The 57,671-nt window shown below is 41.6% G+C and carries 48 protein-coding genes, 1 pseudogene and 1 riboswitch (2 of these 50 cut by a window edge); of the genes and pseudogenes, 29 read left to right on the forward strand and 20 right to left on the reverse strand.

Going from position 1 to position 57,671, the window contains the following annotated elements:
* On the forward strand, nt 1-1,377 hold the 3' portion of the coding sequence (locus LCM09_RS16075) for a hypothetical protein (RefSeq protein ID WP_224884022.1). 264 nt of this gene lie to the left of the window's left edge; only the last 1,377 of its 1,641 coding nucleotides appear in the window; its start codon lies beyond the left edge, outside the window; it ends in the stop codon at nt 1,375-1,377.
* Between the two features lie 211 nt (nt 1,378-1,588).
* Here the strand turns inward: LCM09_RS16075 and LCM09_RS20935 are convergent, their stop codons facing one another.
* Nucleotides 1,589-2,482: an ArsR/SmtB family transcription factor gene (locus tag LCM09_RS20935; RefSeq protein ID WP_224884024.1), complete on the reverse strand. Its 894-nt coding sequence runs from the start codon at nt 2,480-2,482 to the stop codon at nt 1,589-1,591.
* A gap of 138 nt (nt 2,483-2,620) precedes the next feature.
* On the opposite strand from LCM09_RS20935, the gene LCM09_RS16085 reads away from it, so the two are divergent.
* Entirely contained in the window at nt 2,621-3,541 is a 921-nt protein-coding gene (locus tag LCM09_RS16085; protein WP_224884025.1) for an alpha/beta hydrolase family protein, read from the forward strand.
* A 42-nt stretch (nt 3,542-3,583) separates the two neighbouring features.
* Here LCM09_RS16085 and LCM09_RS16090 read toward each other — a convergent pair whose 3' ends face one another.
* Together LCM09_RS16090 and LCM09_RS20840 are read right to left on the reverse strand one after the other, a co-directional pair.
* Nucleotides 3,584-4,909, reverse strand: a complete 1,326-nt coding sequence (locus LCM09_RS16090) for an MFS transporter (protein ID WP_224884026.1) — start codon at nt 4,907-4,909, stop codon at nt 3,584-3,586.
* An 82-nt stretch (nt 4,910-4,991) separates the two neighbouring features.
* The gene (locus tag LCM09_RS20840; RefSeq protein ID WP_263623039.1) at nt 4,992-5,126 is read right to left on the reverse strand and encodes a hypothetical protein; all 135 of its coding nucleotides are present in this window, start codon (nt 5,124-5,126) and stop codon (nt 4,992-4,994) included.
* A 113-nt stretch (nt 5,127-5,239) separates the two neighbouring features.
* On the opposite strand from LCM09_RS20840, the gene LCM09_RS16095 reads away from it, so the two are divergent.
* Nucleotides 5,240-6,439: a class I SAM-dependent rRNA methyltransferase gene (locus LCM09_RS16095; RefSeq protein WP_224884398.1), complete on the forward strand. Its 1,200-nt coding sequence runs from the start codon at nt 5,240-5,242 to the stop codon at nt 6,437-6,439.
* Between the two features lie 51 nt (nt 6,440-6,490).
* On the opposite strand, the gene LCM09_RS16100 is transcribed toward LCM09_RS16095, so the two are convergent.
* Nucleotides 6,491-7,348 (reverse strand): MurR/RpiR family transcriptional regulator, encoded by an 858-nt coding sequence (locus LCM09_RS16100; protein ID WP_224884027.1) that lies wholly within the window; start codon nt 7,346-7,348, stop codon nt 6,491-6,493.
* Nucleotides 7,349-7,623: 275 nt separating this feature from the next.
* Here LCM09_RS16100 and LCM09_RS16105 point away from each other — a divergent pair, with 275 nt between their 5' ends.
* Both LCM09_RS16105 and gntK read left to right on the forward strand, forming a co-directional pair.
* A complete protein-coding gene (locus LCM09_RS16105; protein WP_224884029.1) occupies nt 7,624-8,976 on the forward strand; it encodes a GntP family permease in 1,353 nt (450 codons plus the stop codon).
* Between the two features lie 46 nt (nt 8,977-9,022).
* Nucleotides 9,023-10,585: a gluconokinase gene (gene gntK / locus LCM09_RS16110; RefSeq protein WP_224884031.1), complete on the forward strand. Its 1,563-nt coding sequence runs from the start codon at nt 9,023-9,025 to the stop codon at nt 10,583-10,585.
* Between the two features lie 46 nt (nt 10,586-10,631).
* Here gntK and LCM09_RS16115 read toward each other — a convergent pair whose 3' ends face one another.
* Complete coding sequence (locus LCM09_RS16115; protein WP_224884033.1) at nt 10,632-11,120, reverse strand: CarD family transcriptional regulator; 489 nt, start codon at nt 11,118-11,120, stop codon at nt 10,632-10,634.
* Between the two features lie 172 nt (nt 11,121-11,292).
* Here LCM09_RS16115 and LCM09_RS16120 point away from each other — a divergent pair, with 172 nt between their 5' ends.
* On the forward strand, nt 11,293-12,264 hold the full coding sequence (locus LCM09_RS16120) for a Gfo/Idh/MocA family protein (RefSeq protein ID WP_224884400.1): 972 nt from the start codon (nt 11,293-11,295) through the stop codon (nt 12,262-12,264).
* An 87-nt stretch (nt 12,265-12,351) separates the two neighbouring features.
* On the opposite strand, the gene ade is transcribed toward LCM09_RS16120, so the two are convergent.
* Complete coding sequence (ade, locus tag LCM09_RS16125) at nt 12,352-14,076, reverse strand: adenine deaminase (RefSeq protein ID WP_224884402.1); 1,725 nt, start codon at nt 14,074-14,076, stop codon at nt 12,352-12,354.
* Nucleotides 14,077-14,119: 43 nt separating this feature from the next.
* Nucleotides 14,120-14,216, reverse strand: a riboswitch (purine riboswitch).
* Nucleotides 14,217-14,418: 202 nt separating this feature from the next.
* On the opposite strand from ade, the gene LCM09_RS16130 reads away from it, so the two are divergent.
* The 5 genes from LCM09_RS16130 (at nt 14,419) to LCM09_RS16150 (ending at nt 23,001) form a co-directional block, all read left to right on the forward strand.
* Nucleotides 14,419-16,074: a glycoside hydrolase family 13 protein gene (locus tag LCM09_RS16130; protein WP_224884035.1), complete on the forward strand. Its 1,656-nt coding sequence runs from the start codon at nt 14,419-14,421 to the stop codon at nt 16,072-16,074.
* Nucleotides 16,075-16,248: 174 nt separating this feature from the next.
* On the forward strand, nt 16,249-18,411 hold the full coding sequence (locus tag LCM09_RS16135) for a DNA topoisomerase III (RefSeq protein WP_224884037.1): 2,163 nt from the start codon (nt 16,249-16,251) through the stop codon (nt 18,409-18,411).
* A 46-nt stretch (nt 18,412-18,457) separates the two neighbouring features.
* Complete coding sequence (locus LCM09_RS16140; RefSeq protein ID WP_224884039.1) at nt 18,458-19,555, forward strand: DEAD/DEAH box helicase; 1,098 nt, start codon at nt 18,458-18,460, stop codon at nt 19,553-19,555.
* A 127-nt stretch (nt 19,556-19,682) separates the two neighbouring features.
* A complete protein-coding gene (locus LCM09_RS16145) occupies nt 19,683-21,551 on the forward strand; it encodes a cation:proton antiporter (protein ID WP_224884041.1) in 1,869 nt (622 codons plus the stop codon).
* Nucleotides 21,552-21,663: 112 nt separating this feature from the next.
* Entirely contained in the window at nt 21,664-23,001 is a 1,338-nt protein-coding gene (locus LCM09_RS16150; protein WP_224884043.1) for an NAD(FAD)-utilizing dehydrogenase, read from the forward strand.
* Nucleotides 23,002-23,502: 501 nt separating this feature from the next.
* Here the strand turns inward: LCM09_RS16150 and LCM09_RS16155 are convergent.
* Entirely contained in the window at nt 23,503-24,900 is a 1,398-nt protein-coding gene (locus LCM09_RS16155) for an MFS transporter (RefSeq protein WP_224884045.1), read from the reverse strand.
* 136 nt (nt 24,901-25,036) lie between these two features.
* On the opposite strand from LCM09_RS16155, the gene LCM09_RS16160 reads away from it, so the two are divergent.
* From LCM09_RS16160 to qoxD, 7 genes are all read left to right on the forward strand, one after another.
* Complete coding sequence (locus LCM09_RS16160) at nt 25,037-26,062, forward strand: LacI family DNA-binding transcriptional regulator (protein ID WP_318246528.1); 1,026 nt, start codon at nt 25,037-25,039, stop codon at nt 26,060-26,062.
* Between the two features lie 171 nt (nt 26,063-26,233).
* Nucleotides 26,234-27,628, forward strand: coding sequence for a sucrose-specific PTS transporter subunit IIBC (locus LCM09_RS16165; RefSeq protein ID WP_224884048.1), 1,395 nt, complete (start codon nt 26,234-26,236; stop codon nt 27,626-27,628).
* Between the two features lie 70 nt (nt 27,629-27,698).
* Nucleotides 27,699-29,153: a sucrose-6-phosphate hydrolase gene (locus LCM09_RS16170; RefSeq protein ID WP_224884050.1), complete on the forward strand. Its 1,455-nt coding sequence runs from the start codon at nt 27,699-27,701 to the stop codon at nt 29,151-29,153.
* Between the two features lie 347 nt (nt 29,154-29,500).
* On the forward strand, nt 29,501-30,481 hold the full coding sequence (gene qoxA, locus LCM09_RS16175; RefSeq protein ID WP_224884406.1) for a cytochrome aa3 quinol oxidase subunit II: 981 nt from the start codon (nt 29,501-29,503) through the stop codon (nt 30,479-30,481).
* A 17-nt stretch (nt 30,482-30,498) separates the two neighbouring features.
* Complete coding sequence (qoxB, locus tag LCM09_RS16180) at nt 30,499-32,430, forward strand: cytochrome aa3 quinol oxidase subunit I (protein ID WP_224884052.1); 1,932 nt, start codon at nt 30,499-30,501, stop codon at nt 32,428-32,430.
* A 14-nt stretch (nt 32,431-32,444) separates the two neighbouring features.
* The gene (gene qoxC, locus LCM09_RS16185) at nt 32,445-33,053 is read left to right on the forward strand and encodes a cytochrome aa3 quinol oxidase subunit III (protein ID WP_224884054.1); all 609 of its coding nucleotides are present in this window, start codon (nt 32,445-32,447) and stop codon (nt 33,051-33,053) included.
* A 1-nt stretch (nt 33,054) separates the two neighbouring features.
* Nucleotides 33,055-33,366: a cytochrome aa3 quinol oxidase subunit IV gene (gene qoxD, locus LCM09_RS16190; protein ID WP_224884056.1), complete on the forward strand. Its 312-nt coding sequence runs from the start codon at nt 33,055-33,057 to the stop codon at nt 33,364-33,366.
* A 49-nt stretch (nt 33,367-33,415) separates the two neighbouring features.
* On the opposite strand, the gene LCM09_RS16195 is transcribed toward qoxD, so the two are convergent.
* Nucleotides 33,416-33,697, reverse strand: a complete 282-nt coding sequence (locus LCM09_RS16195) for a spore morphogenesis/germination protein YwcE (RefSeq protein ID WP_224884058.1) — start codon at nt 33,695-33,697, stop codon at nt 33,416-33,418.
* Between the two features lie 174 nt (nt 33,698-33,871).
* Here LCM09_RS16195 and LCM09_RS16200 point away from each other — a divergent pair, with 174 nt between their 5' ends.
* Nucleotides 33,872-35,050 carry a GNAT family N-acetyltransferase gene (locus tag LCM09_RS16200; protein WP_224884060.1) on the forward strand — a complete coding sequence of 393 codons (1,179 nt, stop codon included), beginning with the start codon at nt 33,872-33,874 and terminating at the stop codon, nt 35,048-35,050.
* 33 nt (nt 35,051-35,083) lie between these two features.
* On the opposite strand, the gene LCM09_RS16205 is transcribed toward LCM09_RS16200, so the two are convergent.
* From LCM09_RS16205 to LCM09_RS16220, 4 genes are all read right to left on the reverse strand, one after another.
* Entirely contained in the window at nt 35,084-35,968 is an 885-nt protein-coding gene (locus LCM09_RS16205) for a helix-turn-helix domain-containing protein (protein WP_224884062.1), read from the reverse strand.
* A gap of 22 nt (nt 35,969-35,990) precedes the next feature.
* A complete protein-coding gene (locus tag LCM09_RS16210) occupies nt 35,991-37,097 on the reverse strand; it encodes a DUF2515 family protein (protein ID WP_224884064.1) in 1,107 nt (368 codons plus the stop codon).
* 163 nt (nt 37,098-37,260) lie between these two features.
* Nucleotides 37,261-38,202, reverse strand: coding sequence for an ATP-grasp domain-containing protein (locus tag LCM09_RS16215; RefSeq protein WP_224884066.1), 942 nt, complete (start codon nt 38,200-38,202; stop codon nt 37,261-37,263).
* Nucleotides 38,203-38,376: 174 nt separating this feature from the next.
* Nucleotides 38,377-39,609, reverse strand: coding sequence for an aminopeptidase (locus tag LCM09_RS16220; RefSeq protein WP_224884067.1), 1,233 nt, complete (start codon nt 39,607-39,609; stop codon nt 38,377-38,379).
* Nucleotides 39,610-39,774: 165 nt separating this feature from the next.
* On the opposite strand from LCM09_RS16220, the gene msrB reads away from it, so the two are divergent.
* Complete coding sequence (msrB, locus tag LCM09_RS16225) at nt 39,775-40,734, forward strand: peptide-methionine (R)-S-oxide reductase MsrB (protein ID WP_224884069.1); 960 nt, start codon at nt 39,775-39,777, stop codon at nt 40,732-40,734.
* Nucleotides 40,731-41,726, forward strand: a complete 996-nt coding sequence (locus tag LCM09_RS16230) for an NAD(P)/FAD-dependent oxidoreductase (protein ID WP_224884072.1) — start codon at nt 40,731-40,733, stop codon at nt 41,724-41,726. The genes msrB and LCM09_RS16230 overlap by 4 nt, the downstream gene beginning before the upstream one ends.
* A gap of 24 nt (nt 41,727-41,750) precedes the next feature.
* On the opposite strand, the gene LCM09_RS16235 is transcribed toward LCM09_RS16230, so the two are convergent.
* Nucleotides 41,751-42,560, reverse strand: coding sequence for an MBL fold metallo-hydrolase (locus LCM09_RS16235; RefSeq protein WP_224884074.1), 810 nt, complete (start codon nt 42,558-42,560; stop codon nt 41,751-41,753).
* A gap of 151 nt (nt 42,561-42,711) precedes the next feature.
* On the opposite strand from LCM09_RS16235, the gene LCM09_RS16240 reads away from it, so the two are divergent.
* Nucleotides 42,712-43,155, forward strand: a complete 444-nt coding sequence (locus LCM09_RS16240) for a MarR family winged helix-turn-helix transcriptional regulator (protein WP_224884076.1) — start codon at nt 42,712-42,714, stop codon at nt 43,153-43,155.
* A gap of 155 nt (nt 43,156-43,310) precedes the next feature.
* Nucleotides 43,311-43,937 (forward strand): NAD(P)H:quinone oxidoreductase, encoded by a 627-nt coding sequence (gene wrbA / locus LCM09_RS16245; protein ID WP_224884078.1) that lies wholly within the window; start codon nt 43,311-43,313, stop codon nt 43,935-43,937.
* Between the two features lie 396 nt (nt 43,938-44,333).
* On the opposite strand, the gene LCM09_RS16250 is transcribed toward wrbA, so the two are convergent.
* Nucleotides 44,334-45,299 (reverse strand): YndJ family protein, encoded by a 966-nt coding sequence (locus tag LCM09_RS16250; RefSeq protein WP_224884080.1) that lies wholly within the window; start codon nt 45,297-45,299, stop codon nt 44,334-44,336.
* 61 nt (nt 45,300-45,360) lie between these two features.
* Between LCM09_RS16250 and LCM09_RS16255 the strand changes: the two are divergent.
* Nucleotides 45,361-46,257, forward strand: a pseudogene (locus LCM09_RS16255) (NAD(P)-dependent oxidoreductase); the annotation flags it as partial.
* A gap of 113 nt (nt 46,258-46,370) precedes the next feature.
* Here LCM09_RS16255 and LCM09_RS16260 read toward each other — a convergent pair.
* On the reverse strand, nt 46,371-46,676 hold the full coding sequence (locus tag LCM09_RS16260; RefSeq protein ID WP_224884084.1) for a protein YxiS: 306 nt from the start codon (nt 46,674-46,676) through the stop codon (nt 46,371-46,373).
* 129 nt (nt 46,677-46,805) lie between these two features.
* On the opposite strand from LCM09_RS16260, the gene LCM09_RS16265 reads away from it, so the two are divergent.
* A complete protein-coding gene (locus LCM09_RS16265; protein ID WP_224884086.1) occupies nt 46,806-48,092 on the forward strand; it encodes an MFS transporter in 1,287 nt (428 codons plus the stop codon).
* A gap of 39 nt (nt 48,093-48,131) precedes the next feature.
* Here LCM09_RS16265 and LCM09_RS16270 read toward each other — a convergent pair whose 3' ends face one another.
* Together LCM09_RS16270 and LCM09_RS16275 are read right to left on the reverse strand one after the other, a co-directional pair.
* Nucleotides 48,132-49,046 (reverse strand): zinc dependent phospholipase C family protein, encoded by a 915-nt coding sequence (locus LCM09_RS16270; RefSeq protein ID WP_224884087.1) that lies wholly within the window; start codon nt 49,044-49,046, stop codon nt 48,132-48,134.
* Nucleotides 49,047-49,214: 168 nt separating this feature from the next.
* Nucleotides 49,215-50,180, reverse strand: a complete 966-nt coding sequence (locus LCM09_RS16275; protein ID WP_224884089.1) for an ABC transporter substrate-binding protein — start codon at nt 50,178-50,180, stop codon at nt 49,215-49,217.
* A 165-nt stretch (nt 50,181-50,345) separates the two neighbouring features.
* On the opposite strand from LCM09_RS16275, the gene LCM09_RS16280 reads away from it, so the two are divergent.
* The 4 genes from LCM09_RS16280 to LCM09_RS16295 are packed head-to-tail and all read left to right on the forward strand — an operon-like array spanning nt 50,346 to nt 53,965.
* Nucleotides 50,346-51,353 (forward strand): FecCD family ABC transporter permease, encoded by a 1,008-nt coding sequence (locus LCM09_RS16280; protein ID WP_224884091.1) that lies wholly within the window; start codon nt 50,346-50,348, stop codon nt 51,351-51,353.
* A complete protein-coding gene (locus LCM09_RS16285; RefSeq protein ID WP_224884093.1) occupies nt 51,350-52,399 on the forward strand; it encodes a FecCD family ABC transporter permease in 1,050 nt (349 codons plus the stop codon). Before LCM09_RS16280 ends, LCM09_RS16285 begins: the two co-directional genes overlap by 4 nt.
* 17 nt (nt 52,400-52,416) lie before the next feature.
* Nucleotides 52,417-53,232, forward strand: coding sequence for an ABC transporter ATP-binding protein (locus LCM09_RS16290; RefSeq protein WP_224884095.1), 816 nt, complete (start codon nt 52,417-52,419; stop codon nt 53,230-53,232).
* The gene (locus tag LCM09_RS16295; protein ID WP_224884096.1) at nt 53,207-53,965 is read left to right on the forward strand and encodes an IucA/IucC family C-terminal-domain containing protein; all 759 of its coding nucleotides are present in this window, start codon (nt 53,207-53,209) and stop codon (nt 53,963-53,965) included. Before LCM09_RS16290 ends, LCM09_RS16295 begins: the two co-directional genes overlap by 26 nt.
* 23 nt (nt 53,966-53,988) lie before the next feature.
* Here the strand turns inward: LCM09_RS16295 and LCM09_RS16300 are convergent, their stop codons facing one another.
* The 3 genes from LCM09_RS16300 to LCM09_RS16310 all read right to left on the reverse strand — a co-directional run.
* The gene (locus LCM09_RS16300; protein WP_224884098.1) at nt 53,989-54,903 is read right to left on the reverse strand and encodes a DMT family transporter; all 915 of its coding nucleotides are present in this window, start codon (nt 54,901-54,903) and stop codon (nt 53,989-53,991) included.
* Nucleotides 54,904-54,936: 33 nt separating this feature from the next.
* The gene (locus LCM09_RS16305; protein ID WP_224884100.1) at nt 54,937-56,394 is read right to left on the reverse strand and encodes an amidase; all 1,458 of its coding nucleotides are present in this window, start codon (nt 56,392-56,394) and stop codon (nt 54,937-54,939) included.
* Nucleotides 56,395-56,569: 175 nt separating this feature from the next.
* Nucleotides 56,570-57,671 carry the 3' portion of a B12-binding domain-containing radical SAM protein gene (locus LCM09_RS16310; RefSeq protein ID WP_224884102.1) on the reverse strand. It continues 629 nt past the right edge of the window, so 1,102 of the gene's 1,731 nt are visible here — the last part of the coding sequence; its start codon lies off the right edge, out of view; it ends in the stop codon at nt 56,570-56,572.

A 57,671-nucleotide genomic window follows, 5' to 3' on the forward strand; every position in this document is an offset into this window, starting at 1 on the left:
GTGAGCGTCATCACCGGGGTATTCATGTTCTTGATCATGACAACGATGATTTCTGATTTTTCATCGGTACTACTAGATGTACGTGATCAAACGATTCTCGGAACAAGGCCAGTTAATAGTAAAACGATCAGTGCATCAAAGGCGATGCATGTTACGATTTACCTGTTTTTCATAACGGTTGCGATTATTAGCACATCTCTTATCATTGGTACGATTCGACATGGTATTTTATTTGGAGTGTTGATGGTACTGACCATCCTATTCAGCGACCTATTTATCTTAGCGATCACAGCCATGCTGTATTATGTAATCTTAAAGTTCTTCGGGGGAGAGCGGCTGAGGGATATGATCAACTATGTTCAGATCGGATTATCGATTACGATCGTACTTGGCTATCAAGTCGTTGCGCGTGCGTTTGAGTTCGTTGAGCTTGAAGCGCAGTTTACGCCTGAGTGGTGGACGCTGTTATTACCTCCTGTATGGTTCAGTGCGCCGTTTGCGGTCGTGTTGAACGGTGAGACAGGAACGTACTATTTTATACTTTCAGCACTTGCAGTCATAGTTCCAGTACTTTCATTTGTGGCATATGCAAAAATCCTCCCGAGGTACGAAGAAAATCTTGTGAAATTGATGGACCAAACGACCAAACGTTCAAAACAGAAACGCTTTGATCTATTTAAGCGTATCGCCTCTTTGGCTACTCGAAGTAAGGAAGAACATGCATTTTATCGATTCGCAGAGAAGATGCTTAAGAATGAAAGAGAGTTAAAACTAAAGATCTATCCATCGCTAGGATTTGCGATGATCTTTCCTTTTGTTTTTCTTTATAATAATTATTCAGCAGCAGGATCCTTCGACGTGTTAGGAGAGGGTAGATCGTATCTATCGATCTATGCTGCGTTAATGATGATTCCAGGGGTCGTCATCATGCTTCAATATTCTAGTAAGAACAAAGGAGCGTGGATTTACCATGTGACGCCGGTAACAGATTTAACGAATAGTATTAAAGGGACGTTAAAAGCTCTCCTCATTCGTTTGTTTCTACCTTTGTTTTCCGTGCTTAGTATCATCTATACAGTGATTTTTGGTATTCGTATTGTACCTGATCTTCTAATCGTTTTTCTCGTCACTTTCATTTATAGTGTTCTATGCTTTAAGTTAATTAAAGGAACACTACCTTTCTCTGAACCTTTCGAGAGTTCAACTCAAAGCGATGGGTGGAAAACATTACCTTTCGTATTGTTGATCCCTATATTTGGTTTGATTCATCTTGGAGCAACATTTATCCCTTTTGGGGTGTGGATCTATCTATTGCTTGCAATAGTGATGACACCTCTCATTTGGAAGCTAGGACTGAAAAGAAGCCCCTCTGTATGAGGAGCTTCTAAAGCTGTCGACAATTTTTTGGGGCTGTTTTTTCCATGAAAGTGGAGGGTTTCTGCTCCAGGATGCTCGCTTTTTGTTCACCTTAAACTAGTAGGATTGAAGGTATATTCGAAATTCCTACGAAATAGGGAGCACCAAATTCAAAGTCCCTCTCCAAGCTGAGAAGCAAGAGGGGCTTTTTTATGATTGAGGTTTAGATAACTTACTTGAGTAGTGCATTTAGTTTCGATGTTAAGTCTGTCGTAAATTCACGGTTCGTGCTGTAATAAAACGTATTTGGGTCGTCAGTAATGTGAATGTTCAGGAGTCCTGCTGCTCGTAAAATCGATAAGTGATGATGAATATTCCCCTTTGCCATCCCAATCTCTGAGACGATATTCGTGAACGTATGGATTCCACTCGAGAGAAAGCGAAGGATGTTCATCCGTCTTTCGTCGCTTAATGCTTTAGTGATCCTTAAAAGCTCTTTTTGTTCATTTTTATTCGATCGAACTGGATATGTAATAAACAGCGTGTTCTGAAACTGATCGATTAAAGACATGGGGTAGAAGTGAAAACCTGGTATCAAGTAAACGGTTTGAACATTTTCGTTTGTGATGACAAACCTACTAGCTTTATGTACGACTTCAGCTTGTGTTGACGTTTCGAGCAATCTTTCTTTTTCAATTGCATCAGATTGTAAATCTTCAAAAATGCTCGTGTCGATCTTATCAAAATAGTGTACTTTCCATTCCTTTAGTAGTGAAATGAACTGGTCTCTCTGTCGCTCTAAATCTGGTGGGAGCGAGCTCTTAAGATAAGGTGAAAGAAGCTCGTAAAGTTCACCTGATGATTTGGATTGCAACCATTCAAAGAAACCATCGATGTCATCTTCGATTGGGCACTGTTTCATTAATAGTACGGATAAGTCCTCAAAGAAGAGGCTGGTTTTTGATGCGATACGGTCTTTTAGAGATGGAGGTATTAGGTCATCTACTTCCTCGGACCAAGTAGTCCCTAAAGATAGATATTTCATTTGTGTTTGTCTCTTATATAACGAAATACTTAGCAATAATTCATGTACAGGAGAATAAAACATTTTCAATTCATAAGCCACAGAAAATCCCCCATTTTTCTTTTCATCTTACCATAGTAGTTATAAATATTTAAAACATAATGGTTTGTTATAAATAAATTGACTAATATAATTAGTTCAATTAATATTGAACTAATTAAAGGAGGAGGGTTTTTGCTTATGAATGCATTTGTAGACTACCAAACTAGTGTGATAGATCTTGTTGGTAAGAAACAGTATGATGAGTCACTTGAACTAATGGAAAGGGCTAAAGCGCTATTTCCTGATAAATGTGATCGGCTAGGCCATTGGAAAGCCAATGTGTATTGTCTTCAAGGTAAAGGAAATAAGGCACTTGCTGAGTTACAAGAAGTTATCGAAGGAGGATTATGGTGGAACCCGGAGATTTTATCGTCTGACCCTGAGCTGGACGCAGTAAAAGAAACAAACGAATTCAAACAGCTCCTTGAGCAATGTGACACTTCCTATCGAGCTAATCTAGAAGCAGCTCAACCATTGCTAAAAGTTGACGGAAACGAAAGTGCTGAAGTGGCGATCTTCTCCTTGCACTGGAAGGCTTCTAACGTAGAAGATTTCTCATTAGAATGGAGAGATAAAAGACTATTAACCGATTACCTTATTGGATTTCCGCAGTCATCCCAGATGTTCAGCTATAATTGCTTCTCATGGGACGATTTTGATCAAACTATGGAGGATGTAAGAAGAACGTATTCGAGGTTTACAAAAAACAGAGAGAGTGAGTCTGAGGTTATCATTTCAGGTGCTTCACAAGGAGGAGGGCGAGCTATAGAACTAAGCTTGGGCCAAGAAGCGCTATTTGAATCGTTTATTGCTGTGGTGCCGGCATTTGAAGACTTGAATAGATTAGAAGATCTAGCGAGAACAAACAATCGCAAAGTGCGAGGGTGTATCATAACTGGAAATCATGACCCTTTTTATGAAGATGTTTTGAAAGCGGTTTCCATATTTGAAAAGCATAGCATTCCGTGCAAGCTAATCGTGATAGAAGGTATGGGGCACAAGTTTCCTGAAGACTTTCCAGCAACGTTTCAAGAAGCTGTTCAATTTGTATTACGATGAGTTCAGGTTAAGCATAAAGCCCTCTCCGACTTTCGGAGAGGGCTACCCGTAGACGTGTTTTTTTGCATAGTAATAAGCGGTTCCTAGCGATAAGATCATTATTCCGAGTAGGAATAGATAGGTTAATTGAAACGATTTTGAACTGTATGTCAATCCGTTTAATTCAAGGAGGATTCCACCCAGAACTGCTCCCGAAGCACTGCCGACAAACTGAACGAGTTGTTTCATGCCTATTCCGGTAGCGGTCTCTGATGAAGGTAAAATACGCGATACCTCATTCGTTGTGCTTGAAGAAAGGCTAGAGAATCCGAAGCTAGTAAACATATAGCCGAACATGGTCATATAAGGATTAAGAGGAGATAAGAAGTAAAAGATGATCGTGGAAATCAATAGTAACACGTGTGCAAGATAAATGACTTTCATGTTTCCATATCGATCGATTATTTTTCCTACATAAACAGCGGCAACGGCTGACAACATAGCTCCTGGAAATATGATATAGCCAATGACAGATGGGCCCTTATCAAATACGTTTTGTAGCATGAGTGGCATGAGGAGCAATATAGCAAAGTGCGTTGTAAAACCTAGGTAACTCATATAAAGAAGAAGTCGATAACCTTGCTTCTTAAAGAGTGCAGGCTGAACAAATGGTATTGCTGTTTTTGTAAGCCGTAACCAAAGGAGAAAGATAGCAACGACTCCTATGAATAGATAAAGAAAATTAAACGTTGAGATCAATAACAAGAAACTAGTAACAGATACTCCTGTAAGGATTGCACCGAGGAAATCAAACGAACCTCTCTTTACCGCCTCTTCAGGTAATCGTTTAAAAAGAATTGGGATTAGGGATAGCACGAATAACGTCACAACAAAGAGATAATTCCAAGTCAAGTATTCCGTTATTATACCACCTATAACTGGCCCAAGCCCAAATCCTAGAGAAGATGCCGAAGCGATGAACGCCATCGCCCTTCCTCGTTTCTCAAGAGGAATAAATCTACCAGCAAAGACCATCGACAGTCCTGGAATCGCTGATGCCCCTGTAGCTTGTAAAAGCCTTGCGGTAAGAAGGAGAGCGAAACTTTCAGCAAAGAAACCAAGGATTGAACCGATACCGAATATGACGATTCCCATTATAAGAAGACGTCTTATCGGAAGGTAGTCAGACAATCTTGTATAAGTTATCGTGAACACTGCAAGAATAATGGAGTAGCCAGAAACGATCCACGCCCCGTCAGATGGGCTTAAATCAAATTCATTTAATATGTTAGGAAGCGCGACGTTGAACATCGTTGTATTCATCACAACGAGCCAGACAGCTGCGCTTAATATGAGAATAGTACGGAAATAGTTCTTTTCATTCATCATCGTTAAACCTCCTGATGCTGCTCTATAAAAACAACACCAGCTTATTGTAAACCATTACCCCCGGTTAAGTCCCATTTGACGTTTATGATGGGGATGGACCCTTCTTTTTTTGTTCAAATCGTTTTGCGAGTTCTTGTTTCGCTTGGTTATACGTAAGGCCTGAATTTGCATTTAGCTTCTTTACTTCATCAATATCAGTTCCTGATTTCGATTTCATCGTATTCACCACCTTTTCATTAGCTTTTGAACGTTCTAACCGTTTTATGTAGAGAAATTACAACATGTTATAATGCAAACAGAATCAAAAACTCGAACAGATAGGATGACATGATGAGAAACGAAACGCGCGTGCAGATTCAATCAAAGCACAAAAAGAAGTTTCTGAACGGATATCCCCTTATATTTAAAGAAGCACTCGCAAACCCTGAGAAGTTAAAAGAAGAGGGTGCGATTTTAAATCTCGTAGATAACAACGGAGACTTTATAGGAAAAGGGTATTATGGAAGACAGAATAAAGGATATGGATGGGTCTTGACCCAGGATGCAAATGAATCGATCGATGACGCGTTTTTTACCAAAAGGATTCAACGAGCTCTTACCTATCGAAAAGCTTTCTTTGAAGATCCGAATACCACTGCTTTTCGTATTGTTAATGGTGAAGGTGATGGACTTGGAGGCATTACCATCGATCGTTTCAATGATTACTACTTGATCAATTGGTACAGTGAAGGTGCCTATTCATTTAAGAATGAGGTCGTCAATTCATTGAAAACACTGGTGGACTTTAAAGGAATATATGAGAAAAAACGCTTTGACTCTAAAGGTCAGTATGTCGAAGATGATGACTTCGTAGCTGGGGAACGCGGTGAATTTCCTATCATTGTAAAAGAAAACGGCGTGAATTTTGCTGTTTATCTTAATGAAGGCGCTATGGTAGGCGTATTCCTAGACCAGCGCCCCGTGAGAAAAATGATCCGTGATAAATACGCGGAAGGTAAGAGCGTATTGAATACGTTCTCCTACACGGGTGCGTTTTCTGTTTTCGCTGCATTAGGTGGGGCAGTTCACACAACAAGTGTTGATCTTGCGAATCGGAGCTTAAATAAAACAATCGAACAGTTTAGTGTGAATGGAATCGACTATGAAGCGCAGAATATTTTAGTGATGGATGTCTTCAAGTATTTTAAGTACGCTCTGAAAAAGAACCTTACGTTCGATATGGTAATCCTTGATCCACCTAGCTTTGCACGTTCCAAGAAACACACATTTAGTGCTGCTAAAGATTATAAGAATCTCTTGAAAGAGGCGATTGCCATAACAGAGGACACTGGAATCATTGTTGCCTCAACCAATTATAGTGGCTATGATATGAAGAAGTTCAAAGGGTTTGTTGATCAAGCATTCAAAGAGAGTGGAGGAAAGTATAGATTACGTGAAGAATACACGTTACCAGAAGATTTCCGTACCACAAAAGAGTTCAGAGAAGGAAATTATTTAAAAGTAGTTTTTATCGAGAAGATAAAAGGTTAAGACTAAATAGACCATTTAAAACCCCGCATCCATCGATGTGGGGCTTTTCTATTAAAGCCTTTTTGAGGAGATTGCTTCACGCATCCGCTGAAGCGAGTCCTTCGCTTCTTCTTTTCTTGCGATCATCACATTCACATAAAGAGCGTCGACGAGACTTAATTGAGCGATTCTAGATGCGAATGCTTCAGAGCGAAATTCTGTTTCTTGTGAAACAGTGTATAACGAAATATCTGCTTTTTTACTTAACGGGGAGGTAGCAAGGTTTGTAATTGCAATCGTGGTAGCACCACTTTCTTTTGCGATGTCAGCTACTCGTATGATGTCTTTGTTTGTTCCTGAGTGAGAGATGAGAATAGCTAAATCCCGATTCGTTAGCTGAGAAGCGCTCATAATTTGCAGGTGCGCATCACTATAAGCCGCCGTTCGTAGTCCTGTTCGAATAAACTTATGCTGTGCATCCATCGCGATGATCCCCGACCCGCCGTTCCCGTAAAACTCGATTCGGTCAGCGGTCAAAAGCGCTTCTACAGCTTTCTCAATACTCGTACTCTCTAGAATGTGACGCGTATCCTCAAGCGTTCTAATATTAGAGCGCAGAACTTTTTCAGCTACAACTTTTCGCGAGTCAGATTCTGAAATCGTTTCGTGGATATCTTGAATCGGGTTCACGATTTCTGCAGCAAGTGCAATCTTCATCGCTTGAAATCCTTTGAAGCCAATTCTCTTACAAAAACGAAAAACGGTTGCATCTGCTACACCTAAGTCCTCCGCAACCTGGTTTATTGTACTATGGATGATCTTGTTCGAATGATTGATTATGTAATCCGCTACTTGACGCTCTTTTTCACTAAACTGAGAATATGAAGAGCGAATTCTAGGAAGACAGTGACGGGTTTCAGTGCTAGACATTAACATTCTCCTCTCACTTTTACTCTGTTCTTCTTATTGTAACCGATTACAAAACTTATGAAAATAGATTTCTTGGAAGCGGTTGCAATAAAAAATATTTATTGTATAATTCGTTTGTAGGAAATATTTTTTCCTGAACAGTTATGATTCTTTACATATAGTCACTTGGACATCGAAAATCAGCGCAATTATGTAAGCGGTTCCTTATCTAACCACCATTTATAGTTGAATTCATCGAAGAGGTTAGTACATATGAAAATGAAGGAGGAAACAACATGTCAGGTAATATGTTAATTTTGTTAGCGGTTCTAGCTATTTTTGTACTTTTATTTCTAGTTATTAAAACGAAATTACATGCGTTTGTATCGCTCTTATTAGTGAGTTTACTAGTAGGAATTGCGGCAGGAATGCCGTTAGAAGGCGTCATCGAGTCGGTCAAGAACGGAATGGGTGGAACGCTTGGATTCGTCGCTGTCGTCGTTGGTTTGGGTGCGATGTTTGGTCAGATGCTAGAAGTATCCGGTGGTGCTGAACGACTTGCACAAACGCTCATTAAGAAGTTCGGAGAAGAACGAGCGCAGTGGGCACTGGGGTTAACAGGTTTTATCGTAGCCATTCCTGTTTTCTTTGATGTTGGTTTTATTATCCTTGTTCCACTTGTATATAGTCTTGCAAAGAAAACTGGGAAGTCCTTGCTGCATTACGCAATTCCACTTTTAGCTGGACTAGCAGTAACACACAGCTTTATCCCGCCGACCCCAGGTCCGATCGCAGTTGCTGATTTAATTGGTGCGGATCTTGGTTGGGTTATTCTCTTTGGGGTCCTAGCGGGTATTCCATCAATGGTTATCGCTGGTCCACTATTTGGACGTTATATCGGTAAGAAAATTCATGCAACAGTTCCTGATTACATGGAAATTAAAGAGAAAGAGTATGATAAAGAGCTTCCTGGTTTTTGGCTCGTTACTAGTTTGATATCGATTCCACTAGTATTGATCTTAGCAAACACGCTATCTGATCTACTTATTAAGGATGGAAGTTCACTCGTTCCTGTACGTTCTTTCCTAACGTTCATGGGGCATCCTTTCGTGGCGTTAACGATTGCAACGATTCTAGCATTTATTCTACTTGGTACATTGCGCGGCTATACGAAAGAAGATGTACAGGGTATTGCGAACAAAGCTCTTGAGCCAGCTGGTATCATTATTCTTGTAACAGGTGCTGGTGGGGTTTTCAAACAAGTCTTAATCGATTCAGGTGTAGGACAAGTTCTAGGTGAGAAGATGGCTTCATCACCTTTGCCTCCTATTCTATTAGCTTTCTTAATTGCTGCAGCTGTTCGGGTTGCACAAGGTTCTGCAACGGTTTCGATGGTAACCGCAGCAGGGCTTATGTCTCCACTCATTACGAGCATGGATATGCAGGGACCAGTACTTGGAATGATGGTAATTGCCATTGCAGCAGGTGCAACTGTGCTATCTCACGTGAACGACTCTGGCTTCTGGCTAGTAAACCGATTCTTAGGGTTGAATGAAAAAGACACGCTAAAGTCGTGGACTGTCATGGAAACCTTGATCGGTCTTGTTGGGTTCGCTGTTGTCTTTGTTTGTAGTTTCTTTATTGGATAGTGTTGGATGCGAGCATCGTAATGCTCGCATTTTGTTATTATACTGAATGCAGGAGGAGATTACTTTGAAAGAGACATATATGATTGGTGTCGATATTGGTACAACGAGTACGAAAGCGGTGTTGTTTAACGAGAGTGGGCATCCCGTTACAAAGCATAATGTTGAATATCCACTTTTAACTCCAACTCCGGGTACAGCAGAACAAGACCCTGAAGAGATTCTTCTTGCTGTGGTGAAATCCATCCGAGAAGTGTTAACTGAGCAGCATCTTTCTTCAGAAAATATATCGTTTGTTTCCTTTAGTTCTGCTATGCATAGTTTGATCGCTGTAGATTCAGAGGGGAAACCGATAACAAACTGTATCACATGGGCAGACAACAGAAGTGCAAAGTGGGCTCGGAAGATCAAGTCAGAAATGAATGGTCACGAGATTTACATGCGTACAGGTACGCCAATCCATCCGATGTCCCCTTTATCAAAATTATTATGGATGAAGAACGAGAAAGAGGATGTATTTTCGAAAGCAAGTAAATTCATCTCAATCAAAGAATACGTCTTCTATCGCTTTTTCCATAAATACGTTATCGATTATTCGATTGCTTCTGCGACGGGGTTATTTAACCTTGAGAAGCTTGATTGGGATGAGGAGGCGCTAGAAGTCGCAGGTGTTACAAAAGATGAGCTATCGATACCTGTTTCAACGACTACGATCTTGGACGGTTTGAAAGAGCCATATATCGAAGAAACTGGACTTAGCGAGTCGACTAAATTTGTAGTCGGAGCAAGCGATGGTGTTTTATCGAATTTGGGTGTGAATGCAATCGATCCAGGCGTTGTAGCCGTAACGATTGGAACGAGCGGAGCCATCCGCGCCGTAACGGATCGTCCTGTGACAGACCCCCACGGACGAATCTTTTGCTACGCTCTTACTGAAAACAAATGGGTGATTGGCGGACCAGTCAATAATGGTGGCATAACGTTCCGATGGGTTAGAGATCAGTTTGCAGCCTCTGAAATGGAAACAGCAAAGCGTCTCGGTATCGACACGTATGAAATCTTGACTAGAATTGCAGAACAAGTGCGACCAGGCTCAGATGGATTGATTTTTCATCCGTACCTTGCTGGAGAACGTGCGCCATTGTGGAATTCAGATGCGAGAGGAAGTTTCTTCGGTCTAGCGATGCATCATAAAAAAGAACATATGATTCGTGCAGTTTTGGAAGGTGTTATATTCAACCTCTATAGTGTGCTAGAGGCACTTAAGGAACTTATCGGTGAACCGAAACAAATCAAAGCAACTGGTGGTTTTTCAAGGTCAGCTCTGTGGCGTCAAATGATGGCAGATATTTTTAATGAGGAAGTAATTGTTCCTGAAAGCTATGAAAGCTCATGTCTCGGTGCCATTGTTCTAGGAATGGAAGCTCTAGGTGATATCGATTCATATAGTATCGTATCAAACCTTGTTGGCAGTACGTACTCTCACCAGCCTGAAGCAGAAAGTGTGAAACTATATTCAGAGTTACTACCGATCTATATGAGTATTTCTCAGAAGTTGACGGAGGAATATAAAGCTATTTCAGCATTTCAGACGAATGTATTAGGAAAGTAAACAAAAAGGACAGCTCCGCTCTGGAGCTGTCCTTTTGTTATATTACCTATTGATAGATCGCTTCATTCAGCATCGTCGTAGCCTGATCGATCTCTACATCTTTTGTTAGTACAATTTCACTTATGAGAAACTGCTGGGCATTTTCAAGCAGCTTTTTGTCGTCTGTTCCTAGTGGTCTTTTCTTGTTGAGGGTAACCAGTTCTCGAATGACCTCTACGTGGTTGCGGATATCCCCGGTTTTCAGCTTATTCATGTTATCGCGATATCGCTGGTTTCTGTTTGCATTCGGTTCTTCATCAAACTCAGCGTCATGATGAAAGGTGGTTAGAATATCATCCATTTTATTGGAATCCAAAACTTCACGGATATTCAAGTTCTCCATTTTGCCTTTTGGTATCATCACCTGGATATCACGAAATGCAATATGAAGAATATAATAGAGCTGTGTTTCGCCCAGAATTTCTTTCTCTTCGATAGCTTCAATTACACCTGCACCGTACATGGGATAAAAAACTTTGTCGCCTACCTCAAACAAGCGCCCACCTCCAAAATAATTAATTATAGCACAACTACTATTATATCATAAATAGAAAATGTACACTAATTTTAATTTATTTTAAATTCGTTACCTAATAATTTGATAGCCTGTTATAATCTCTTATACAATTAATAAAAGCGTTGTCATTTCGTATAAATAGGAGGCTATCATATTGAATCTTGGTATTCTTAGTTTTTGGCACGTTCACGCAAAAGATTATGCTAGAGAGGCCGAAGAACATCCTGAAACGACCATAACTGCAATTTGGGATGAGGATGAAGAACGAGGAAGAAAAGAAGCTGGTAAGTCGGGAGCAGAATACATAGGTAGTCTCGATGAACTACTTGCTAACGATTCGATCGATGGGGTGGTCGTGACTTGCCCTACGAATATGCACAAAGAGATTATGATAAAAGCCGCCGAAGCAGGAAAACACATTTTCACCGAAAAAGTTCTAGCAGCAACAGAAAAGGAAGCCTTAGCGATCATCGATTCGGTGAAACGTGAGGGTGTAAAGCTATTTGTGTCGTTACCAAGGGTGTATGATGGTTACACCTTAGCTATACAAAACATCATCGATACAGGGGAAATTGGGGAAATCACACAGTCTAGAGTTCGACTTGCCCATGACGGTGCTACCGCAGGTTGGTTACCTCATCATTTCTATAATAAAGAAGCATGCAAGGGAGGAGCTCTAATTGACTTAGGGTGCCATCCAGTCTATTTAACAAGGCTGTTTCAAGGAATGCCAAAAAGCGTCTCAGCACAATTTGGGTATGTGACGGAAAAGCCTGTTGAAGATCAGGCGGTAGTCACATTTCACTACTCAGGGGGCTCATATGGCATCGTTGAAACTGGTTTTGTGAACCCGCATTCTCCTTTTACTATTGAATTACATGGCACGAAGGGTTCTGTTCTGTATGGGATGCCTGATGATGTCATCCTATTGAATAAAGGAGAAGGATTCGAACGAGTTACGATTCCAACTGATCAACCATCTCCGTTCAGTCAGTGGGTCGATCATGTTCAACATAATAAAGATACCGATGAAAACATTGCACTCGCACTCGATTTAACCGTTCTGATGGAAGCGTCCTATCGATCAGAACAGGAAGAGTCTGAGGTAACGATTATCTCGTAGCTTTAATTAAATGATAAATGAAGAATAGTAGAACCCGCCCATTATCTGGACGGGTTCTTTTTGGGTTTATATTTCTCTTATCGTAATTTATTCCTCAATCGAGATGTGTTTAAATGTTGTAACGTCGAAAAGCCCCATATCCGTAAGCTTTAGTTCTGGTATAACAGGAAGGCTTAGAAATGAGAGGGTTAGAAAAGGATTGAAGTGATTTGGTGCGCCTACCTTTTCGAGAGCACTATCTAACTTTAGCAACCCTTGGTTAACCGTCTGATAATCCTTCTTTGAGAGCAGGCCCGCAATCGGTAGTGCGAGCTCGCCAACGATGTCTCCATCATTCACGACCACCAAGCCACCACCAATGTCCCTTAAGGTATTTACTGCTGTGATGATGTCGTCATCATTCGTACCTGCAACGATGACATTGTGGGAGTCATGACCGACAGTAGTAGCGATTGCGCCGGTTTGAACCCCTAACCCTTTTACAATACCAAGGCCTATGTTTCCTGTATCATGATGTCTCTCAATAACGGCTAATTTTATAAGATCATTTTCTTCTGAAGGTATAAAATTATGGTCAGTATTTGTTTCTACCTTCAGTTTAAGGTGCTTTGTCACAATTTGGTTTGGAATGACTTCAATAACATTAGCGTACTTGTTTTCAAGTGTAATGGTTAAGGTTTCTTTATTTAACTCTGGCACATGAACAGTGTTACGAATGTCATGTGGAGGTAGAGGTGTAGGTTCAAAAGGAGTAATACCGTTCTCAGCTACGAGTTTGCCGCCGTGATAGACGTGATGAATATCGAACTCTTCAAGATCGTTCAATAAAAGAAAGTCTGCATCAAGACCAGGGGCAATAGCTCCTTTGTTCAAGCCATAGCATTCAGCTACGTTGAGTGAAGCCATCTGAATAGCGAGGTACGGATCGATTCCATGCTTAATAGCTAGCCGAACGTTGTGATCGACGCTACCTTCTGATATCAGATCGTCCAAATGCTTGTCATCAGTACAAAACATAAAACGCCTTGCATTGTGAGTATTAATCGCAGGAAGAAGCTGCTCCAAATTTTTCGCAACTGACCCTTCACGAATGAGGACATACATGCCCCTCTGAATGCGTTCTAGTGCTTCTTCAGCATTCACACATTCGTGATCCGTGTTAATACCAGCGGACTTATAGACATTGAGGGCATCACTTGTAAGACCCGCGGCATGTCCGTCTATTTTCTTATCGTTTTGAAGAGCATCAAGAAGCTTCTGGATCATTGAGGGCTCTGCATTTCTAACGGAGGGAAAGTCCATCACTTCAGCAAGTCCTAGGACCCGAGGGTGGCTGTAAAAGGATTTCAACTCTTTTGCCGTTAGTACAGCTCCAGCGTTCTCAAATGGCGTGGAAGGGACACAAGAAGGAAGCATAAAGAAAACGTCCAGCGGAATTTGTTCTGAGTCTTCAATCATAAAGGAAATACCCTCCGCACCGAGTACATTCCCTATTTCATGAGGATCTGTTACGACAGCAGTTACTCCGTGGGGAAGCACCGCCCTTGCGAATTGTGACGGCGGGACCATTGCAGATTCAATATGGACATGCGCATCGATAAGGGAAGGGACGAGAATCTTATTTTTTGCGTCAATGGTTTTCCTCCCATTATACTCTCCGATACCTGCAAACTTCCCGTCACTAATTGCGACATCGCCTGTGATGAGGCGCAAATTATACACATCTAAAACCTTCGCATGTTTAATCACTATATCTGCAGGTTGTTTTCCTGAAGCCGTATGAATTCTTTTTACTAGTTGATCCAAGTTGATAAGCTCCTCTCGTTCTGGAATTCTCCAGCCTGACAGAGGATGATCCTTATTATGCAATCATCGTAGTCAAACCATTTGCGGTAGTTTGGTAGAAACATTTGGACCATATTTCCAATACGAAGTACGTTTACTTATATTAATAGGATATAATATACATTCTCCATACTTTCGTCAATTCATGCTTCTAAAATTACTTTGACAAGTATATTGATAATTATGCAGATTCCGAGTAAACTTAAGTAAGCGATATCATTTGAGGGCTTTTTTTATTGCACAATTGAGCAAACGTTTGCACTTAAAAAGTTGACTCATTTTCAAATAAATAGATGGGGGTGTATGAGAATGAATAGAATTTGGTGGAAAGAAGCAGTAGGTTATCAAATTTATCCCCGCAGTTTCCAAGACTCTAACGGTGATGGCATCGGCGATTTGCAAGGGATCATTCAACGACTAGACTATATAAAAGAATTAGGAATAGATGTGATCTGGATTTGTCCGATGTATAAGTCTCCGAATGACGATAACGGGTATGATATTTCTGATTATCAAGATATTATGGAAGACTTCGGTACGATGGAAGACTTCGATCTTCTTCTTCATGAAGTGCACAAACGTGGAATGAAGTTGATTATTGATCTTGTACTCAACCATACGAGTGACGAGCACCAGTGGTTTGTGGAGTCTCGTTCTTCACAAGAAGATCCAAAACGTGATTGGTATATTTGGCGAGACGGAAAAGACGGACATGAACCAAACAACTGGGAGAGCATCTTTGGAGGTTCTGCATGGGAATATGATGAGAAAACAGATCAGTATTATCTTCATGTGTTCTCAACGAAGCAACCTGACTTGAACTGGGAAAACTCCGATGTTCGTGATGCGCTATATGATACCGTCAACTGGTGGCTTGATAAAGGGATCGATGGGTTCAGAATCGACGCGATCAGCCATATTAAAAAGCGTCCGGGCCTACCTGATATGCCAAACCCGAAAAATGAAAAATATGTTTCATCCTTTGACATGCATATGAATCAAAATGGAATTCAGCCGTTTCTTGAAGAGTTTAAAAATAAAACGTATGCGAACTACAATGTCATGACCGTTGGTGAAGCAAACGGCGTATCGATAGAGGAAGCGGATCAGTGGGTTGGAAAAGAAAAAGGTAAGATGGATATGATTTTTCAATTCGAGCATCTTGGGCTTTGGGATGCCGAAGAGAACACTGATTTAGATATCGTAGCCTTAAAGAAAGTATTGACCCGTTGGCAGAAAGGCCTTGAGGGTGACGGGTGGAATGCACTTTTCGTAGAGAATCACGATAAACCTCGCGTAGTATCTACTTGGGGAAATGATGAAGAGTTTTGGAAGGAAAGCGCTACTGCAATGGGTGCGATGTACTTCCTGATGCAAGGTACACCTTTCATTTACCAGGGGCAAGAGATCGGGATGACGAACGTTCAGTTTCCTTCTATAGAAGACTATGATGATGTTGCTGATAAAAACCGCTATCGTATTCAACGTGAAGCGGGTGTTGCTCATGAGGACATTATGAAAGTCATTTGGGCATCATCACGTGATAATAGCCGTACTCCTATGCAGTGGAATACTGATTCAAACGCTGGCTTTACAACCGGCAAACCGTGGATGAAAGTGAATCCTAACTACGAAGAGATCAACGTAGCAAGCCAAGAGCAAAACAAAGATTCAGTATTATCATTCTATAAAGAGATGATTTCCCTGAAGAAAGATAATCCAGTTTTCACGTATGGAATCTATGATTTGATCCTTGAAGATCATACCCAAATTTACGCTTATACGCGTACAACTGAGGATGATAAGGTTATCGTTATAACGAACCTTTCGACTGAACCAGCTGCATTCAATTCTGACCTTACACTGAAGGGTGAGAATTTACTGCTTCATAATTACACAGTTGAAAAGAACGAAAGCACACCTTTTGTACTTAAGCCATATGAGGCTAGAGTATATCGCATATAATTGATAGAACTAAGCTGTCGAATAAGCCTTCGACAGCTTTTTTTCTACCATGCTAAAGTTGCCGGTCCGCCTATAGGAACGCCAGGACGAGGAACTTATTTCACTCCATTGTTTCACGTGCAACATTCTAGCTGGTATGATAAGAGGAAAGGCTGAATTGAGGAGATTGGTAAAGTGAGTAAAAGACTAATCCTTGCTGAAAAACCTTCAGTAGGACGAGATATTGCAAGAGTATTGAATTGTTCAAAGAAAGGTAACGGATATCTAGAGGGAGACCGTTACATCGTGACATGGGCACTAGGGCACCTTGTTACCCTGGCAGATCCAGAGGTTTATGATAAAAGGTACAAAACGTGGAATTTAGATGATCTTCCTATGTTACCTTCTCCGTTAAAGCTTGTCGTTATTAAACGAAGTGGGAAGCAATTCAGTGCCGTTAAGGCGCAGATGAACCGCAAGGATGTAAATGAAATCATCATTGCAACAGATGCAGGACGTGAAGGCGAACTCGTAGCGAGATGGACGATTGAGAAGGCTCGCGTGAATAAACCGATGAAGCGATTATGGATTTCATCCGTTACGGATAAGGCAATTCGTGAAGGGTTTAAGAATTTAAAAGATGCTAAGAACTATGAAGCCCTTTATCAATCGGCAGCAGCGAGATCAGAAGCGGATTGGTATGTTGGATTGAATGCTTCAAGAGCGCTAACAACGAAATTTAATGCGCAACTTTCGAGTGGAAGGGTACAAACGCCAACCCTTGCGATGATTGCTCATCGTGAAGACGAAATCAAATCATTTCAGCCAGAACGCTATTATGGGTTGGTCGCTGTTGTAGATGGTTTCTCACTAAAATGGCGAAGTAAGCAAAATAAAGAATCTCACCTTTTTGATCGAAATCAAATTGATAATATCAAGGCGAAACTAGCCGACAACCACGCGATTGTTGAATCCGTTGATAAAACGAAGAAAAAGACATATTCTCCTGGGCTTTATGACCTGACTGAACTTCAGAGAGAAGCACACAAACGGTATGGTTTCTCAGCAAAAGAGACGCTGTCAGCAACGCAAAGGCTATATGAGCAGCATAAGCTTGTTACATATCCAAGAACAGACTCTCGATTTTTATCATCAGATATGAAGGATACATTGAAAGAACGACTCCAAGCTGTTTCTTCATATGAAAGATCAGCAAGAAAGATTGCAACACAGCCTCTCAGGACTGGTAAGCATATCATCGACGATAGTAAGGTATCTGATCATCATGCGATTATTCCAACCGAGCAGCACCCTGCTATTCGCGAGTTGAGTGATAAGGATCGTAAGGTATATGAGTTGATCGTTAAGCGCTTTGTGGCTGCATTGTATCCCCCTTATGAATATGAACAAGTTACGGTTCATGCTCAAATCAATGGGGAGGCCTTTGAAGCAAAAGGTAAAAGAGTACTCTCAGCAGGTTGGAAAGAAGTATATGGTCATGAAGAGACAGACGAAGTCCTACCAGAGCTTGAGAAGGACCAGAAGCTGAAGGTTCTTTCCCTCACCAGGACAGAAGGTACAACAAATCCACCGGCTCGTTTTAATGAAGGGTCATTATTAACAGCAATGGAGAAGCCTGCACAGTTCCTCGAGCAGCAAGACAAACGTTTTGCAAAAACGCTAGGTCAAACAGGTGGACTAGGGACAGTCGCTACTAGGGCTGATATTATCGAAAAGTTATTTAACAGCTTCCTCATCGAAAAGAAAGGGAAGGATTTAACGATAACAGCGAAAGGAAAACAGCTTCTAGAACTTGTACCACCAGAGCTTCAATCTCCTGCACTCACTGCAGAATGGGAACAAAAGCTAGAAGCAATCGCGAAAGGAAAGTTAACGAAACAAGCGTTTATTAAAGAAATGAAGGCTTATGCTGAAGAAACTGTACAAAATATTAAGGCGAGCACAAAGAAATTTAAGCATGACAACCTTACTGGTACAAAGTGTCCAGATTGCGGCAACTTGATGTTAGAAGTGTCGAATAAGAAAGGCAAAATGCTCGTTTGTCAGGACAGAGAATGTGGCTACCGAAAAGGTAAGAGCAGAGTGACGAATGCCAGGTGCCCGAAGTGTAAGAAGAAACTAGAACTACATGGCCAGGGAGAAGCGCAGACATTTATTTGTAAATGTGGTCATCGAGAGAAACTTTCTTCATTCAATGAACGTAAGAGTAAAGAAAAAAATCATAAAGCATCCAAACGGGATGTTTCGAAATATATGAAGAATCAACAAAAAGATGAGCCTGTCAATACAGCATTAGCAGATGCGCTGGCCAAGTTGAAACTGGATCAAGATAAGTAAGAAGCAGGTACGCCTGCTTCTTTTTAAATAGAAAGCAGGGTAGTTGATGAAAAGATTTAATGAATTTGGATTGAGCGAGGAATTGATTGAACAAGTAGCGGAATATGGAATCGACACTCCTACCACGATTCAAGAAAAAATGATCCCTCCTTTATTGGATGGGAAGGACCTCCTTGTCAGAGGTAGAACGGGTACAGGAAAAACATTTGGATTTCTTCTGCCTGCAGTTGAAATGCTTAGAGCCGATGAAAATAGGGTAAAAATCCTTGTTATTACACCTACTAGAGAGTTAGCTCTACAAATAACAGATGAAGTGAGAAGGCTTTTGCCCTCAGAAGAGAAAGCAGTTGCGATTTATGGAGGACAAGATATACAGATTCAAATCAGTCGCCTTAAAGTAGCGACGGTCGCTGTTGGAACACCTGGAAGGTTGCTCGATCACGTTAGACGAGAAACGATCGACCTGCATTCCGTGTCTATGTCCATACTGGACGAAGCAGATCAAATGCTACATATCGGCTTTTTACCTGAAGTATCTGAATTAATGGAAGTTCTCCCTAAGGACAGACAAGCCGTATTGTGTTCAGCAACGATGCCAGCACCTATTAAGGAGCTTTCTAGTCGATTTCTTACTGACCCTGTAGAATGTTACGATGATGCTGCCATCACGATTCCGGACATAAAACAAACCGTCTTTATGACAAAAGCTCGGTTAAAACAGGAAACATTAGTGACCATTCTTCATCAATTTCGTCCATACAAAGCGATACTATTCTGTAGAACAAAGAGGAGGGTAGATCGCCTAGCTGAAGCACTTACGTTAAAAGGGTATCAATGTGGGATATTTCACGGAAACCTTTCTCAAGCTAAGAGAGAACAAGTCGTAGCACAATTTAGAAACGATGAGGTTCAGTTCCTTATTGCAACGGACATAGCCGCTAGAGGCCTTGATATTGATGGAGTCACACATGTAATCAATTATGATGTTCCCCATGATGTAGAGGGGTATGTTCATCGTATTGGGAGGACTGCTAGAGCAGGTGGCCAAGGAATCGCTGTTACGCTTGCCACTCCATCAGATGAACAATTGCTTCTAACGATTGAAAAGTCGCTACAAATCAGACTGAAAAGAAAGACGTTGTAGGAGCAATATTTACTAATTTTAGGAATTCATGAGCAGAAATCCATACAAGTTTACTGAAATCATTTAAAGTTATAGAATACTTAAATAGAGAAGAAACAGAAAACCTGTTTCGATAAGGAGGCTGCCTGTGGTAGATTCAATTTTGTTTAATATTATGCTTGTTGGCGTCCTCGGTGTATTTTCACAGTGGTTTGCATGGCGATTTAACATGCCAGCCATCGTAGTGATGTCAATAATCGGTCTGCTTGTGGGTCCGATCTTTGGTATATTACATCCCGATAACGTGTTTGGTGATCTATTTGATCCGTTTGTTTCTATCGCAGTCGCTATTATTTTATTTGAAGGAAGTTTGAATTTAGATTTTCGTGAAATAAAGGGGCTAGGTAGACCGGTTGGAAGAATCGTCACAGCCGGGGCATTTCTCGCATGGTTACTTGGATCACTGTCAGCCCATTATGTAGCTGGACTATCGTGGGGAGTTGCCTTCGTTATAGGAGGACTTTTCATTGTGACCGGTCCAACGGTTATCCTTCCGCTATTAAGACAGGCAAAGCTTAAGCCAAGGCCAGCTAAGATATTAAAATGGGAAGGAATCATCGTAGATCCGCTCGGTGCACTACTTGCGGTATTTGCGTTTGAAATCATCAAGTTTCTTCAATTTGAAGAAGCTACGCCAACTGTACTTCTTCTCTTCTTCCTAGCATCACTGTTCGCGACACTATTCGGGTTCTTATGCGGACGTGGAATAGGGTGGATGTTCGAGAAGGGGTACGTTCCTGAATTCTTGAAATCTCCGGTTGTATTCGGTGTCGTTATTCTGTGTTTTGCCGTAGCGGATGAAATCGCACACGAAACAGGATTACTGGCAGTAACGGCAATGGGGATTACGATTGCCAATATGCATATCTCGTCGATCGATGATATGAGGCACTTTAAAGAGAATATTTCTGTTTTATTGATCTCAACAATCTTTATCATGCTAACGGCATCGCTATCTGTTGAAACACTGTTAGAAATATTCCAGTGGCAAATCTTAGCGTTTGTATTATTGATGCTCTTTATCGTAAGACCTCTTTCCATCTGGCTGTCCACGATTGGGACCGATCTCTCCTGGCAGGAGAAAACCCTTGTCGGGTGGATTGCACCGCGAGGTATCGTAGCCTTAACAGTTGCAAGTTACTTTGCGAGCGTCCTTCTTGAAGCAGGATTTGAAGATGCGAAGATATTGATTTCACTTACATTTGCGCTCGTATTTGCGACAGTTGTTGTCCATGGGTTCTCCATTCGATGGACAGCTGAAAAACTAAATCTCGCAAGTGATGAGCAGCCAGGTGTGGTCATTGTTGGAGGAAGCTCCTTCAGTACCGCTCTTTCACGCACGCTTCAGCAGCTGAAAATACCTGTGTTAATCACCGATTCGTCATGGAAAAGGTTGATAACAGCTAGAAAAGCAGGGGTTCCTTTTTATCGAGGAGAAATTCTCTCCGAGCAAACTGAATATCGATTAGATTTGACTCCGTATGAATATATGCTTGCAGCTACTGAACTGGATTCATACAATGCATTAGTTTGCACCACGTTTGTTCCAGAAATCGGGAGAAACAATCTATATCAACTCAGCCTAAGAAGTGATAGAGGCGATGATATTGAGGAGCTCGTTCATACAATTGGAGGACGGATTGCATTCAAAGAAGGTGCTACGTGGGAACACTTGAATAGAAAAGTAGAAAGTGGCTACGTCCTTCGTAAAACAAACATTACTCAGCAATATAATTATGATCAATATTTAGAGGAGATTGATGAAGAAACAGTCCAACTGTTCATCAAGAAACCTTCAGGAAAACTCGACTTCTTCTCACATGACTCAGAGGTAAGAGGTGAGGCAGGAGATGTTGTTGTTAGTCTAATGCCTCCTAGTAAAGAGTTTAATCGGATTCAACAAAAACTTGAAAAACAACGAAATGAAGAGGATAAGGTTCAGAACCGTCAGGAATGACGGTTTTGAATCTTTTTTTTAATCAAGAATCCCTAGTCACCTAATCACTTATAGAATGAGGAAAACTACCTTATGGTATGCTGATGTAAAGAGAAGGCAGCGGAGGGGTAATATGTATGATGTCGTTATTATTGGAGCAGGAGTAAGCGCAATCTTTATGGCTCATAAACTTACGGAGCTACACCCTGATTATAAGATAGTGATGATCGACAAAGGTAAAAAGCTTCATGAGCGTTCTTGTAAAGGTGATGGATGCGGATGTGAAGTGTGTGACCAATACATAGGATTTGCTGGACTAGGAAAATCTGAAGGAAAATTCAACTATACGAATGACTTTGGAGGTAATCTTGGTCTGAAGGTTGGAAGTGAGCAAGCCATGAAGCTTATGGAGCAAGTAGATGAGCTGATCTGTACGTATGGAGGAAATGCTGTAGAGAGTTATCGTACCCATAATCCCCAATTAGCTGAAGAAGCTGAACAACATGGTCTAAAAGTGCTGACAACTACTGTTAGGCATCTAGGAACAAAACGATCAACTGAAGTTTTCCAAAACATATATGACTATTTGAAAAGTAAAATTGATTTCGTATTTGAAGCTGATGTGATAGAAGTTACTAAGCATAATGAGTTTTTTATCAAAACGAGTCGAGGAACCTTCCACTCGGATAAAGTTGTGTTCGGAACTGGCAGTAGTGGTAGTGAATGGATGTTGGAAAAGGGTGAGACGTTGGGATTGAAGCCTGGTCCTTCTCGTGTTGACTTAGGTATTCGCGTTGAGATGAGAGGAGATCAGCTTCAGCATATTCTAAAGGAAACCTTTGAAACGAAGCTTTATGTAAAAGGATCTACTTATGAAGCTACGACATATTGCATGAATCCAAACGGTCGTATCATTCGGAAGTTTCAACATGGCCTCGTGATGGCGGATGGTCAGAATCAACGTGAAAAAGGGTTGAGCAATAACCTCAATTTCACTCTGTTCGTGCCTTCGTTTTTTAAATCCAAACATGAAGCAGATGAATTTGCCAAGCGTATCATTGGTGGAATTAATCGAGGGAGAGACCGAATCGTTGTACAGCGTCTTGAAGATTTGCATAATAGCGTCGAAACGGATGATCAAAAGCTAATGCGTAACAGGATCAAACCAACACTGTCAGCAGAACCAGGGATTCTGAATGAAGAAGTTCCTAGTAAGTATGTAACGGCCATACAAGAATTCTTACGGTCATTAGAGAGTCTTCTTGGTGAGACGATCGATCCCGATACACTACTTTATGGAATGGACGGTAAATTTTATGAGCCAAAAATCAAAACAAACCGCTGGTTTCAAACAGAGGTGGACGGCCTATATTTAATCGGTGATTGTTCAGGGGAAACACATTCACTGTCGCAGGCAGCAGCAAGTGGTCTGTATACAGCGGAACATATATCAAAGACCGGCCAAAATTAGGCCGGTCTCAGTTTGTAGAAAAACCTGATTATTGTGTTCCCTATGCCGTAGGAGTTTGAATACCACAAGATTCCTGTGGACGAACGCCCGAGCCTCGTCGCGGACAAAAAGCCGTCCACTCCGAGTCTCGAACGCCCGTTTTCCACGGGGGTCAAGTGGTATTCACTCCTACTAGGTTGCAATCAATCGAAGCAAACGTTCCGACCGATTATAATGAAGTAGTTCTTCGCTTTATTTCTCTGAAGTAATTTACTTTGCTTTTGTCTTGTTTTCAGGAACACATATTAATGTTGATTGGAGCGGAAGGATGCTCGACTCCTGCGGGACATGCGGGACAGGTGAGACCCCACAGGAGCGTTTTGAAAGCGACGAGGAGACTCACCGCCCGCCCCGCGGAAAGCGAGCATCCTGAAAAGGAAATCACTACCCTATCGGTGGCGAATGGTCCTTAATACTTTTTCGACAACCTAAGACCGGCCAAATTTAGGCCGGTCTAATGGATTATGAAACTGGTCGTTCAGACAGTTTCTTTTCTTTATTTAATCGGAATTTCAAGGTGAATACACTCAAAGCCACTAAAGCGATAAGACTTAAACCGATATAGAGATTACTATAGATAAGGTTGTCTCCTAATTTAGAGAGTGGATTGAGCGATAAGGACACGTTAGACATGTCCAGCAGGCGACCAAAAATAGCTGAACTAAAGGCGCCAGCCATAAAGTTGAGTAAGTTGAAAACTCCCATTCCAACGCCGTTTTGGTGATCAGGTAAAATCGTCGAAATCAAATCGGCAGTTGAACTTTGAATAAGAGGGAACCCAAGATACGCAATAAGGAGACAAGGTACAATCACCCAAGCTGCGTAGCCTGAAAAGGTCGATATGAAAAAGGTTCCGCTGGCGATGAGAACCAGTGCAATCCTCACAACGGTCGTAGCACCCTTTTGTTCAATAAGTTTACCGCCAATTTGGCCAATTAACCCGGCAGCCATAGCACCAGGGAACAGGACGAGACCGATGGCTAAAGTCGATAGCTCGTTTAAGTCTCTCAACATGATTGGTATAACGAAAATCAGACCGAAGAGTGCAGAAGTCCCGAGAAAGCTTGTAAGTGCTGTGATTGTGTATTTTGTATTTTTTAAAATGAGTGGATCGATAAACGGTTTATCGATTGTGAATGTCCTGTAAAGAAACACTCCAAATAATACTACGAATGATACAAGTAAGTACCAGAAGAAAGTAGTAATATAGATGAGCAATGCTGCTACTGAAGCAGCCATCAATAACGCTCCAGGTATATCGACTGTGCCTTTTCGTTTTTCTTCATGAGGTAACCATTTACGAAACAATGGAATAGCAAAAATTGTTGCTACCGAGAAGAGGAAAAGGAAACGCCAATTCATCGTTCCTCCCACAACACCTCCAATAATAGGACCTACACCTGAAGCGAATGCAACAGTTGAGGAGATTAGTCCAAACACTCGACCTTTTTCATTTGGAAGAAAGCGAATGGGAACAATAAATGCTAAAGCAGGGATCGTGGCGCCACCTGCAGCTTGTAAAAGTCTAGCGAGAAGGAGCGTTTCATAATTCGGCGATATAAAACCAATAAATGCTCCGGTGGCAAAAATGGCGATGCCAATCGTGAACAATGTCTTAATAGGATAAATATCTGCAAGCTTTCCATACATAAGTGATCCTATAGCGAAAACTAAAATATATCCTGTTAGAACCCAGCTTACCTCAGATGGACTTAAGTCAAATGCAGCCGCAATATCGGGAATCGCAACGTTAAACATCGTTCCGTTCATAACGGCAAAGGCAAGAATTGTACACACCAAGATAATCAGTCGTTTTCTTTCACTTGGTGTGAATTCATTCCCTATATGTGAATCTGGCATGAATACCCTTCTTTCTATTTAGGAACTCGAAATAATAATGACCCACCTTATAATAGAATGGAACGGTACTGATGTAAATTAACTAGCCTCATGGAAACGATTTTACCAGTTATAGACAAAAAACAGATAATCTATTATGATTAGAATGGAAATTCAGGCGGAAGGGGTGAAGAATATGACGACCATCAAAGATGTAGCAAAACGGGCAGGCGTTTCTAGAACAACCGTATCTCGCGTATTAAATGACAATGGCTACGTAAGTCAGGAAGCAAGAGAGCAGGTTTTGAAGGCAGTCCAAGAAATGGGTTATATTCCGAGCGCCCATGCGAAAACGATGAGGACGAAGCGTTCTGGTGTGATCGGTGTCATTCTTCCAAGGATCAGTACTGAAACTGCAAGTAGAGTGGTCAATGGAATTGAAGAAGAATTAGCTGATAATGGGTATCAAATCTTACTTACGAATACACAGTTAAAACCAGAGAAAGAAATCGAAAATATTAAGCTCTTAAGAAGCAGACAAGTAGACGGGATAATATTACTCGCTACAAATCGCAATCAAGAACTGTTGAACACGATAAATGAAACGAATATTCCTTTTGTAGCTCTTGGACAAGAATTAGAAGGAGTGACTTCTGTCATGTATGATGACTATCATGCGTCGTATTCTATTGTAGAGTCACTTATATCTAAAGGTCACGAGCGCATTGGGTTCATTGGTGTACAAGAAAGTGATCACGCAGTAGGTGTACTTCGTAAAGAGGGGTACAAAGATGCGATGAAGACACATAACCTTACTGTCGATAATAACTGGATTCAGTATGGTGACTTCACGTTCGAATCTGGATACGAAGCTGCAGAACGGTTAACGGCATGTGCGGAAATGCCAACTGCTATTTTTGCAGTAACAGACAGAATGGCGATCGGTGCATTAGGATGTTTGAGAGAAAGAAACATTCAGGTTCCTGAAGAAATGGCCGTATACGGAATCGGTGCTTCTGATCTTTCAAAACATGTAACACCAGCACTATCCACTGTTGATTACTTTAATGAAGATGCTGGCCGCCAAACAGCTCAGCTGATCTTACAGCAGTTGAAAGGGAAAACTTTGGAAGACAAAAAAATCAAACTTAGTTATAGACTTATCGAAAGAGATAGTGTATAGTAGCAAATGAAAACGATGTCATATATTTTTTACCGATGTGGAATCGTTCACACATTAAGCACATATAGAATTTATTCATAAGAATGTAGCGAGCGTTTGAAAGCGTTCGCATTAAAATGACCGACGTGGAATCGATACCACATTAATGATAATTAGAAAGGGGCTAGAAAAATGGCTACTAATCGTGAGATTGCAGAAGAAGTCATTGCAGCCATTGGGGGAGAAGATAATATTCAATCCGTGGCTCATTGTGCGACAAGACTTCGCATTATGGTCAAAGACAAGGAGAAAATCGACCAAGAGAGAGTAGAGAATGTTGAGAAAGTAAAAGGCGCATTTTACAACTCTGGTCAATATCAAGTTATTTTTGGGACAGGTACTGTCAATCGTATTTTTGATGAGGTTTCTGCATTAGGTTTAGCAGAATCAACGAAATCAGAACAAAAAGAAGAAGCGGCGAAACAGGGAACTGCATTCCAACGTGCGATCAGGGCATTTGGAGACGTCTTTGTTCCAATTATTCCGGCTCTCGTTGCCACTGGGCTATTCATGGGTCTACGCGGACTTGTTCTTCAAGAAGAAATTCTCGCATTGTTTGGATTAACGCCTGGAGACATTTCAGATAACTTTGTTTTATTCACACAGGTTCTTACAGATACAGCATTTATCTTTCTACCAGCACTAGTAGCATGGTCAACGTTTAGGGTCTTCGGCGGGAATCCGACGATTGGACTAGTACTTGGTTTAATGCTTGTAACCCCAGCACTCCCGAATGCTTGGGAGGTAGCAGCTGGAAATGCTGAGCCTCTTAAATTTCTTGGGTTCATTCCGGTAGTAGGTTACCAGGGTTCTGTTATTCCAGCGTTTGTTGCTGGTTTAATCGGTGCGAAACTTGAAAAACGTATTCGAAAAATGGTCCCTGAATCATTGGATTTAATCTTAACACCGTTTCTAGTTTTACTGATTATGATTACACTATCACTCTTTGCAATTGGACCGATCTTCCACACTGTTGAAGAGTACATTATGGATGGTACAGTCTTTATACTTGATCTTCCATTCGGTTTAAGTGGATTGATCATTGGATTCTTCCATCAGATTATCGTTATTACGGGTGTTCACCATATCTTTAACTTCCTTGAAATTCAGCTATTTGAGAATCTAGGATACAACCCGTTTAACCCGATTATTTCAGCGGCTATAGCTGCTCAAGGTGGTGCAGCACTAGCTGTTGGGTTGAAGACAAAGTCTAAGAAACTTAAAGCTCTTGCTCTACCTTCATCACTTTCTGCATTCTTAGGGATTACAGAACCAGCGATCTTTGGTGTAAACCTCCGTTACATGAAGCCATTTGTTATGGGACTTATCGGGGGAGCAGTTGGAGGTTTCCTTGCTTCGTTATTTAAATTAAAAGCAACGGGCCTTGCTGTAACAGTTATTCCAGGTACTCTACTATTCTTGAACAGTCAAATTTTCCTTTATATTCTTGTGAACGTAATTGCGATCGCAATCGCATTCGTCCTAACATGGTTATTTGGCTTTAAAGACAGCATGCTAGATAAATAAATCGAATTTCTGAGGGGGGTCTACCAATGTGGCTCCCCTTTTACAAATATGAACAAGTTAGGTGATCGATATGACGAGTAGAAATGAGGAACTAGTAGCGTTAGCGATGGAAGAAATTGAGAAAGCAGGGGCAGTAGTGAAATCCGATCCTCATCTTCCTTCTTTTCATCTAATGCCACCGGTCGGACTTCTGAATGATCCAAACGGATTTATTCAGTGGAATGGCGTCTACCACGTATTCTTTCAATGGATGCCGTTTAAAACAGAACATGGAGCAAAGTTCTGGGGACATTACACATCTACGGATCTAGTGAATTGGACACTGCGTTCACCAGCTCTAGCTCCTGGTGACTGGTTTGATAAAAACGGGTGTTACTCAGGCAGTGCCGTTGCTCATGACGATAAAATGGTTCTTTTCTATACAGGGAACGTAAAGGACGAAGGTGGAAATCGTGAAAGTTACCAGTGTATGGCTGAATCGAGTGACGGGATTACCTTTGATAAAAAAGGTGTCGTGCTAGAGTTACCTGAAGGATATACGCCACATTTTCGAGATCCCAAAGTGTGGAAGCATGAAGACAAATGGTTTATGGTGATTGGCGCGCAGAATAGTGAAGAAGAAGGTCGAGTTGTTCTGTTTGAATCACTAGATCTGACCAGATGGGAGTATAAAGGGGATGTAACAGCTTCTAGACATCAGAAGCTTGGAGAGTTCGGATATATGTGGGAGTGCCCTGACCTGTTTGAATTAGATGGTAGTGATGTTTTGCTCTTTTCACCTCAAGGCATTGAGGCAGAGGGCTATTCTTATCAAAACGTCTATCAAACTGGCTATCTCTCTGGGGAGCTTGACTATGAAACAGGTATCCTTAATCATGACACGTTTAGGGAGCTCGATCGTGGCTTTGAATTCTATGCTCCTCAAACAACGGAAGACGAAAAAGGAAGACGTCTTCTAATAGGGTGGATGGGTGTGCCAGAACAAGGAGAAGCACACCAACCTACAAGAAAACACCACTGGCTCCATACGCTGACTATTCCACGAGAGCTTCGCTATCGAGGCGGTAAACTGATTCAAAAGCCAGTAGCTGAGCTTGATGACATGCGCCAAAACGAAGTAGTAAAAAAAGCAACGCTTTCCAATGAGAAAATGGAGTGGAAAGAGGGGAATACAACAGTTTATGAATTGCTCGTGAAAGTAAAAGATGTTGAAGGCTCTTTCTCCATCACTTTTCGAAATAATGCAGCCATTGTGTTCGATTCGGTTGAAAAGCTTCTTACGTTGAAACGTCGAAGATTTGTTGATGGAAGTGAAGAATCTAGAAGCTGCCACATTGAATCCGTTTCAGAGCTGCGTTTCTATGTGGACTCTTCATCGATCGAAGTGTTCATAAACGGTGGAGAGGAAGTATTCACATCTCGCTATTTCCCTGCTGAAGAGGATGACAGCCTTGTTTTTAAATCAAACGGAAAGGCTGACATCGAGGCTGTGAAATGGGATATTTCCAATCATATAAAAGTTTAGATAGAAAGAGCCTGGTCAATGGACCAGGCTCTTTGTTTGTAATTAGATAAAGCGAGTGATTCTGCTCAAGATATCGATAGGGTTTTTAGTAAGCGTTATCTTATTCAATAAGGTTAAAATCTTCCACAAATATGACCAAAGTATGTATGAATTGTGTCGAAAAAGTGATGAAAACTTGAGCAACTTTTGACACATTGTGATATCTATCACATTTTTTAAAACACCCTGCTAGAATAATAGTTAACAACGCAAAACCCTATCATTAAGCGTCTTTTAGCAGTTGAATTTATGATTTTACTATAGAGAAAAGAAAGGAAGGTGGCCTTGCGGTGAAGCGAATAAAGTCGATGCTAGCATTCGTCATGTTCATGTCTGTTTTTGTTCTCGGCGGTTGTAGCAACTTAACTGTGCTTGATCCAAAAGGACCTGTAGCGGAGCAACAAGCAAATCTTATCCTATTCTCCATAGGATTGATGTTATTTATCGTTGTTGTCGTATTCGTTCTATTTACACTAATCCTTGTGAAATATAGAGAACGGAAAAGTGGCCCTGATTATGAACCTCCAGATATCGAAGGAAGTACGTTTCTTGAAATCATTTGGACGGTTATCCCTATTATTATTCTGATTGCTCTTGCAATCCCTACCGTTAAAACAATCTATGCGTTAGAAGAACCACCTGAAGCAACAGCGCACAAAGAGCCTGTTGTCATTCATGCGACTTCAGTAGATTGGAAATGGGTGTTCAGCTATCCGGAAGAGGATATCGAAACAGTTAACTATATCCATATACCAGAAGATCGCCCGATATTGTTTAAATTAGCTTCTGCTGATTCCATGGGTTCATTCTGGATCCCATCACTTGGTGGTCAGGAATATACGATGGCTGGAATGATGACTGAACTTTACTTACAAGCAGATGAACCTGGTGAGTATCGAGGGCGTAACTCTAACTTTACAGGTGAAGGCTTTGCAGATCAGGTGTTTACCGTTACAGCTGAAACAGAAGAAGATTATGCTGAATGGGTTGAAGAGGCACAAGAAGCACCAGAATTAACGCAAGAAAAATACAACGAGTTGATGTTGAAAGGTCATGCAGATGAAATGACGTTCTCCTCGACGCATCTTGAATGGGTAAATCATGCAATGGATGCAGAATATGCAACAAAAGTACGTAATGGTCTCCCACTTGATGAAGACAATTCACACGGTTCACATGAAGACCATGAAGATAGCGAGGATGAAGATCATGACAGTCACAAAGGACATGGTGACCATGATGACCATTCAAAATCTGAAGATAAAGACACTCACTCTGAGTCGCACTAAGGAAGGAGGAAGACACCATGAAATGGGATGAATTTTTCGTCACAGGTGATCCGCTCATATATGGTGCCGATGTTTCGATCGCACTAACGTTGATCGGTGTTATATTCGTTCTAACATACTTCAAAAAGTGGAAGTGGTTATGGACTGAGTGGCTCACGACGGTTGACCATAAGAAATTAGGAATTATGTATGTGATGGCTGCCGTTATGATGCTATTTCGTGGAGGTGTAGATGCACTCTTGATGAGAGCGCAGCTCACGGTTCCAGATGCAGGTTTCCTGGACTCCACTCACTATAATGAAATCTTTACAACTCACGGTACGATCATGATTATCTTCATGGCTATGCCGTTCTTGATCGGTTTAATGAACGTTGTCATTCCTCTCCAAATTGGAGCTCGTGACGTAGCATATCCGTTTCTAAACGCAGTAAGTTTCTGGACATTTTTCATGGGAGCGATGCTGTTTAACATTTCATTTGTTATCGGAGGCTCTCCATCTGCAGGGTGGACAAGCTATGTTCCATTAGCAGGACTAGAGCTAAGTCCGAGTGTAGGACAGAACTATTACTTGCTTGGATTACAGATCGCAGGTATCGGTACGTTATTAACAGGGATTAACTTCCTCGTAACGATACTGAAAATGAGAGCACCTGGAATGAAACTTATGCAGATGCCAATCTTCACTTGGTCATCATTGATTACATCTGTAATCATCGTCTTTGCATTCCCAGTGCTTACAGTAGCACTTGCTCTTATGACATTTGACCGTCTATTTGGAAGCCACTTCTTCACATTGATGGATGGTGGTATGCCGATGCTTTGGGCGAACCTATTCTGGATTTGGGGTCACCCTGAAGTGTATATCGTTATTCTACCGGCATTCGGTATGTTCTCTGAAATCATCAGTACATTTGCACGTAAAACACTATTCGGTTATAAAGCGATGGTCTACTCGATGGTCGTGATCGCTGGACTTAGCTTCCTCGTTTGGGTGCATCATTTCTTCACGATGGGTGCAGGTGGAGCAGTTAACTCGTTCTTCTCTATTACGACGATGCTAATTGCCGTTCCGACCGGTGTTAAGATATTTAACTGGCTATTCACTTTATACAAAGGAAGGATAAAGTTCACTACAGCAATGCTGTGGTCGCTTGCCTTCATACCAAACTTTGTTATAGGTGGGGTTACAGGGGTCATGCTTGCAATGGCTGCAGCTGACTACCAGTACCATAATACGTACTTCCTTGTCGCTCACTTCCACTACGTATTGATCTCAGGTACAGTGTATGCTTGTTTCGCAGGTCTTCACTTCTGGTATCCAAAAATGTTCAACCATCGTTTGAATGAGAAATTAGGAAAGTGGACGTTCTGGATTTTCGTAGCAGGATTTAACCTTTGTTTCTTCCCGATGTACTTCCTTGGTCTCGCAGGTATGCCGCGTCGCGTTTATACGTATGGCGCTGCTGATGGATGGATGAGCTTGAATGTTCTAGCGACTATGGGTGGTGTTCTGATGGGAATCGGATTCTTGATTCTTGTTTACAACATCTACTTTAGCTTCCGTTACTCACCACGTGAGACAACTGGAGATCCTTGGGATGGCAGAACGCTTGAGTGGGCAACTGCAGCACCTGTACCATTCTATAACTTTGCACATGTGCCTGAAGTAAAAGGCCACGATGCTTACTGGATCGCAAAGAAAGAAGGAAGAGCAAAAGAGAAAAAACCATACAAACCAATTCATATGCCGAGTAACTCCGGTGTACCGGTAATCATGAGCACGTTCTTCTTCATCTCTGGTTTCGGAATGGTGTTCTCATGGCATTGGATGTCGATTGCGGGACTTATCGGAGTTCTTGCAACGATGGTTATTCGTTCTTTTGATTACGACAAAGGCTTCTACGTGAGCGTAGAAGAAATAGAAAAACATGAACAGACTACCGAATAAAGGAGGCGTGACATATGGATGCAGTTGAACATTCTCCAAATACGCCTTTGGAATATCAGTCGGAAACAGGTCGTCTGAATATCCTCGGCTTCTGGATTTTTCTTGGTGCAGAAATCGCGCTTTTCTCTACGCTGTTCGCGACCTACTTTGTATTAGATGGTCGTACAGCCGGTGGGCCTGTACCAGCAGAATTATTTGAAGTAAAAGGCGTACTAATCGAGACATTCTTGCTGTTAACAAGTAGTTTCACTTGTGGACTAGCAATTCATTATATGAGACGTCATTCATTAAAGGGGCTATTCCTATGGATTGGTATTACCCTTGCTCTAGGACTTTCGTTTCTTGGCTTTGAAATATATGAATTCGTTCATTACATTCATGAAGGCGCAGCACTAACAACGAGCGCTTACTGGTCTGCATTCTTTGTACTAACGGGTACACACGGTGCACACGTAGCAATGGGGATTGCCTGGATCGCGCTCATATTGATTCAATTAAAACAACGTGGACTAACTCCCGATACGTCAAGGAAAGTATTCATTTCAAGTCTATACTGGCACTTTCTTGATGTTGTATGGATCTTTATTTTCACAGCAGTATATTTACTAGGGATGGTGATGTAAGATGGCTAACAATGAGCAAACTCACAGCCATTTCCCATGGAGTCACGTCATTGGATTTGCTCTATCAATCATCCTGACCTTGTTTGCACTCTGGGTCGGTTTTGAATCTGGATTAAGCAATACGATGATTGTAGTAGTTGTCGTAGGACTCGCTCTTATTCAAGCGACAATTCAATTAGTCATGTTTATGCACATGACTGAGAGCGAAGACAGTAAGTATCAAACTGGTACGATTCTGTATGCCCTGTTCATCGCGATTGCAGTAGTGGTCGGCACGATCTGGGTTATGTCATTTGGTATGAGCCATATGTAAAACCAAAAACCCGTTCACCTCAAGAGAGAGAGGTGAACGGGTTTATTTATTATTCTATTGAAGATACTTTCTTTGCAGCTGCACGTTCGCGTATAATTGGCAGAGCAAACAGTAGAAATGCCGCTAGATGAGCAAATAAAACGTTGATTACAAATAGTGAAATGAATATCGTATTAGCAGCTGGCGTCATTCCTCCACCAATGTAGAAAATGAGAAGAGCCCAGTTAGCTATGATAAATGGAATGTGTACATAAGCAAGCTTTCTATAGTCTTTCCAAAGAAATAGTGGTGTAGCTGTGATTACAAAAAGATAAACCATAAAGACATCCATGAGATCCACTCCTTAATTGATATCGCTTTCAAATTTATCTTTGTGACAAATGTAAGATTTATTTGTGAATGTTTTGTTACAATTAGTATACCACAAAAGTTCAAAAATTCTACACATTTAAATAACTCGTAGATGGCTTACTATGATTAGGTAGTCTATAGAATGGAGGGAGATATGATGAGGAAACTTCATGAGCATGAAATGATCGATGCAATTCGCCTTTCCGAATATGCGTTTCAATATGATGTGCCGAAAGAGGATTTAGAGAAAAGGCTAAAAGCCTACGGTGAGCATACGGTGTGGGGAGATTTTGAAGATGGAAATCTAGCCGCCAAGCTCCACATCATCGATTTACATACGTGGATTGCAGGGAAGAAATTTGCGATGGGAGGCATCGCATCTGTAGCGACTTATCCAGAGTATAGAAGGGGTGGAAAAGTTGCGAAATTGCTTCGCCACTCATTATCAGAGATGAAAGAGAATGGCCAAACCATTTCATTCCTTCATCCGTTTAGCATAGGATTTTATCGTAAGTTTGGTTGGGAGATTCTTAGTAATTGGAAAAAGCTCACGCTAAAGAAAGAGGATTTCGTCAAGCTCTCTCCAGCGAGTGGAAAAGTTCGAAGAATTCAATTAGATGATGTGTTCGAGCAATTGAATCCTGTGTATGAAACGTTCGCGAATAAATTCAATGGGATGCTCAAACGAGATGAATCTTGGTGGAGGAACCGGGTTTATTCAGAAGGCGATCTGTTCGCTACCTATCAAAATAGTGATGGTAAGCTGACCGGTTACGTTTATTACAAAATGAAAGAACGTAACCTTGAAGTCGAAGAGTTTGTTGCTCTTGATGGAGATGCGAGAAAAGGTCTTTGGAATTACTTATGTCAACACGATTCGATGATCGATGGAGGAACTCTCTTAACGAATGAAGGAGATCAACTTCCGTTTTTACTTCAAAATCCTAAGATCAAAAGTGAAGTAGAAGCATACTTCATGGCAAGAATCGTGGATGTAGAGAACTTCCTTATCAACTACCCGTTCATATTGGACGAGGGGGAATTTCTCTTCTTGCACATTCATGATGAACACGCAGAATGGAACAATGGGACGTTTCATATCGGTCAAGATGAGGTGAAAGTGTTCCGAGGTAATTCTGAAAACAGTTTCTGTACTCATCCACCAAAGCGCGGCCTCCGGTGTAACATCAATACACTGACAGCCCTACTAACGGGTTACCAATCACCAGAATTTCTAAGTGAATCAGGTTTAATTGAAGGACCAGAACAAGATTTATTCTTGCTAAAAAAGATGATATCGAAGAAAGAAACGAATTTCATGGACTTCTTTTAAAGGTAGCGGGCGGTTTCCATAACCGCCTGCTTTTTATATAGATAGCCTTTGGTCTAAAAGAAACTCTTTTTCTATATGAGCTTTTAAATTGTGCTGCTGCTGGAGATCGAAGATGGTGTGTGCTTTCTTGAAATACGGTAGCGCTTCTTGTTGTTCGCCTTTTAGGTGGTAATTATAGCCGATTTGAAAGTACAACTGCCCAAATAAATACATGCTGCTTGTATCGATACAATACTCGATCCCCTTATTACAGATTGCTATCGATTCTTTTATTACGTTATAGTAACTGAGCGCTTTTGCGAGGTTGTAAAACAAACGAATTTTAACCGTATGATCAAGTACGTGTTTTAATTTCGTGTGTTGTTCGATCAACTCATTATACAAAGCGATAGCAAGCGCGTATTCTTCAGATAATAAAAGTATGACGCCTTTACTATTCTGAATTTCTATTTCTCTTTCACTATAATATTTGCCTGTAAATGTTAAGTTGAATGCTTCGTTTATGAGAGAAATTGCTGATTCTTCATCCTTGTATAAGTGGTATTGGCATATTCCATGGTGCCACATGATGAACTGCTTGAATTCTAGGTTTTGATGATACAAGGGGTTACTCCGTTCGATTCGAACGATTTCCTCCACCTTTTGATAGTCAAATTCTTTAATGGCATTCCTTACTTGAAGATACACTTCTTGAACATAATCGATTCTTTCAACTAACGTTCTCTGAAAAAAATAATTAATATCTACACCGAGTCGATTTGAAAGCTCATAAAGCGTAGGTGCTAAAGGATAAACGTCTCCTTTTTCTATTTTACTAATCTGAGCTTGTGAACAGATGCCTCTACTCAGTTCTTTCTGTGAAAATCCTCTAAATTTACGTAAATTCTTAATTTCGAATCCTAACGAAGCGAACGTCATTTAATCAACCCAATCGTATGTATTATGTTAGGCGCTCGAGCATTTCAAGGGTGCGACAGTGGATCCGCTTTACATCACCAGTTGAATCGCTCTCAGACGGAATAAGAAATTTTATGAAGCTATCACTAGTAAACCAGTCCTGATGGTCAGGAGTTTGATGAGCAACTTTCTTCCAAATCGATAGATCTGGACTATATATACGTGGGCCAGATTGAACCTCACAATTAGTTAATACCCTTTTCTCCCCTGGAATTCCTTCTTTTATAGAATGAAAAAGATGGTCCCAGTAATCTTTTCTAGAGCCTGTATGTGGGTGTTTCAGCCCCCAATTAAGAATTGATTTCAAGGTAGCTTCTGTTGAAAAAAGAAGCTGGTAGAGATGCTTTCCAAGCTTAATACGCTCATTCAACTCGGAAAAATGATGAACTGTCGCTCCTATTAAACGTATCTTATCATCCTCTATCATAGGAAAGAGAATGGTATTCGTATTTAACAAATCTTGAAGTTGGAACGTAAGCGTATTTAATACAGAATTCTTGAAATGGAAATTCTGAATCAAGCGTGACTCTATATAGTTTTGTTCATTAATGATTAATGCACTCGTAAGTAAGGAAGCGTCCTTTGTTTTTACATACCAGTTCCAGATCACTTCCATGAACGTTGACACGTGAAGGTGAGGTAAAAGGTGAAAAAGAGATTTTGATTGAATCGTACTATACTTATATAGCAGTAGTTGAGGGTAAGCGTCTTGGAAGATCAACCAGTTTCCTTTCTCTAGGAATGAGAAAAAAGCTTTTTGCTTGGACGTAGATAGAATAGTAGGCAAATACTCGCCCTTTAAATCCGTCATCGACCATCCTGCATTTCTTGAAACCATGTGAGCAAGAAGGGACCAGTGAATTTCCTTATGCTCCATATAAAAATCTAAATATGCTTTCGTGCGTGTTACATTGTCTCGGTTTTGAAGAGAGGTTTCTAGCCTGATCTCCTGTAACAACTGGTGATCTTCTAAGGATAGATGGGGCTTCGTTTGTTGGGTTTCATGGCATGCTGACTTTAAATCCTTTTTCACCTGCTTCCAGTAGGAAGGTGTTTTTTTCTTTGGTAGATGATTCAATATAGGTAACAAAGTTCCACCTCCTTCACTCTTAATATGTATGCAGATTTTTACGAGAGAGAAGGTGAGAGGTGAATTCAGAACAGTCAATTTTACATGTCTAGAGGTATAGACAGCTAGTTATGTAAAGAAAGCTGCCGGATTTTTCTCGGCAGCTTTGATTGTAACCTTTCTATTAACCTACCTGTAATTGTAACAGTGCTTTTTCAAGTGTTTCTGCGATGGCTTTCATTCCAGACTTGTTTCCTTTTTTCTCTGCGTCAGGATTATAGTTTGTATTCGTATTCACATCGTACGTAAATAAATCACCATTTTCATTTTGTATGCATTCGATCCCAGCAAAAGAAATTCCGTTCGCTTTTAGGAATTCTTCATAGTTTTTAAGAATAGGATGGTCGAAGTCTTCGATGATTTCGAACTTTGGCTTTTCGGTTGTTGGTGTTGTTGGGCAGTAAGAATCACCAACCTGACATACATCAGCGGGGCAGAGTTCAAACCCTTCAGACGTATCTACTCTAACGGCATATAGGAATTTGCCTCCCACAAATTCACAACGCGTGATCGAAGCGTCAGGAGATTGAATATAGTCTTGGAGCAATGTGATCCCGTCGATCGATTCACCAAAGTCATCACTGTTTACGTACTGTTCTAATGCATATTTGCTTTGGAATAATTGAACTCCAAGTCCTTTTCCAGCTCTGTTGTGTTTTGTAATAAACGGCCCATCAAAAGAGTCAGCTGAACTGATAAGGTGGTCTTTGCCAACTGCAGCAATCGTCTTAGGAGTGGTAATGCCGTGTTTTCTTAATGCATTGTATTGAGCAACTTTACTCACTTCAAGTGCGAGTGCACGACGATCGTTTAGTACAAGACGACCGTGGCTTTCAAGCCAGGAAATGACTGCAGCCGTATATTCGGGCGCATAACGATGGTTTCTCGTGTGTGAAGACGCACTCATTCTGTTATAAAAGACGCCCTCTGGAGGAATTTCGGTTAAATCCAGGTTTCCTTTATCCAAAAACCAATCTTCATATGGAACATCAAGCTTCGCTAGCTCGACTTTTAGTGGTTTTGTCCACTCTTCATTTTCATGTAAAATATAAACCTTCGAACTCATGGTGTAGCCTCCTTTTATAATAACCGGAAAATCCAATCGATTTACTCAAGTATAAAGCAGAAGGAATAGAATTCCCAGTGCATAGGAGTAATAGTGAAGAAAGTGTATCAGAAACAGCAGTTTAAGAGAAAACAAGCTAACGAGATATTCTCGCTAGCTTGAGAGTCTAACTTATTAAAATGCCCAGTTACCGCTCCTGAATACCGGTTCACTAGTTCCATCAGACTTAATTCCATCGATGTCCATTTCTTCTGAACCGATCATAAAATCTACGTGTGTCACACTTTCATTGGCACCAGCGGTTTCTAGCTCCTCTTTGGACATGGTTTTACCGCCTTCTAAGCAGAAGGAGTAAGCATTACCAATTGCAAGGTGATTCGAAGCATTTTCATCGAAAAGCGTGTTAAAGAATATAGTATCAGCATTTGATATTGGAGAATCGTGAGGAACAAGCGCTACTTCTCCAAGGTATCGTGCGCCTTCATCCGTGTCGAGTAGGTGCTGTAGGGTGTCATTGCCTGATTTCGCTTCTGCTTTTACGATTTTACCTTCTTCAAAGGTTAATGAGAACTCTTCGATTACAGTCCCGCCATAGCTTAATGGTTTCGTTGAAGTCACTACGCCGTTAACGCCTCGTTTATAAGGGATTGTGAAGACTTCTTCAGTTGGCATATTCGCTACAAAGTGATTTCCTTTGGCGTTCTCACTAATTCCCCCAACCCACTGATGAGCCTCTGGAAGTTCAATCGTAAGGTCAGTACCTGGCGCACGGTAGTGGAGCTTACTGTAGTGTTTTTCATTTAAATAATCTACTTTTTGTTCAAGGTTTGCACTATGTTCTTTCCAAGCTTGAACAGGGTCACCCGTTGAAACGCGCGTTGCATCAAAGATCGCATCCCATAAGAGCTCTTCTTGCTTCTCTTCAGGTGCTTCAGGGAACACTTTCTCTGCCCATTGTTTTGATGGAACTGCCACAACGGACCAACTGTTGTGATCTGACATGATATAGTCACGATACCCTTCAAGCGCTTTTCCAGCGGTTTTACTCGCATTGGAAATACGTTCAGGGTCAATTCCTTTTAAGAGGTCAGGGTTAGAAGAAACGATGGAGAGGAAAGCTGCGTCGTTCTCAGCTAATTCTTCAAACCCTTTCGCTTTCCACATAGGGAATTCCTTGAATGCTTCATCTGGAGCTTTCTCGAATTTAATACGGGTTAGACTTTCATCATTCCATTCAACATGAACATTTTTAGCTCCAGCGTCATAAGCACTTTCAGCGATTCGTCTAACAAATTCGGCCGAAGTAAGTGGTGCATTGACTACGAGGGTTTGTCCTTTTTGAATGTTGACGCCCACCTTAACTGCAAGGTCAGCATATTTCTGTAAATTCTCATGAAAAGTGGTCATAAACAGTCTCCTTTGTCCAATTGTAATCATACAAGTTAAGTTTATCAGATATAAAGTACATCGGTGAATATTTATTGAAAGCGCTATCTTGAAACAAGTTTCTGGAAATTTACACGCCATTCAGGATATCTTATAAGTAAATCCTCTGTATTGGAGTGGTAGAGAATGAGTAACGCACAAAGTAAAGTCGCAACATTTGCCGGAGGATGTTTCTGGTGTATGGTTGAACCTTTTGATGAAATGCCAGGAATTCAAAGCGTAGTAACAGGATATACGGGTGGAGATAAACCATATCCAACGTATGAAGAGGTCATATCCAAACAGACAGGTCATGTGGAAGCGGTACAGATTACGTATGACCCTGAGGTATTCCCATATAGCAAGCTGCTAGATTTATTCTGGCGTCAAATTGACCCTACTGATGATGGAGGGCAATTCTTCGACCGTGGTGATACGTATAAGACAGCGATTTATTACCACGATGATGAGCAACAAAGGTTAGCAGAAGAGTCTAAGACTGCACTGGCTGAAAGTGGGCGATTTTCAAAACCGATCGTCACAGAGATCTTACCTGCAAAACCATTTTACCCTGCTGAAGATTATCATCAGGATTATCATAAGAAAAACCCTGGTCACTATAAGCGTTACAAAAAAGGATCAGGTCGAAAAGCATTTATTGAAGATAACTGGTCGTTCCAAAAGAACGATGATGAGCTTCGCGAGCGATTAACTGATATTCAATACGATGTGACACAGAAAAATGGTACGGAACGACCGTTCCAAAACGAATATTATAATAATGAACAGGAAGGCATCTATGTTGATATTGTCTCAGGCGAGCCGTTGTTTAGTTCAACTGATCAATATGATGCAGGCTGTGGTTGGCCAAGCTTCACTCAACCGATTCACAAAAACTTCGTTAAAGAGAAGAAGGACCTCAGTCACTTCATGATTCGTACAGAGGTTCGTAGTAAAGAAGCTGATTCTCACCTCGGTCATGTATTTAATGATGGACCTAAAGAGAACGGGCTAAGGTACTGTATTAACTCTGCAGCGATGAGATTTATCCCGAAAGATAAGCTAGAGAAAGAAGGCTACGGTGAATTTCGCGTGTTGTTCCAATGAAAACCTATGATGTCGCAATTGTAGGTGGTGGATTATCGGGTATTCTTGCTGCGAGGACGATGGTGAAAAAAGGCGTCTCCGTAATTGTGATCGATAAGAGTAAAAGTGTTGGTGGTCGAATGGCAACGAGGCGTCATGATGGTGGGAAAGCCGACCATGGCGCACAATTTTTCACTGTCAGGTCACAAGAGTTTCAGTCACACGTCGATGAATGGGTGCAAAACGGCTGGGTTGAAAGCTGGTTTGGTGAAAAATATGCAAGGTATAAGGGGATCGAGGGGATGAATCAGCTTGTGAAGAACTTATCACGGGGTCTTCCGATGAAGCTGAATTTCCAAGTGCATCACATCAACAAAAGAAACAGTGAGTATGTGATCGTATCTGAGGACAAACAGGAGATATCAGCAAAAGCAATTCTTTTAACCCCTCCTGCACCCCAAACGAAAAAACTGCTAAATCAAAGTGACTGCAGAGTGTCGAAAGAAGCAGAAGCGACCCTTCAAACTCTGACGTTTAGTCCTGCGCTTGTAGCTTTAGTAACACTCGAAAAAAATGCTCGCACATGGCTGCCTGATTCAGGTCATCAAGATACTCAATTATCTGAAGGACTAGAACGAATCGTGGATAGCTATGCAAAAGGTATCTCGAAAGAAAGAATTATTAGCATCTATGCTACGCCTGAGCTGTCTACTACTTTGTATGAAGAAAGCGACGCAATCATAAGGGATGAGTTAGTAAAGCTTTCAGCACCTATTATTCCGTCTAGGGCTATCTTATCTACTGTAATAAAAAAATGGCGTTATGCACAGGCAGACCACGTGCATACGTCCCCATTTCTCTCTCTATCAGATGAAGAGAATGTGCTAGTAGCGGGTGACGCATTCTTGTATGAAGACGATCAATCTGGTCGAACAAGAATTGAATCTGCAGCACGATCAGGACTTGCGGCTGCAAGTGAAATGATACAAAGACTGCAAAGCGCTTCAACTTGAAGTAAAAAAGGTCTGACGGGTTCGTCAGACCTTTTTCAATTGCGGAGAACTTCCATTTATGATCGATGTAACAATATGTTTTGGAGAATTCTCAAATAGTGAAAAGTAATTGAGAGGGTGTGCTGAAGGAAAGAGCTCTTTTTGAATCACGGATGCAGATTTCCCTTCTTGGTGCTTTCTAAGAACATCATATTGCACGGATTTTAAGTACGAAAGTTTTTCCTCTAGTCGAGCTCGTCCGTTTGGAAGAATCCCGGAATGGGAGCAAAACACAGTTTCAAAGTCATACTGCAAAACCTTTTCAATCGAATTGATGATGTCTGGTATCGATTCAAAGGCAAAAATACTTTTAGGTCGACTCATCACGTATAGATCACCAGAGAAAAGCCATCCTTTGTTTTTCTCGAGAAGAGATACATGATCTGGAGCATGGCCTGGCGTATGGATCACGTCAAACGTATAGTGGCAAGAATGAACTTGATCTTCTAGTAGCTTTGGGGAGAATGGTTTTCTATTTCCCCAAAACACTTTTCGATAGAATGGGAGTTTTGATTGCTGTTTGCAAAGCGCTATTCCGGATGCATGACAATAAATTGGTACACCTTTACTAAGTGAATGGGCATTCCCCGTATGATCTTCATGATGGTGTGTTAAGATGATCTTATTATAGTCTTGCTGTTCTAACTGATGGGTGAGTTCACGCTGCAATCTGGCAGGGCCTGTATCGATAAGAACGTGGTCCACAATGTATAGGTAGACACTCATGGATATCCCGCCTCGTTTTACAGATCCTTTTATTGCAGTAACATCATCTTTGTTCGTTACAGAAAGCAATGCACATCACGTCCTTCAATCTTCTACTACCTAGTATAGCTTTAATTGGAACAATAAAAAGCTATCTAAGACATTCTTGACATAAGATTTTAATCTTTGTATAATTATCTTGAATTCAAGATAATCGCATGAACTGATAAGGGTGAACTGTATGAATGAATCGCTAGACAGAGAATTATCACTAAAACTGTTTATTGTTATGGCACGGGCCACTCGATCTGTGACCGATCAAGTGAAGATCGACATTCAAAACCATGGCTTAAATCCAACAGAATTTGCAGTATTAGAACTTCTTTATCACAAGGGTAGTCAACCACTTCAACAAATAGGAGAGAAAATCCTACTTGCTAGTGGAAGTATTACTTATGTGGTTGATAAGCTAGAAACCAAAGGTTATTTGAAAAGAAATCCATGCCCGAATGACCGTCGCATCACTCATGCTGTTGTAACAGATGAAGGGAAGGAATTAATGGATCGTATTTTCCCTGAACATGAGATGAAGCTCCAGAAGATTTTTGCTGGGCTGGATGAAGCGGAGAAAGAAACGGCCATTTCATTGATGAAGAAGCTAGGTCATTATGCAGAGAAGCTTTAAGCTTCTTTCGCCCTTTTATCTCGAAGTGAAGATTCTTGAGTTTAGGATTAATGGTGAATGTTTAAAAATGGTATTGCGGGGAAAGTGTCTTGAAGTAGAGATAATTTAGTTTGAGCTATTCTGAAAAAAATAATAATTATCAGGGAGTGTTTGTTTTGAGTACAAAAATTTTGATTCCGTATTACAGTGCGTATGGACATATTTATGAAATGGTACAGGCAGTAGCAGAAGGTGCACAAGGTGCTGGCGATGTTGAAGTAAAACTGGTTAAAATTCCAGAATTCGAAGGTGTTAAGCAAGCGATGTCTGCACAGCCACCTTACGTGGAAGCACAAGAGGCGCAAGGTGATATCCCAGAAGCAACGCATGATGATCTTCGTTGGGCTGACGGTATTATCTGGGGCATCCCAACTCGCTATGGTTCCATGCCGGCACAAATGAAGCAATACCTAGATTCTGCTGGCTCCCTCTGGATGAATGGTGAACTTGAAGGAAAGGCAACTGCTGTTGTCACAAGTACTGGTTCCATTCACGGAGGACAGGAAACAACAGCACTAACGACATTCGTACCATTGATGCACTTTGGTATGATCTACGTTGGTCTTCCATATGGTGAAAACCCAGAGCAGCTCTCAACTGAAGGGATTGGTGGTTCACCATATTCTGCATCAACGGTTGCAGGAACAGACGGCTCAAGAACACCGGCCGATGTAGAATTAACGATGGCAGCAAGACTTGGTGCACGCGTTGCAAAGGTAGCGGGAGCATTGAAGAACGTATAAATAGACAAAACCAGCATCTCAGAGTGAGGTGCTGGTTTTTAGTTTGTAGAATAACCTTGATGATTGTGCTCCCGCTGCTATCGAATTTGAATACCGCTCGGGTGGAAAACCGTCTTTAACTTTTAATAGACTGCTATAAATTCTAAAAAGAAGTTTCTTATTTATGTGTATAGCCTTTATGAAATAGTTTTTATCTTTAATGACCGTTTTTAGATAAAACATCTACACAGTACCGTAGATTGCAGTGGAAGGATGTTCGACTCCTGCAGGATGAGCGGGACAGGTGAGACCCTGGAGGCGCAATAGTTTTTGGCCTGAGGAGGCTCACCGCCCGCCCCGCGGAAAGCGAGCGTCCTGGAGCGGAAATCACCACCACACAAGTTAGCCTGCAAACTGCTAGAGAGAAATGCTGTTTTTTTTGATAGGCCTCGTATTCTCCTCTTGGAGTACGGTTACCCCGAGAAGCCCAAATAACGTAAAACCAAACGTGTTTACAAAGCCGTGGAAGAAAACCATCAGTGGAATACCAAGAATGACGGTCTCATTCAAATGAGCAAAGCCGTAGATCATCGCAGAACTCATTGAAAAGAGAAGAGACATGAATGAGATCGACAATAGCATCCGAACAGAAAACTCAAGCCTCGGAACGAGATATACAAGCGAAAGAATAGCAAAAACAATTAATGGTGTTACAAATTCAATGACAGAAATGAATTCTAGTACAGGTAGTGTTTCTGAAAATGTTATGCCTGCAGCAATGAACGGTGGTCCTAAAAGAACAAGGTACGAGAGTAAAGTGAACCACGGTTTCAAGCTTGGTGCATATGTAAGTAAGTACTTTCCAAGGAAAGCCATCGTAATAGGGGTTACAAAGGCAGCATAATGAAAGTGGATCGATGTAAGCAATACGATTACGTCGCTAAAATGAAGCACTTGAATACCTGATCTATGAAGGACGAGCCACATTCCTCCGATACTGATATACATAAGACCGAGTTGAATTAATACGTCATAGATCTTACTTTTCTTCCAGGTTTGCAAGACTTTCGTAACTCCAAAAATAGCGATGAAGATCGTTGTAATCAACCATGGAACAGCCAATATTACAGCAAGTGTGCCCTGCTCTAAGAAAAACGAAACTCCTGCCAACACCGCTGCAATCGGCTGCAGGTTAGCTGCATAGCGGTAGAATGAATTTTTCTTTTGTTGAACTAAATGAAGCGTGAGCGGCACAAGGACGAGATAGGCAAACATCAGCAGCATCATCACATACTGAAGCGTATCGATCGGCGTTGTGATGAGCTTTGTTACGACAAACGCGACCCATATAAATAGACCCGCAAAACTACTAGTTTTCATCATGATTTCACCTCTCTTTTAGTGTACGATGAAGAGAGGATAGAAGAAAGAAAATTATAGGGGAGAGGCGAAAAAAATGGATTCTTCAACACAACAACCTGTTCTCGGTTTCATAGGTACAGGCGTAATGGGTAAAAGCATGGTTCGAAATCTACTAAAAGAAGGGTATCGTACGCTCATCTACACGAGAACAAAGGAAAAGGCTGCAGAGCTTTTAGATGAAGGTGCCGAATGGCAAAGCTCAGTTGCGGAACTATCCCGAGCATCGGATGTGATCATGACGATGGTGGGGTATCCAGTTGATGTCGAAGAAGTTTATTTTGGAGATGAGGGAATCATTAACAATGCTCGTTCTGGATCGGTACTGATTGACTTTACTACCTCAAGCCCGACATTAGCTGAAGAAATCTATAAACTTGGTTTATCAAGAAAGCTATACACGCTTGATGCTCCTGTATCAGGAGGAGACGTTGGAGCGAGGAATGGTAAGCTCTCCATCATGGTCGGGGGAGAACAAGAAGTGTTTGAAATAGTGAAGGGAATCTTTGAAGTCGTTGGAGAAAATATCATCTTGCAGGGACCAGCAGGTGCTGGTCAGCATACGAAGATGTGCAATCAAATCGCGATTGCTACTAATATGATCGGTGTGTGTGAAGCAATCGTTTATGCTGAAAAAGCTGGTCTAAACCCTAACACTGTCCTAAAAAGTATCGAATCCGGCGCTGCAGGTAGCTGGTCGTTAAGTAATCTTGCACCAAGGATGATCTCAAATCAACTCGAGCCTGGCTTTTATGTAAAACACTTTATTAAGGATATGACCATTGCACTAGAATCAGCAAAACAGTTGGGAATGATGACACCAGGATTAGAATTATCGAAAAAGTTATATGAGGATCTAGCTGAACGTGGAGGAGAAGACAACGGGACACATGCCCTCGTTACGTTGTTTCGAAATGAATAGGAACCTGAGTTGATCAGGTTCCTGTTTAGGCTTGTAAAGGGATGTTTACTTGGATGGCCGAATACTATAACAAGAGATTAGTATTTTCAGGGAAATAATCAGTTACTCTGAAGCTACTTTTTCTTTGCTCTTTTATCGATTTCTTCAGAAACGACGTACGCAAGGTCATCGTTTCCGTATAATGAGAGCACACTGAGAACGGTTTGGTCAGGGATGTGCTCCGATTCCTCTTTCGCAACGATAAGATCAAGACTTTGTTTTAATGCAGGATTTTTTATTTGATCAGGATAAGCTGTTTCATAGAGTGTTTCTGGGTTAAGGTCGTTATTTACGCACCACTGCGCAAAAACAAGAATCATCATATTTTCATCACGCTGATAGTTTTCTATTACTTTTTTTTCAATATCTTTTCGGTCCAATGAGAACCCTCCGTTTCCCTAATCTACCGTTAGTGTACTCGGACTGTATAGGCATGACAAGTGGATTTACTCATTTCATATAATAGTTCGATAGGTTTATTTCGAAACTGCGACGATGGAGGGAAAGAGATGAACAAGAAGGAAGTAAGAAGCTGGATGATGTACGACTGGGCGAACTCTGCTTTTGCCACAACGATGATGGCAGCTGTTTTACCAGTGTTTTATTATGATGTCGCAGCAAAGGACATTGATAAGAGTCTTGCTTCCTCTTATTGGGGATACTCTCAATCGATTGCAGTCCTGATTGTGGCGATTCTTGCGCCAGTACTCGGTGCGATTGCAGATTATTCTAATTCGAAAAAGATGTTTCTACGATTCTTTGCGTACATGGGGATCCTTGCGAGTATACTGATGGCTTTTGTTGGAGAAGGTGGGTACATTCTAGCCTCACTGTTACTTATTTTTGGAACGATCGGCTTTTCCGGAAGTAATGTGTTTTATGATGCTTTTCTACCCGAGATCGCAAAAGAAGGGGAAATCGATCGAATTTCTGCAAGAGGATATGCATTCGGATACATTGGTGGGGGGATTTTACTTCTTATTAATCTCATGATGATTCTACACCCATCATGGTTTTTATTACCGAACACCCTCGTAGCTACCCAAGTTTCCTTTGTAACGGTAGGGATTTGGTGGTTTCTCTTTTCGATTCCAATGTTCAAAAATGTGAAGGAACAAAAGCTAGCTCAACCTGAACGTTCTGGGTCTTATTTGTCCGTAGGGTTTAAGCGTGTAGGTACCACGTTTAAAGAAATCAAACAGTATAAACATTTACTGATCTTCCTTCTCGCATTCTGGCTGTATAACGACGGTATTTCCACGATTATAAAGATGGCAACCATCTACGGCCGTGATATCGGAATAAATGCGAATGACCTTATTGCAGCTATATTAATCACTCAGTTTGTTGGGATACCATGTGCATTCTTCTTTGGCTGGTTGGCAAGAAAAATAACCCCCAAAAAAGCTCTTCTATTCGCACTTTGGATATATGTCGTCATCGTCTTTCTTGGCTATTTTATGAGCACAGCCCTGCATTTCTATATTCTTGCCTTTATGGTTGGTTTCGTGCAAGGAGGAGCTCAGGCATTGAGTCGTTCAATATTTGGGAGTATGGTTCCTGAACATCGACATGCAGAATTTTATGGTTTCTATGGAATTTCGGCTAAGTTTTCAGCAATATTCGGGCCTTTCTTATTTGCGTTCGTTGGACAAATGACTGGATCCAGTCGACTTGGAATTTTCTCTATCGTGCTATTCTTTATAGGCGGGATTTACCTATTACACAAAGTGAACATCGACAAAGGAAAAGAAGAAGCGAAGGAAGCAATGGTTCAAGATGGGATTCCATTGTAAATGAAAGCGCCACTCCCCGCATCTCGGAGTGGCGCTTTTTTAGACGATTGGACTAAAGTGCTTTAGTGGTAAAGGTAGGTTGCAGTCCTTTCCTGTGTCATAGGAGCGGTTTCCGATCTGATCCTTTAAATCTCTGACACAATTTTCTTCGTTATGCCAATAATCATAAATGAGAGGAAGGATGGTCGTTGCTTCATCGGATGCTTGTTTTAGTAGTTCTTCAAAAGTAGCGTTCGATTGCTCTTCTTTTACAGAAGGGTGGAGCCAGACGTTTCCTTCTTCATTTAAATAGTCTTCGTTTCCGATTTCTCTCCTATATGAAAAAGAAGAAACCTGTTTTCTCAATACTTTGTTCTTCCATCCATAAGGGTCGAATAATAATTTAAGGGCAAGAACCATATCGTGGTAAGATTGGTCGACGTAGTCATCTGGCATACGTTCTGCAGTATCCGGGTAAAATCGCTGGATCAATTCAGAAAGCATACTCTCGATTGGTTTATAGAGTGTGGGACCAACATCGATTTCTTTGTATACAGGTGTCTTCCACGTGTCGACGTCTTTATGTTCTTTCATTAGGAGTGTATCGATGATAATTTCAAGGCGCTGATGCTTGTTGCCCTCAAGGCCAGCTCGATAGTGAATATACGGATGGGTGTTTCGGTCGAGGATATGGTGAGTGACAAAGCCAAGTATATAGGACTGAATACGTGGATCATCGGTTTTCCCATATTCGATCATATCTATAAGGAATGGACCACATTTCGTTTTATGAAGGACTTCACCAACCTCTTGCACGGGAGTTTCTTTCCATGGCCAAAAGTTATGATAGAAAAAGGGGTCAGGTCCTTGAGCTCCGAGTCGGAAATAAGGAAGGTGGCTTTTGACCGCATTCCATATGCCGGCTTCAGTGATCGCTTCTTCACCAAATAAAATATGCGTCCAAACATTCGGCATCTGTAGTCCCCCTCCTGTTGAAGTCTTTCTTCTATTATACCTGAGATATACCTGTCTTCTTGCTATATTTTGAAAAGAAAAATGAGTAAGGCTCTTCTTTCTTTTCCCTTTTAATTGAAATTAGAATTCAAAACAAACAAAAAACCCGGTACATGACCGGGTTTCGTTTTATTTCATGAAGATTTTTTCGATGTCGTCTAACGTTTTGTTAGCTGAAATAACGCCGCCTGATGTGTTCCAGATTGCATCGCTAACTTCATGGACATTTCCTTCTTTCACAACTTCAAGGTTGTTCCAAAGTGGATCGTTCGTCCATTCTTCTTGTGTTGTACTTGCTTCACCATCTCCAGCTTCGTAAGTGAAGTAGATCAGAACATCTCCATCCATTTCTGGGATACGTTCTTTTGTTACTTCTTCAGCAAACTCATTTTTTTGCTGTGATTCAGGTCTAGCAAAGCCAAGTTGTTCAAGGATAACGCCTGAGAAAGAGTCCTTATAGTAAATGCGTGTTTTTCCAGCTAGGAAACGAACAACTGAAACTTCCTTATCAAGTTGATCACCTAGATCAGAACTCATCGATTCGATGCGGTCGTTGTACGCGTTCATTACTTCTTTACCTTTGTCTTCCATATTCAATGCATTTGCATAGAAATTGAAGTTTTCTTGCCAGTCGCCTTTAAGTGTTTCAGAGAACACAGTAGGAGCGATTGAGCTTAGCTGGTCGTATACATTTTCTTGACGAAGTTTATTACCGATGATGAGATCTGGTTTAAGAGCTGCGATGGCTTCAAGGTTCACTTCACTCTCTGTTCCTACGACTTCAACGTCTTGCATGTCGTCAGAGATGTGATCATACCATGGGTCACCAAGCCAGGATTGAACTGCTCCGACTGGAGTTACTCCAAGTGCAAGGAGAGCTTCCGTTCCTTCGTTTGTTAGAATCACGACTTTTTCGGGATCAGCAGGTACGTCTGTTTCACCCATCGCATGTTTCACGGTGCGCGTTTCAGAGCTTTCAGAACTAGTATCATCTGTTGACTCCTGTTGGTTATTTGTATTTCCTCCGTTATTACCACATGCTGCAAGGATCATTACAATTGCAAGTAATGTTATCATCCAACCTTTTTTAAACATATGTAGTACCCCCTTGGTATATTGATAATCATTTTCATTTACGATGTAATCATACTGAATTGTCAAACATGTGTCAATGTTTAATTGATATTGATTCTCAAAATCATTGACACGCTTTCAAACTTTTTCTACACTTAATTGGAAGGTGTAGAAAGGGATAAATAAATGACTAATATAAAACCCGTGACGCTAAGGTGGATAGGGGTGGCTTTTGGAATAGTAGCCGTAATCATATTGATGGCTCTAAGCGTTGTTTATGGCCTCACAAGCATTTCCTGGGAAACCGCCTGGCAGTCATTCACTAAATTTAATGGAAGTAATGAACATATTATTGTAAGAGAAAACCGCGTGCCACGAGCACTAATAGGAGCAACAGTCGGGGCTAGTTTAGGCGTCGCTGGTGCACTGATGCAGGCGATCACACGAAATCCTCTCGCTTCTCCATCTATTCTAGGAGTGAATGCCGGAGCGAGCTTTATGATCGTGATTGCAGTGACATTCTTTTCCGTTTCATCGCTTACTGCTTTTAGCTGGCTAGCATTCCTAGGGGCGGCGATTGCATCAGTCGTTGTGTATACGCTTGGCTCATTAGGAAGAGAAGGACTTACACCGATGAAATTGACGCTCGCTGGTGCAGCGATCGCTGCGATGTTTTCATCGCTCACGCAAGGGATGCTCGTTCTAAATGAGAAAGCGCTCGAAGACGTACTCTTTTGGCTCGCCGGGTCAGTAGAAGGCCGCAGTCTAGCGATTCTTGTATCGGTTTTACCATATATTTCGGTAGGGTTGATCGGGTCTATTCTAATCAGTGGAAAAATTAATACGCTCGTCATGGGGGAAGATGTGGCAGTTGGACTCGGACAGCGGACGCTTCTAGTAAAAATGATCGCAGCGCTTTTTATCGTCTTCTTAGCAGGAGGATCAGTTGCAATCGCGGGTCCAATTAGCTTAGTTGGAATCGTAGTGCCGCACTTGGCGCGTTATGTTGCCGGGTATGATTATCGCTGGGTCGTTCCGTATAGCGCAATTCTCGGAGCGATTCTACTGTTATCAGCAGACATTGCAGCGCGTTTTGTCATTATGCCGCTAGAAGCACCAGTCGGAGTACTGACGGCTGTTATCGGCGCGCCATTCTTTATTTACATTGCTCGAAGGGAGTTTAATCAGCTATGACGAAATATGCTTCCTTCAGAACTAGATTGTTTTCTTATTTAATCGATCGAAAAGCCGTATGGATTACGATTACACTCGCTTGTTTTGTTATTTTAGCAGGTCTAGTTAGCATCGGAGTCGGTGAGATCTTTATGACTCCTATCGAAGTTGGAAAAGCACTAATGGGATATGGAACTGACATGAATGAACTCGTCGTAAAACAGTTTCGTTTTCCTAGAGTGGCGATGTCCATTCTCGCAGGTGGTGCTCTAGCTGTTTCAGGCGCCATTTTGCAAGGGATGATTAGAAACCCACTTGCATCACCAGATATACTTGGGATAACTTGGGGCGGAGCCCTTGCAACGACAGGATTTTTGGCGATATTTAGTGATCGAGCAGACGCATTAACGGTGAGTATACAATGGATGCCTCTCGCATCATTTATCGGTGCGATCACAACCGGATTTCTTGTGTTCATCCTTTCATATAAAAATGGAATATCTCCGATCAGACTCGTTTTGATAGGAATTGGGCTTTCGGCTGTGCTACAAGCACTGACGACGCTTCTCATGATCTTAGGGCCGATCTACCGTGCTTCTGATGCAAACATATGGATTACAGGTAGTGTCCATGGCACGAATGGAAAAGATGCTCTCACTCTTTTCCCATGGGTAGCTATTTTACTCCTAGTATTGATGGTGTATTCAAGACGGGTTAACCTTCAAGAACTAGGTGATGATATAGCAAAAGGCGCTGGGGCAATGTTGATGAGAGATCGGATCATTCTGTTGTTCATCAGTACAGGACTCGCAGGTGGTGCAGTGGCATTTGCAGGAGGAGTCGGGTTCGTAGGCTTGATGGCGCCGCACATTGCAAGGAAACTAGTTGGGTCGTCCTTCGGCGTACTTGTTCCTGCATCTGCTCTCGTAGGGAGTATTCTCGTCGTTGTTGCTGATTTAATTGGGAGGACGCTGTTTTCACCTCTTGAAGTGCCAGCAGGTGTATTTACAGCAGCGATCGGAGCTCCATATTTTGTTTACTTACTGTATCGTTCTAGAAACTTATAAATGACGAGGTGATAGCCATGTACGCATTACAGACGAAAGACCTTACATTGGGATACGGTGATCACACCGTGATAGATGAGCTTAATTTGTTGATTCCAGAAGGGGAATTGAGTGTCCTAATCGGTGCGAATGGATGTGGGAAATCGACCCTTCTCCGAAGTTTAGCACGTCTATTAAAACCCCAATCTGGTGGAGTCGTTCTTGATGGGGAGGCTATTTCTAGCATGCAGACAAAAGAAATTGCTCGTAAGATGGCTATTCTGCCTCAGTCACCGGTAGCTCCGGAAGGCCTTACTGTTCTTCAACTCGTCAAGCAGGGTCGATACCCTTATCAAAGCTGGCTCAGTCAATGGTCTGAAGAAGATGAAGAAGCCGTTCAAAAGGCACTAAAATCAACGCATCTTGAGGAATTAGCAGAGCGAACGGTCGATTCTCTTTCAGGGGGGCAACGACAGCGTGCGTGGATTGCACTGACGTTAGCTCAGGATACGGATATTATCCTGTTAGACGAACCGACAACGTTTCTTGACCTTGCTCATCAGATTGAAGTTCTCGACCTTTTGTTTGAGTTAAATAGACATGATAATCGAACGATCGTGATGGTCCTGCATGATTTGAATCTTGCATGCAGGTACGCTGATCATATAATTGCCGTAAAAGACAAAGGGATTTATGATCAAGGAAAACCTGAGGATATTATTACAGTTGATCTTGTGAAGCATGTATTTGGACTTGATTGCAACATACTTGAGGATCCGTTATTTGGAACTCCATTATGTGTACCGCACGGAAAGGGGAGAAACATTCATGCTAGCCAAACCGCAAACGTTTAGTATCGAAGAGAAAGCCACGTTAGAGAAACTTAGGCTTCAAGTTGGAATAGACCCTTCTGCTAATGGTCAAATCGATGAGGTGAAGAATCTTCTCGATCCAGGTTATTTAAAAGGTGTTCTGCAGCAATTGGTTGACGAAGGTCATTTTCCTTCATTAATCGTCGCAGGATCTCAGTTTGTTAAGCGATATGCCTTCATGCTTCTTGTGCCTTTTCTATATTCGTTCACGAAATGGGATAAACCCATTTTAGCTGGACCAGAAATGCTTAAGTACAATATTGATACAAGTACAACTCCTTGGATGATGAACTTTGTGTTAAGTAATGATACGTTGAGCGGGATGAACACGAGAAGTGAGGCAAGAGAGAAACTTGCAGATGAGTTGATCAATGGCAATCTTGCGCCATTTATCGAGGCAGTCGTTGAGGCTACAAAACTATCTCCTACAATTCTTTGGGAGAATGCTGCTATCTATCTTTTCTGGTTATACGAAACAGAGATTCCAAAAGATGCACCAGAAGATCAGCAGCAAAAAATAAAGGAAGACTTTCATTACTTGCTCAGAGAGTTTCAATGTTCAAGCTTCACGTGCGGTGTAAATCCATTTATCCAGTATTACACGAAAAAAGAAGAAACAGCGAACGGCCCACTGCGCTTTCGAAAAACATGCTGTCTTTTCGATCAAGCATCAGGTGACGGCCGCTGCTGCAAAACCTGTCCGAAAATGAAGTAACAGACACCAAACCCGACGTCGAATTAGCCTTGAGCAGTTTTTGTCTGATCAATCTGCCTCTGCTCACGGGTGTATGTTCTTGTGAATAGGAAGAGTCCAGTTAAAATAATGCCTCCTCCGATCCACTGCATGAGGTGCAGGGTCTCGCCAAGTAAAAAATAAGCGAGAATGCTTGCACCGATTGGCTCGAATAGGATGCTCATGGCAATAACGTTAACACTGACCCATTTCACGGACCAGTTTAATAGTGAATGACCTAGCAAAGTAGGAAAGACGGCCAGGAACACAAAGATCATCCAGTCTGACCCAGGATAACCTGTGAAAGGGTAAGTGAGGATAAGATTATAGAGTATGAGCGTAAGTGCAGCGATTCCATATACGATGAACGTATATGGAATAAGATTGAGTCGCTTTCTTACGTTTTGGCCGAATAATAAATAACCCGTAATCATTGCACATGCGGTGAGGGCAAGCATATCGCCTAAGAGAGCGATACCGCTCAACCTGAAGTCTCCCCAGCTAATCACAATAGAACCTGCGATGGCGGTAATCCCACCAATAATCGCAGGCCATGATAGTTTTTCTTTAAAAAATAGATAAGTGCCGATAAATGCAAATAATGGTTGAAGTGTGACGAGAACAACGGAACTCGCAACAGATGTGTAGTTCAGCGACTCAAACCAGAGAATGAAGTGGAACGCGAGACTGACGCCTGCGAGACTACCAAAGCCCCAATCACGTTTGCTAATACTCTTCAATTCTCCACGATACCGAAGAATGACGAGCGGGAGCATCAAGCAAGTTGCAAAGATCAGCCGATACATGGCAATGACCGAAGCTGGTGCTGACGTTAGCTTCACCATGACTGCTGATGTTGAAATAAAGATTACCGCAATGGCAATCGCTAGATAAGACTTTTGTTGTTGAGAATAAGCCAACGGGATTCCTTCTTTCTCTAATCAAGTAATAAGTTAAACAAGCTCCGCTTCAGCTTCTTCTTTAGAGTGTTGATCATACGTATGACACCTTTTGTATCCACCAAATTTCTCTTCAAGCTTCTCTCCCAATTGAAAAAGTGCTTCCTCGTTACCCGTGCGGCTGACAAGCTGAACTCCTATTGGCATTCCCTCTTCTTTACTCGTTCCGATCGGAATAACGAGTGATGGAAGTGCCCATAAGTTCGCATAGGCTACATACGGCATATAATTCAAAAACGTTCTTCTGATCGAGAAAAGCTCTTGATAAAGCTCTCCGTGTGGAGGAGCGGGGGTATGGTAGACGGGCATCACTAAAATACGTCGATCTAAATACTCTTGAATCAAGTCATCACCACGAGTAATCATCGCGTAGATGGTATCCGTTTGTTTACGATTTGGTTTAAAAAGCCTAGCACCGACTAGTGCCCATGAGAGGTACGAATGAACAGAAGAGCTCTTGAAGAACTTCTCTTTCATATATTCTGCAATCGGAACGGCGGACCCATCCTCACTCATAAGCTTGGCGAGAGAAGCCCCACCGTCGATCGACATGATTTGTTGCCATAGCTGTGCGGCGTCATTGAAGAATGGCGGTTTGTCCTGTTCGGTATCTAAGTCATCACTAAAAAAATCACGAATACTTGAAACGAGCTGAAATGTTTCCCGACTGATCGGGATGCGGTGGTGTGGAATTGGAAACACGAGTTTAAAATCATTCAGGCTTGCTTTTTCTGGTGTTTCATCAGAAATGATCTGGTTGATCAATCGAGCGTCCTGAACGGATTTACTTAAGGCACCAATACCAAGCATCCGCTCCTGTTCACGAATCTGAATATAAGGGAATGTCCCTTCATGTGGTACTTGTCGATTACCAGATTTAAAGCCTATCACACCATTAAAATGAGCGGGGATTCGAATTGATCCTCCAATATCTGAACCAATTCCAACGGCTGCCCCTCCTGCAGCAATCAAACTAGCTTCTCCGCCACTTGAACCACCAGCTGTTCGAGAAATATCCCACGGATTATTTGTTCTACCATAATGTTTATTATCCGTTTCCTGACAAAAGCAAAGCTGTGGTGTGTTTGTTTTACCTAATATGATTGCGCCCTCTGCTTTTAATCGCTTGATTACTTGGGCATCCTCTTTTTCGCGATGAGTCGAGCGGTAGCTAAGTCCTCCAGTTGTTACCATACCCTCCACGTGAAAGCATTCCTTCACACTGATTGGAACACCGAACAGACGACCTTCTGCCTTTTTCGTTGCAAGCATGTAGTCGACGAGTTTCGCTTCTTCAAGAGCTGCATCAAAACGATCTTCTACAAGACAGTTTAGCGTAGGATTGATCGCATTTAAATGATCGATAAACGTTTTGACTACATGTGAAGAAGAAACTTCTCTACTTGCAATCTTCTTTGACAGGGAAACGGCATCCAAATCTAATAGTGACATCTTATCCCTCCATCGTGTCGGACTTTCTCCCGACATGGTTTACTGTATTAATTCGTTGCCAAGGCAAATAATCCTTTAAATGCCAGGTGACAGGCACCACCCACATTTGCTCGGGTTCTGTCGACGACGGAAGCATTAAAAAAGCATTTCGTATCATACGAAATGCTGAATCCTTTTATGAAACAGAGTATTCAGAGGGAAGAGGGGATTGAAATACTTCGCGCTCAGATGTTTTTGGATCGTAGTAAACGACTACAAATTTCTTTTCACCATCACTCACCATCGTATCGATGATCGTATGCTTTTGTAATTCTCTTTGAGTAAGGTTCATAGACTCAAATTTTGCACCTAATAGATGAGGCGTTTCGACGATGGTATGAATCAGTGAGAGTTGTGTTGTTTTCTGAAGGCGGTCTTCCCACCATACTGTGCGAGGCTTTGTTTTCGCATTTGATAAGTAATCGACCTTCATAAGAGACGTCACCTCTTCAACGTGTTCAGGCGATCGATCTTTTAGGAATGTAGCGAGCCTCCTGAATAAATCCTCAAGCTGGTGACCGATACGTGACCAGCCATTGTTTTCCCAGTAGCTACCGAACTCCTGGAAAAAGTCGAAAGGAGAATCGAAAACATTCGTCACTAGGTACTCGATCGTTCGATCCATACGATGATCGTTCCAGTACTTTTCTAACACATCTTCAACTTGTTTAATCCGAATGATATCGTCAAAAGACAGCACGTTATTCCCAAGAATTTCGTATGGAGCGTGATCCATGTAGAGGTAACCATGGTTTTCGGCATTGATACGGACTCCCGTTCCTCGAAGCATTTTAAGGAATCCGAGCTGTAGTTCTTCAGGACGAAACGCAAACACATCGTTGAACGTTTTACGAAAAGATTGATAATCTTCTTCGGGTAGCCCTGCGATCAAATCCAGATGCTGATCGATCTTTCCGCCTTCTTTGACCATCGTGACAGTTCTTGCGAGCTTTTCGAAGTTTTGCTTACGCATGACAAGCTCATTTGTGGCGTCATTAGTAGACTGGATGCCTATCTCAAAGCGGAACAAACCTGGAGGGGCTTCACGATTAAGGAACTCCAACACTTCAGGTCGCATGATGTCAGCGGTGATCTCGAACTGAAAAACACACCCAGGTCGATAGTGATCGATTAGAAATTGAAACATATCGATCGCATAGTTTCTTCGAATATTGAACGTTCTATCAACAAATTTAATCGTTTTTGCTCCGTTATCCATCAGGTAAAGGAGTTCTTCT

This window comes from Guptibacillus algicola, from assembly GCF_020171805.1.
GTDB lineage: Bacteria > Bacillota > Bacilli > Bacillales > Guptibacillaceae > Guptibacillus > Guptibacillus algicola.

Bases quoted from the DNA above. Each gene is read 5' to 3' on its own strand.
- LCM09_RS16205 (WP_224884062.1), bottom strand. From the start codon at position 35,968: ATGACGTTCGCTTCGTTAGGATTCGAAATTAAGAATTTACGTAAATTT.
- LCM09_RS16250 (WP_224884080.1), bottom strand. From the start codon at position 45,299: ATGATGAAAACTAGTAGTTTTGCGGGTCTATTTATATGGGTCGCGTTT.
- LCM09_RS16240 (WP_224884076.1), top strand. From the start codon at position 42,712: ATGAATGAATCGCTAGACAGAGAATTATCACTAAAACTGTTTATTGTT.
- LCM09_RS16230 (WP_224884072.1), top strand. From the start codon at position 40,731: ATGAAAACCTATGATGTCGCAATTGTAGGTGGTGGATTATCGGGTATT.
- LCM09_RS16160 (WP_318246528.1), top strand. From the start codon at position 25,037: ATGATTAGAATGGAAATTCAGGCGGAAGGGGTGAAGAATATGACGACC.
- LCM09_RS16270 (WP_224884087.1), bottom strand. From the start codon at position 49,046: ATGCCGAATGTTTGGACGCATATTTTATTTGGTGAAGAAGCGATCACT.
- LCM09_RS16140 (WP_224884039.1), top strand. From the start codon at position 18,458: ATGAAAAGATTTAATGAATTTGGATTGAGCGAGGAATTGATTGAACAA.
- LCM09_RS16165 (WP_224884048.1), top strand. From the start codon at position 26,234: ATGGCTACTAATCGTGAGATTGCAGAAGAAGTCATTGCAGCCATTGGG.
- LCM09_RS16105 (WP_224884029.1), top strand. From the start codon at position 7,624: ATGTCAGGTAATATGTTAATTTTGTTAGCGGTTCTAGCTATTTTTGTA.
- LCM09_RS16275 (WP_224884089.1), bottom strand. From the start codon at position 50,180: ATGTTTAAAAAAGGTTGGATGATAACATTACTTGCAATTGTAATGATC.
- qoxA (WP_224884406.1), top strand. From the start codon at position 29,501: ATGCTAGCATTCGTCATGTTCATGTCTGTTTTTGTTCTCGGCGGTTGT.
- LCM09_RS16100 (WP_224884027.1), bottom strand. From the start codon at position 7,348: ATGTCTAGCACTGAAACCCGTCACTGTCTTCCTAGAATTCGCTCTTCA.
- LCM09_RS16295 (WP_224884096.1), top strand. From the start codon at position 53,207: ATGCTAGCCAAACCGCAAACGTTTAGTATCGAAGAGAAAGCCACGTTA.
- qoxC (WP_224884054.1), top strand. From the start codon at position 32,445: ATGGATGCAGTTGAACATTCTCCAAATACGCCTTTGGAATATCAGTCG.
- LCM09_RS16155 (WP_224884045.1), bottom strand. From the start codon at position 24,900: ATGCCAGATTCACATATAGGGAATGAATTCACACCAAGTGAAAGAAAA.
- qoxD (WP_224884056.1), top strand. From the start codon at position 33,055: ATGGCTAACAATGAGCAAACTCACAGCCATTTCCCATGGAGTCACGTC.
- LCM09_RS20840 (WP_263623039.1), bottom strand. From the start codon at position 5,126: ATGAAATCGAAATCAGGAACTGATATTGATGAAGTAAAGAAGCTAAAT.
- LCM09_RS16150 (WP_224884043.1), top strand. From the start codon at position 21,664: ATGTATGATGTCGTTATTATTGGAGCAGGAGTAAGCGCAATCTTTATG.
- LCM09_RS16215 (WP_224884066.1), bottom strand. From the start codon at position 38,202: ATGAGTTCGAAGGTTTATATTTTACATGAAAATGAAGAGTGGACAAAA.
- LCM09_RS16305 (WP_224884100.1), bottom strand. From the start codon at position 56,394: ATGTCACTATTAGATTTGGATGCCGTTTCCCTGTCAAAGAAGATTGCA.
- LCM09_RS16130 (WP_224884035.1), top strand. From the start codon at position 14,419: ATGAATAGAATTTGGTGGAAAGAAGCAGTAGGTTATCAAATTTATCCC.
- LCM09_RS16290 (WP_224884095.1), top strand. From the start codon at position 52,417: ATGTACGCATTACAGACGAAAGACCTTACATTGGGATACGGTGATCAC.
- LCM09_RS16170 (WP_224884050.1), top strand. From the start codon at position 27,699: ATGACGAGTAGAAATGAGGAACTAGTAGCGTTAGCGATGGAAGAAATT.
- LCM09_RS16285 (WP_224884093.1), top strand. From the start codon at position 51,350: ATGACGAAATATGCTTCCTTCAGAACTAGATTGTTTTCTTATTTAATC.
- LCM09_RS16200 (WP_224884060.1), top strand. From the start codon at position 33,872: ATGATGAGGAAACTTCATGAGCATGAAATGATCGATGCAATTCGCCTT.
- qoxB (WP_224884052.1), top strand. From the start codon at position 30,499: ATGAAATGGGATGAATTTTTCGTCACAGGTGATCCGCTCATATATGGT.
- LCM09_RS16220 (WP_224884067.1), bottom strand. From the start codon at position 39,609: ATGACCACTTTTCATGAGAATTTACAGAAATATGCTGACCTTGCAGTT.
- LCM09_RS16090 (WP_224884026.1), bottom strand. From the start codon at position 4,909: ATGATGAATGAAAAGAACTATTTCCGTACTATTCTCATATTAAGCGCA.
- LCM09_RS16195 (WP_224884058.1), bottom strand. From the start codon at position 33,697: ATGGATGTCTTTATGGTTTATCTTTTTGTAATCACAGCTACACCACTA.
- msrB (WP_224884069.1), top strand. From the start codon at position 39,775: ATGAGTAACGCACAAAGTAAAGTCGCAACATTTGCCGGAGGATGTTTC.
- gntK (WP_224884031.1), top strand. From the start codon at position 9,023: ATGCAGGAGGAGATTACTTTGAAAGAGACATATATGATTGGTGTCGAT.
- LCM09_RS16265 (WP_224884086.1), top strand. From the start codon at position 46,806: ATGAACAAGAAGGAAGTAAGAAGCTGGATGATGTACGACTGGGCGAAC.
- LCM09_RS16095 (WP_224884398.1), top strand. From the start codon at position 5,240: ATGAGAAACGAAACGCGCGTGCAGATTCAATCAAAGCACAAAAAGAAG.
- LCM09_RS16280 (WP_224884091.1), top strand. From the start codon at position 50,346: ATGACTAATATAAAACCCGTGACGCTAAGGTGGATAGGGGTGGCTTTT.
- LCM09_RS16085 (WP_224884025.1), top strand. From the start codon at position 2,621: ATGAATGCATTTGTAGACTACCAAACTAGTGTGATAGATCTTGTTGGT.